Origin of the sequence: Leeuwenhoekiella aequorea (assembly GCF_004104375.1) — a bacterium.
Taxonomy (GTDB): Bacteria; Bacteroidota; Bacteroidia; order Flavobacteriales; family Flavobacteriaceae; genus Leeuwenhoekiella; species Leeuwenhoekiella aequorea.
In genome coordinates this window covers 230,686-288,356 of record NZ_QOVM01000005.1, presented here as the reverse complement: position 1 = coordinate 288,356, position 57,671 = coordinate 230,686, and the positions used below count along the sequence as shown (strand labels likewise).

General features: G+C 35.0%; 50 protein-coding genes (2 of these 50 only partly in view). 24 read left to right on the top strand and 26 right to left on the bottom strand.

Annotation, left to right across the window (positions count from 1 at the left end):
- Positions 1 to 1,369: the 3' portion of a hypothetical protein gene (locus DSM00_RS12400; RefSeq protein ID WP_128758284.1), read on the top strand. The gene continues 419 nt to the left of window position 1, outside the view; only the last 1,369 of its 1,788 coding nucleotides appear in the window; its start codon lies beyond the left edge, outside the window; its stop codon occupies positions 1,367 to 1,369.
- On the opposite strand, the gene DSM00_RS12395 is transcribed toward DSM00_RS12400, so the two are convergent.
- Positions 1,366 to 1,695, bottom strand: a complete 330-nt coding sequence (locus DSM00_RS12395; protein WP_128758283.1) for a hypothetical protein — start codon at positions 1,693 to 1,695, stop codon at positions 1,366 to 1,368. The two genes, DSM00_RS12400 and DSM00_RS12395, sit on opposite strands and share 4 nt — an antisense overlap.
- An 88-nt stretch (positions 1,696 to 1,783) precedes the next feature.
- Between DSM00_RS12395 and DSM00_RS15575 the strand changes: the two genes are divergently transcribed.
- Together DSM00_RS15575 and DSM00_RS12390 are read left to right on the top strand one after the other, a co-directional pair.
- A complete protein-coding gene (locus DSM00_RS15575; RefSeq protein ID WP_164916334.1) occupies positions 1,784 to 1,945 on the top strand; it encodes a DUF5522 domain-containing protein in 162 nt (53 codons plus the stop codon).
- 67 nt (positions 1,946 to 2,012) lie between these two features.
- Positions 2,013 to 2,555 carry a DUF4136 domain-containing protein gene (locus DSM00_RS12390; protein WP_128758282.1) on the top strand — a complete coding sequence of 181 codons (543 nt, stop codon included), beginning with the start codon at positions 2,013 to 2,015 and terminating at the stop codon, positions 2,553 to 2,555.
- A 34-nt stretch (positions 2,556 to 2,589) separates the two neighbouring features.
- Here DSM00_RS12390 and DSM00_RS12385 read toward each other — a convergent pair whose 3' ends face one another.
- Positions 2,590 to 3,342: an enoyl-CoA hydratase/isomerase family protein gene (locus DSM00_RS12385; RefSeq protein ID WP_128758281.1), complete on the bottom strand. Its 753-nt coding sequence runs from the start codon at positions 3,340 to 3,342 to the stop codon at positions 2,590 to 2,592.
- Between the two features lie 118 nt (positions 3,343 to 3,460).
- Between DSM00_RS12385 and DSM00_RS12380 the strand changes: the two genes are divergently transcribed.
- Positions 3,461 to 5,230, top strand: a complete 1,770-nt coding sequence (locus tag DSM00_RS12380) for an aromatic amino acid hydroxylase (protein WP_128758280.1) — start codon at positions 3,461 to 3,463, stop codon at positions 5,228 to 5,230.
- Here DSM00_RS12380 and DSM00_RS12375 read toward each other — a convergent pair.
- The 6 genes from DSM00_RS12375 to alaS all read right to left on the bottom strand — a co-directional run bounded on the left by DSM00_RS12375 (position 5,222) and on the right by alaS (position 12,619).
- The gene (locus tag DSM00_RS12375) at positions 5,222 to 5,617 is read right to left on the bottom strand and encodes a response regulator (RefSeq protein ID WP_128758279.1); all 396 of its coding nucleotides are present in this window, start codon (positions 5,615 to 5,617) and stop codon (positions 5,222 to 5,224) included. The genes DSM00_RS12380 and DSM00_RS12375 overlap by 9 nt on opposite strands.
- Positions 5,604 to 7,394, bottom strand: coding sequence for a sensor histidine kinase (locus DSM00_RS12370; RefSeq protein ID WP_128758278.1), 1,791 nt, complete (start codon positions 7,392 to 7,394; stop codon positions 5,604 to 5,606). Before DSM00_RS12370 ends, DSM00_RS12375 begins: the two co-directional genes overlap by 14 nt.
- Before the next feature lie 22 nt (positions 7,395 to 7,416).
- On the bottom strand, positions 7,417 to 8,031 hold the full coding sequence (locus DSM00_RS12365) for a DUF4230 domain-containing protein (RefSeq protein ID WP_128758277.1): 615 nt from the start codon (positions 8,029 to 8,031) through the stop codon (positions 7,417 to 7,419).
- Between the two features lie 192 nt (positions 8,032 to 8,223).
- Positions 8,224 to 8,949 (bottom strand): NUDIX hydrolase, encoded by a 726-nt coding sequence (locus DSM00_RS12360; protein ID WP_241652410.1) that lies wholly within the window; start codon positions 8,947 to 8,949, stop codon positions 8,224 to 8,226.
- A 103-nt stretch (positions 8,950 to 9,052) separates the two neighbouring features.
- Positions 9,053 to 10,000, bottom strand: a complete 948-nt coding sequence (locus DSM00_RS12355; protein WP_128758276.1) for a GSCFA domain-containing protein — start codon at positions 9,998 to 10,000, stop codon at positions 9,053 to 9,055.
- Positions 10,001 to 10,006: 6 nt separating this feature from the next.
- Positions 10,007 to 12,619, bottom strand: coding sequence for an alanine--tRNA ligase (alaS, locus tag DSM00_RS12350; protein WP_128758275.1), 2,613 nt, complete (start codon positions 12,617 to 12,619; stop codon positions 10,007 to 10,009).
- 129 nt (positions 12,620 to 12,748) lie between these two features.
- Here alaS and DSM00_RS12345 point away from each other — a divergent pair, with 129 nt between their 5' ends.
- Genes DSM00_RS12345 through DSM00_RS12325 form a run of 5 tightly spaced genes read left to right on the top strand, consistent with a single transcriptional unit; the run spans position 12,749 to position 15,932 of the window.
- On the top strand, positions 12,749 to 13,726 hold the full coding sequence (locus DSM00_RS12345; protein WP_128758274.1) for a M23 family metallopeptidase: 978 nt from the start codon (positions 12,749 to 12,751) through the stop codon (positions 13,724 to 13,726).
- Positions 13,726 to 14,055, top strand: a complete 330-nt coding sequence (locus DSM00_RS12340; protein WP_028376493.1) for a MerR family transcriptional regulator — start codon at positions 13,726 to 13,728, stop codon at positions 14,053 to 14,055. Before DSM00_RS12345 ends, DSM00_RS12340 begins: the two co-directional genes overlap by 1 nt.
- A 10-nt stretch (positions 14,056 to 14,065) precedes the next feature.
- Positions 14,066 to 14,683, top strand: a complete 618-nt coding sequence (locus DSM00_RS12335; protein WP_128758273.1) for a LemA family protein — start codon at positions 14,066 to 14,068, stop codon at positions 14,681 to 14,683.
- A complete protein-coding gene (locus DSM00_RS12330) occupies positions 14,683 to 15,123 on the top strand; it encodes a TPM domain-containing protein (RefSeq protein WP_128758272.1) in 441 nt (146 codons plus the stop codon). The genes DSM00_RS12335 and DSM00_RS12330 overlap by 1 nt, the downstream gene beginning before the upstream one ends.
- Positions 15,123 to 15,932: a TPM domain-containing protein gene (locus DSM00_RS12325; RefSeq protein WP_394365803.1), complete on the top strand. Its 810-nt coding sequence runs from the start codon at positions 15,123 to 15,125 to the stop codon at positions 15,930 to 15,932. Before DSM00_RS12330 ends, DSM00_RS12325 begins: the two co-directional genes overlap by 1 nt.
- Before the next feature lie 68 nt (positions 15,933 to 16,000).
- On the opposite strand, the gene DSM00_RS12320 is transcribed toward DSM00_RS12325, so the two are convergent.
- From DSM00_RS12320 to der, 3 genes are all read right to left on the bottom strand, one after another.
- Positions 16,001 to 18,802, bottom strand: a complete 2,802-nt coding sequence (locus DSM00_RS12320) for an outer membrane beta-barrel protein (RefSeq protein ID WP_128758271.1) — start codon at positions 18,800 to 18,802, stop codon at positions 16,001 to 16,003.
- A 97-nt stretch (positions 18,803 to 18,899) separates the two neighbouring features.
- Complete coding sequence (locus DSM00_RS12315) at positions 18,900 to 21,641, bottom strand: outer membrane beta-barrel protein (RefSeq protein ID WP_128758270.1); 2,742 nt, start codon at positions 21,639 to 21,641, stop codon at positions 18,900 to 18,902.
- A 112-nt stretch (positions 21,642 to 21,753) separates the two neighbouring features.
- Positions 21,754 to 23,058, bottom strand: coding sequence for a ribosome biogenesis GTPase Der (der, locus tag DSM00_RS12310; RefSeq protein WP_128758269.1), 1,305 nt, complete (start codon positions 23,056 to 23,058; stop codon positions 21,754 to 21,756).
- Between the two features lie 234 nt (positions 23,059 to 23,292).
- Between der and DSM00_RS12305 the strand changes: the two genes are divergently transcribed.
- Both DSM00_RS12305 and DSM00_RS12300 read left to right on the top strand, forming a co-directional pair.
- Positions 23,293 to 24,084 (top strand): DUF547 domain-containing protein, encoded by a 792-nt coding sequence (locus DSM00_RS12305; RefSeq protein ID WP_164916333.1) that lies wholly within the window; start codon positions 23,293 to 23,295, stop codon positions 24,082 to 24,084.
- A gap of 121 nt (positions 24,085 to 24,205) precedes the next feature.
- The gene (locus DSM00_RS12300) at positions 24,206 to 24,910 is read left to right on the top strand and encodes a TIGR04283 family arsenosugar biosynthesis glycosyltransferase (protein WP_128758267.1); all 705 of its coding nucleotides are present in this window, start codon (positions 24,206 to 24,208) and stop codon (positions 24,908 to 24,910) included.
- An 87-nt stretch (positions 24,911 to 24,997) separates the two neighbouring features.
- On the opposite strand, the gene DSM00_RS12295 is transcribed toward DSM00_RS12300, so the two are convergent.
- Together DSM00_RS12295 and DSM00_RS12290 are read right to left on the bottom strand one after the other, a co-directional pair.
- The gene (locus DSM00_RS12295) at positions 24,998 to 25,156 is read right to left on the bottom strand and encodes a YqaE/Pmp3 family membrane protein (protein WP_128758266.1); all 159 of its coding nucleotides are present in this window, start codon (positions 25,154 to 25,156) and stop codon (positions 24,998 to 25,000) included.
- A gap of 82 nt (positions 25,157 to 25,238) precedes the next feature.
- The gene (locus DSM00_RS12290) at positions 25,239 to 26,258 is read right to left on the bottom strand and encodes a glycoside hydrolase family 113 (protein WP_128758265.1); all 1,020 of its coding nucleotides are present in this window, start codon (positions 26,256 to 26,258) and stop codon (positions 25,239 to 25,241) included.
- Between the two features lie 133 nt (positions 26,259 to 26,391).
- Here DSM00_RS12290 and DSM00_RS12285 point away from each other — a divergent pair, with 133 nt between their 5' ends.
- From DSM00_RS12285 to DSM00_RS12275, 3 genes are read left to right on the top strand one after another with little or no spacing between them, the layout of a single operon-like run.
- Positions 26,392 to 27,684, top strand: a complete 1,293-nt coding sequence (locus DSM00_RS12285; protein WP_128758264.1) for an NAD(P)/FAD-dependent oxidoreductase — start codon at positions 26,392 to 26,394, stop codon at positions 27,682 to 27,684.
- A 24-nt stretch (positions 27,685 to 27,708) separates the two neighbouring features.
- Positions 27,709 to 29,298 carry a 4Fe-4S binding protein gene (locus DSM00_RS12280; protein ID WP_128758263.1) on the top strand — a complete coding sequence of 530 codons (1,590 nt, stop codon included), beginning with the start codon at positions 27,709 to 27,711 and terminating at the stop codon, positions 29,296 to 29,298.
- A gap of 49 nt (positions 29,299 to 29,347) precedes the next feature.
- The gene (locus tag DSM00_RS12275; RefSeq protein WP_128758262.1) at positions 29,348 to 29,557 is read left to right on the top strand and encodes a PLDc N-terminal domain-containing protein; all 210 of its coding nucleotides are present in this window, start codon (positions 29,348 to 29,350) and stop codon (positions 29,555 to 29,557) included.
- A 302-nt stretch (positions 29,558 to 29,859) separates the two neighbouring features.
- Here the strand turns inward: DSM00_RS12275 and DSM00_RS12270 are convergent, their stop codons facing one another.
- Entirely contained in the window at positions 29,860 to 30,858 is a 999-nt protein-coding gene (locus tag DSM00_RS12270; protein ID WP_128758261.1) for a fasciclin domain-containing protein, read from the bottom strand.
- Between the two features lie 26 nt (positions 30,859 to 30,884).
- Complete coding sequence (locus DSM00_RS12265) at positions 30,885 to 31,766, bottom strand: hypothetical protein (RefSeq protein WP_128758260.1); 882 nt, start codon at positions 31,764 to 31,766, stop codon at positions 30,885 to 30,887.
- 147 nt (positions 31,767 to 31,913) lie between these two features.
- Between DSM00_RS12265 and DSM00_RS12260 the strand changes: the two genes are divergently transcribed.
- The 4 genes from DSM00_RS12260 (at position 31,914) to DSM00_RS12245 (ending at position 36,021) form a co-directional block, all read left to right on the top strand.
- The gene (locus DSM00_RS12260; protein ID WP_128758259.1) at positions 31,914 to 32,384 is read left to right on the top strand and encodes a toxin-antitoxin system YwqK family antitoxin; all 471 of its coding nucleotides are present in this window, start codon (positions 31,914 to 31,916) and stop codon (positions 32,382 to 32,384) included.
- Positions 32,384 to 33,076, top strand: coding sequence for a glycosyltransferase family 2 protein (locus DSM00_RS12255; RefSeq protein ID WP_128758258.1), 693 nt, complete (start codon positions 32,384 to 32,386; stop codon positions 33,074 to 33,076). Before DSM00_RS12260 ends, DSM00_RS12255 begins: the two co-directional genes overlap by 1 nt.
- Positions 33,076 to 34,548 carry a cellulose synthase family protein gene (locus DSM00_RS12250; RefSeq protein ID WP_128758257.1) on the top strand — a complete coding sequence of 491 codons (1,473 nt, stop codon included), beginning with the start codon at positions 33,076 to 33,078 and terminating at the stop codon, positions 34,546 to 34,548. The genes DSM00_RS12255 and DSM00_RS12250 overlap by 1 nt, the downstream gene beginning before the upstream one ends.
- 69 nt (positions 34,549 to 34,617) lie before the next feature.
- Positions 34,618 to 36,021: a putative hexosyltransferase gene (locus DSM00_RS12245; protein ID WP_128758256.1), complete on the top strand. Its 1,404-nt coding sequence runs from the start codon at positions 34,618 to 34,620 to the stop codon at positions 36,019 to 36,021.
- Here the strand turns inward: DSM00_RS12245 and DSM00_RS12240 are convergent.
- From DSM00_RS12240 to DSM00_RS12210, 7 genes are all read right to left on the bottom strand, one after another.
- Complete coding sequence (locus tag DSM00_RS12240) at positions 36,011 to 37,651, bottom strand: ArnT family glycosyltransferase (RefSeq protein ID WP_128758255.1); 1,641 nt, start codon at positions 37,649 to 37,651, stop codon at positions 36,011 to 36,013. The two genes, DSM00_RS12245 and DSM00_RS12240, sit on opposite strands and share 11 nt — an antisense overlap.
- A complete protein-coding gene (locus DSM00_RS12235) occupies positions 37,648 to 38,277 on the bottom strand; it encodes a lipid-A-disaccharide synthase N-terminal domain-containing protein (RefSeq protein ID WP_128758254.1) in 630 nt (209 codons plus the stop codon). The genes DSM00_RS12240 and DSM00_RS12235 overlap by 4 nt, the downstream gene beginning before the upstream one ends.
- On the bottom strand, positions 38,270 to 38,989 hold the full coding sequence (locus DSM00_RS12230; RefSeq protein ID WP_128758253.1) for a glycosyltransferase: 720 nt from the start codon (positions 38,987 to 38,989) through the stop codon (positions 38,270 to 38,272). Before DSM00_RS12230 ends, DSM00_RS12235 begins: the two co-directional genes overlap by 8 nt.
- Before the next feature lie 147 nt (positions 38,990 to 39,136).
- Positions 39,137 to 40,111: a deoxyhypusine synthase family protein gene (locus tag DSM00_RS12225; RefSeq protein WP_128758301.1), complete on the bottom strand. Its 975-nt coding sequence runs from the start codon at positions 40,109 to 40,111 to the stop codon at positions 39,137 to 39,139.
- On the bottom strand, positions 40,101 to 41,045 hold the full coding sequence (gene speB / locus DSM00_RS12220; protein WP_128758252.1) for an agmatinase: 945 nt from the start codon (positions 41,043 to 41,045) through the stop codon (positions 40,101 to 40,103). The genes DSM00_RS12225 and speB overlap by 11 nt, the downstream gene beginning before the upstream one ends.
- Complete coding sequence (locus tag DSM00_RS12215) at positions 41,032 to 42,432, bottom strand: arginine decarboxylase (protein WP_128758251.1); 1,401 nt, start codon at positions 42,430 to 42,432, stop codon at positions 41,032 to 41,034. The genes speB and DSM00_RS12215 overlap by 14 nt, the downstream gene beginning before the upstream one ends.
- A gap of 170 nt (positions 42,433 to 42,602) precedes the next feature.
- The gene (locus tag DSM00_RS12210; RefSeq protein ID WP_128758250.1) at positions 42,603 to 43,481 is read right to left on the bottom strand and encodes a pseudouridine synthase; all 879 of its coding nucleotides are present in this window, start codon (positions 43,479 to 43,481) and stop codon (positions 42,603 to 42,605) included.
- Positions 43,482 to 43,857: 376 nt separating this feature from the next.
- Between DSM00_RS12210 and DSM00_RS12205 the strand changes: the two genes are divergently transcribed.
- Complete coding sequence (locus tag DSM00_RS12205; protein WP_128758249.1) at positions 43,858 to 44,193, top strand: hypothetical protein; 336 nt, start codon at positions 43,858 to 43,860, stop codon at positions 44,191 to 44,193.
- Positions 44,194 to 44,252: 59 nt separating this feature from the next.
- Here the strand turns inward: DSM00_RS12205 and DSM00_RS12200 are convergent, their stop codons facing one another.
- Genes DSM00_RS12200 through DSM00_RS12190 form a run of 3 tightly spaced genes read right to left on the bottom strand, consistent with a single transcriptional unit; the run spans position 44,253 to position 47,242 of the window.
- On the bottom strand, positions 44,253 to 45,164 hold the full coding sequence (locus tag DSM00_RS12200; protein WP_128758248.1) for a geranylgeranylglycerol-phosphate geranylgeranyltransferase: 912 nt from the start codon (positions 45,162 to 45,164) through the stop codon (positions 44,253 to 44,255).
- A 27-nt stretch (positions 45,165 to 45,191) separates the two neighbouring features.
- Positions 45,192 to 46,130: a mevalonate kinase family protein gene (locus tag DSM00_RS12195; protein WP_128758247.1), complete on the bottom strand. Its 939-nt coding sequence runs from the start codon at positions 46,128 to 46,130 to the stop codon at positions 45,192 to 45,194.
- Positions 46,131 to 46,159: 29 nt separating this feature from the next.
- Complete coding sequence (locus DSM00_RS12190) at positions 46,160 to 47,242, bottom strand: diphosphomevalonate/mevalonate 3,5-bisphosphate decarboxylase family protein (protein ID WP_128758246.1); 1,083 nt, start codon at positions 47,240 to 47,242, stop codon at positions 46,160 to 46,162.
- A gap of 95 nt (positions 47,243 to 47,337) precedes the next feature.
- Here DSM00_RS12190 and DSM00_RS12185 point away from each other — a divergent pair, with 95 nt between their 5' ends.
- Positions 47,338 to 47,814, top strand: coding sequence for a TspO/MBR family protein (locus DSM00_RS12185; protein WP_128758245.1), 477 nt, complete (start codon positions 47,338 to 47,340; stop codon positions 47,812 to 47,814).
- On the opposite strand, the gene DSM00_RS12180 is transcribed toward DSM00_RS12185, so the two are convergent.
- Positions 47,811 to 49,067: a BaiN/RdsA family NAD(P)/FAD-dependent oxidoreductase gene (locus tag DSM00_RS12180; protein WP_128758244.1), complete on the bottom strand. Its 1,257-nt coding sequence runs from the start codon at positions 49,065 to 49,067 to the stop codon at positions 47,811 to 47,813. The two genes, DSM00_RS12185 and DSM00_RS12180, sit on opposite strands and share 4 nt — an antisense overlap.
- 461 nt (positions 49,068 to 49,528) lie before the next feature.
- On the opposite strand from DSM00_RS12180, the gene DSM00_RS12175 reads away from it, so the two are divergent.
- From DSM00_RS12175 to DSM00_RS12160, 4 genes are all read left to right on the top strand, one after another.
- Positions 49,529 to 52,636, top strand: coding sequence for a SusC/RagA family TonB-linked outer membrane protein (locus DSM00_RS12175; RefSeq protein WP_128758243.1), 3,108 nt, complete (start codon positions 49,529 to 49,531; stop codon positions 52,634 to 52,636).
- A gap of 10 nt (positions 52,637 to 52,646) precedes the next feature.
- Positions 52,647 to 54,245, top strand: coding sequence for a RagB/SusD family nutrient uptake outer membrane protein (locus DSM00_RS12170; protein ID WP_128758242.1), 1,599 nt, complete (start codon positions 52,647 to 52,649; stop codon positions 54,243 to 54,245).
- 184 nt (positions 54,246 to 54,429) lie between these two features.
- Positions 54,430 to 57,636 (top strand): VCBS repeat-containing protein, encoded by a 3,207-nt coding sequence (locus tag DSM00_RS12165; protein ID WP_241652413.1) that lies wholly within the window; start codon positions 54,430 to 54,432, stop codon positions 57,634 to 57,636.
- Positions 57,637 to 57,671: the 5' portion of a VCBS repeat-containing protein gene (locus DSM00_RS12160; RefSeq protein WP_128758240.1), read on the top strand. It continues 3,316 nt past the right edge of the window; the window shows 35 of its 3,351 coding nt (coding positions 1-35); the start codon lies at positions 57,637 to 57,639; its stop codon lies beyond the right edge, outside the window. It abuts the gene before it with no gap.

Here is a 57,671-nt window from a genome sequence, read left to right as displayed (position 1 = left end):
TGCTTTTACATTGAGACGAACAGCTAATGCTAATGCTTCTGGATTAGCGTTTAGAAATTCTGGAAGTTCATATGATGCCTCGGTTTACATGGAATCCGGAACAAATACAGGACTAGCTGTGGCTACTGGTGGCAATAATCCAGATATTACTACTTTGGGTTTAACAGCCGTATTTAATAATGATCAAACCACCTCATTTAGTAAAAGCATCGATATTTATGAAAGTGATGCAAATTTAAATGATGTTACCTCGAGTCTTTATTCTAAGGCAGATGATGGAATTCTCGACTTGTATGAGAATAACTCCTATAACCATCGAATAGCAGCTAATGAGACTACTATTTTTAATGAGAAGGGCTATAATTTAAACTTTAGAGTAGAAACGGATGCAGATGAGAATACCTTATTTATACAAGGTAGTACAGATCGCATTGGTATTAAAACAGCTACTCCGCAAGGTAGTCTGCACATTTTTGAAAATACCGGGAGAACACTAGCTGGAAATGCAGGAACAATTGTTTTAGAACACGGTGATGCAGGAGGTCAATCTTCTATATTATTCAAAAGTTCTGTAAATGCCGTGAGCGATTACGGGTATATTAAGTATTCAGATGATGGGAGTGGGAATGGAACCACTTCTGAAAACAGTCTATTAGAAATAGGCGTTCAAAATGATGGCGTAGGTGCTAATCAAGATGATATAAATATTAATCCAACAGGTAATTTGGGAATTAGTAATACAGCCCCAAAAGAAAAATTACATATCGCAGGAACTAATTCTACAATACGCGTTGATGGGTTGAATCGTACAAATAATGCAAATAACATACAAAATGACCCAATGCCGGTATATGTTGATGATAATGGCACAATGGTTTTACAACCATCATTAGTACAAACTTATATGGATGTTAATATCAGTGATTTTATAAATGATACAGAAGTGAGATCATCTAATGGAAGTGCAAATTCTATTGAATTATTTTCTCATGAAATAACTTTGAGCCAAGAATCATTGGTAGAAGTTATTTATCAATTTGGAACTAGTGTCTCAAGTTATAATAGATCAGCAATCGTGGATGGCTCTCCTCGAATGTACAGAGGGTGGTTTACTATTGATAACGGTCCGCGCATAGGATTAGACGGCGGCACTTATACAAATAATCCGGATAATTCTGACCCAAATGGAGATGGGCAGTCGATATATGCTTCTGGTTTATATTTTATTTCGGCTTCTGGTTATACTAGATTACCAGCTGGGACACATACAATTAGAGTATATGGACTTGGTTTTGGTGGAGAGTTTGGTTATACTATGACATTTGGAGGAGGTAATGGTGATAATTTTCAGGTTATCGTTCATCGTTAATTCAAGTACTTCACAAAATTCCAGAATTTTCGGTGCTTTAAATATTCAAAATCTTGCTCATTGGCGTATGCTTCCTTTTCGAAGCTGATTGCGCGATAAGCGTCATATCGAAATTTAAAACGTAAAAAATGAATTAAGAATTCAGTACCGTACCAGATGTAAAATGGAATTATAAGCAATTCCATTTGCTGTCTTAAATGGATGCGTTCATGATTTATAAATACAATATCTTTTTTTAGACTTGCACTTTTAACGAGAATAAATGGCCAGAAAGCGCAACCTATAAACTTCTTAAACAATCTGGGTGCGTAAATTATAATAGCCATTTAAAATGTATAATTGTAATCTTAGAATTCGAAATTAGATTTAAGTCTTTATTTAAACAAATCTAAATGATCTTTTATACCTTTAAGTGTGACTCAATTTAAAAAACCAATTCCAGTTGAAGAAGGTGATTATTACCTAACCCCAGAGGGTTATAGATGTTTTACAGAGCAATATCACCTTAAGAGAGGGTACTGCTGCAAGAGTGGATGCAGACATTGCCCTTATGGTTACGATAAAACAAAAGAATAGTTGTATGGTATAATTCTTGATGATTTCTACATAAGAACACTATTATATAACATAAATAAATAGCCGTATGAAAAATTTTAAACTCTTAATGCTAATCGCTGTAGTTACCATATTCTCAGCGTGTAGCTCTGTGCGTGTATCATCAGATTATGATCAAGATGCAAATTTTAATGAGTACAAGTCATTTGCATTTTTTAAACCGGGAATCGATAAAGCTGAAATTTCTGATCTTGATAAAAAAAGAATTTTACGAGCTATCGAGGATAATATGTTAGCAAAGGGATTTGTAAAATCTGATAATCCTACTATGTTAGTTAGTATTTTTACTACCGCTCAGCAGCGAGTGGACGTTTACAACAACTTTGGTTGGGGATGGGGTGCCTGGGGACCTTGGGGACCTTACGGTGCCGGATTTGGAAACACTGTTTCTCGCTCTACTGAAGGAACTCTATACATAGACCTCATAGATGCTTCAAAAAAAGAACTTGTATGGCAGGGTCAAGGAACTGGCTATCTAGCCAAAAGCGTTGATAAGAAACAAGAGAGAATAAATGAAATTGTGGGAGAAATAATGCAAGAGTATCCTCCTAAACAAATGGCTTCTAATTAAGAAGATAAAAAAAGCCCTCAGTTGAGGGCTTTTTTTATGCGTATGCTTTTAGTTTTTCTTTAGTAAATTCAGATAGCACGAGGCTCCCGCTAATTTCTGCGCGTTCTGGTAATAATGCTGGCCAATAATGTGTGTCTCTCCAAAATACGTGTTTAGTTTCTTTCAATGCAACAGGGTTATAAGAGGCTAAATTTTCTGCTAGTGAATCGATTGCCAGATCCATCTCCTCAAGGCTATCATATACTTCAGAATAAAGACCTTTTTCTTTTGCCCATTGAGGATCGTAAAATTTAGTAGCATTCAAAGTAATTTCTGAACTTGCAGAAACACCCAATTTCCGCGTGACTGCCGGTTCAATTACAAAAGGTCCGATACCTATTGATAGCTCACTTAATTTTATCGCTGCAAATTTTGTTGCAATGCAATAATCTGCAGCTGCAGCAATACCTACACCCCCGCCTACAGCCTTTCCTTGAACTCTAACAATTATAGGTTTTAAGCAAGCGCGCATGGCTAGAATTACTCGTGCAAATCCCATAAAAAATGATTTCCCTTCCTCTTTAGTAGTAATTGCGATAAGCTCTTTAAAGCTTGCTCCCGCGCAAAATGTGCGATCTCCTCCACTTCTTAAAATAAGTACCTTTACTTGATCATTATTTTTTGCATCAGTAATTTTTTCTTCCAGCTCATTTAAAATCACACTGGGAAGTGCATTATGATCGGGTGTGAAAAAGGTTATTGTACCTATAGCATTCTCAATTTCAAGTCTAACAAAAGAACTTTGCATAAATATTTTTACTAAATGATGATAATTATTAAATATTCCTCAAATTTAAACTTCTAAACTAAGAATGTCAGAAATTTGACATTGTTAATTTGGTGACAACCTTTGCAAATTTGATTTTATGAATTCAGCATTAGATAAAAATATAGAAACTAATCCACTTATAGAGCGTCTTCCTGCTCATTTAAAGCAATTCATAAAGCCTCAGAACTATGAGGAATATACTCCCATAAATCAAGCTGTATGGCGCTATGTTATGCGCAAAAACTTTGATTATCTAGCCACCGTCGCACACAAATCTTATGTAGATGGTTTAAATAAAACTGGCATTTCTATAGATTACATACCTAATATGTACGGTATGAACCGAATTCTAAAAGAAATAGGATGGGCTGCTGTTGCTGTTGATGGATTTATCCCTCCCGCTGCATTTATGGAGTTTCAGGCTTATAAAGTTTTGGTCATCGCTTCAGATATAAGACAATTAGAACATATAGAATATACACCTGCACCAGATATTATTCACGAGGGTGCCGGCCATGCCCCTATAATCGCAAATCCTGAATATGCAGAGTATTTAAGACGCTTTGGGGAAATAGGCTGCAAGGCAATCTCATCTGCAAAAGACTATCAGCTATATGAAGCGGTGCGTAAACTTTCAATCTTGAAAGAAGCGGAAGACACAACTGCTGCAGAAATTGAAGCAACAGAAAAAGAAGTTGACTATTTACAAAAAAATATGGGCGTTCCTAGTGAAATGGCTCTGATACGTAATTTACATTGGTGGACAGTTGAGTATGGTTTAATAGGCACTATAGAAGATCCTAAGATTTATGGTGCAGGCTTGTTATCTTCTATAGGAGAAAGCGCTTGGTGTATGACTGATGCTGTAAAGAAAATAGCATATAGCCCCGAAGCGGCATATCAAGAATTTGATATTACACAGCCGCAACCACAACTTTACGTTACTCCTAACTTTGCCTATTTAAGTGAAGTATTAGAAGAATTTGCAAATACAATGGCACTTCGTGTAGGTGGTCCTGAAGGTATCGAAAAACTCATAGCAAGTAAAAATTTAGGGACTATTGAGCTTAGTACCGGACTGCAAATTTCAGGCGTGTTTGAAAGTATGATATCTCATAAAAATAAGGTCGCTTACATTCAAACTAAAGGAGAAAGTGCTTTAGCTTATCATGAAAAGGAATTGATAGGTCACGGAGTTTCAAATCACCTTCATGGTTATGGATCTGCTTTAGGAAAACTAGATGGTATAAACCTTGCCATAGAAGACATGAGTCCTAAAGATTTACAAGCCTACAAAATTTTTGAAGGAGAAAAAATAACTTTAAAATTTGAAGGAGACATTATTGTTAGTGGTGAGATAATTACAGGAACGCGTAATCTTAAAGGTAAAATTATCCTTATCAGTTTTAAAGACTGTACAGTTTCTCATAACGAAACCATACTTTTCAAGCCAGAATGGGGTATTTATCACTTGGGAGTGGGTAAACGTATTGTTTCTGCATTTTCGGGCCCTGCAGACTCCAACTCATTTAATCTGGTAAATCATAAAGTAAGCAGTACGACTCTAAAACCAAAAAAATCTGATGCACGTAAAGAATTAGAAGATCTATATCTGGCTGTGCGCAATTACAGAGAAGGAAAAGACACAAAATTTTCGCCGGAAGCTATATTCGATATTTTGAGAAAACACCATCCTACCGACTGGTTACTTTCCATTGAGCTTTATGAAATTGCCGTAATGGATGACATGAAAAAATTAGAGCGCGATATCGCTGAATATCTTACTACTATATCTACAAAAAGACCTGCAATAAAACATTTAATAGATGATGGTATGCAGCTAGTTAATCAGTTTCAGTTAGGTTAAAGAGTTTTTAATAGACTCTAAATTTTCTATGGTAATAGGCTTAATTACATAGTTAGAAACTCTATTAAACTGCTTAGCTCTCTTAAGATCCCTTGGGTCTATTGATGAGGTAAGGATATAGATTGTAATTTCTTTAGGCGGATTTGTCTTCGTAAATTCTTCTAGAAACTCCCATCCATCCATTACAGGCATATTTAAGTCAAGAAGAATAAGCTGCGGGATATCTCCTCCTTTATTTATAATTGCTGTCAAAGAATTTAGAGCTTCTTGACCATTAGCAAATACTAGAAAATTCTCACAAAATTCTGTGAGTTTCATCATTTTTTTGATTCCGAAAACAAAGATGGGATCGTCATCTACAATACAGGCAAGTTTAATTTTCTTCATGTAATTTAATTATAAATGTGGTCCCTTCTCCTACTTTACTTTGAACAGTGATAGCACCTCCCATAACTTCGATCTGAGATTTAGTCATATACAGTCCTAATCCTCTAGCATCTGAATGTTGATGAAACGTTTTATAAAGCCCAAAAATACGATCCCCATAACGTTCAAGATTTATTCCTAAGCCATTATCAGTAGCGGTAATGATAACATAACCATTTATACGCTCTGCAGATAGTTGCAACCAAGATCTACGCTTGGGATCTCTATACTTAATAGCATTAGTTATAAGATTAAGAATAATACTTTCCATATAAGCCGGAACTGCATACACTCTAAAGTCCTCTGCAACTCTATTAACGATTTGAAAATTCACCTCAACCATTAAACCACGTACCGAGCGTATTCCATTCTCAATAAACTTATATAGATTAACTTCTTCTTTTTCCTGAAAGTTTATATCTACAGAAACTACATCATTTAAATGCGTTATAGTTTCAGTAAGCATAGATGACGCCTGCACAAGCATTTCAAATTGCATCTCACGTTCCTCTTCCTGTTTCTCGTTTTTAAGGAAATCGATTAACATTCCAATATTGCTTGAGTGTGATCTTAGGTTATGAGAAACAATATGTGCAAAATTTATAAGCCGTGTGTTTTGATTTGTTGTAACCTCTACAAAACGATTTATCTCATCATTTTTCTTCTTAAGTTCTGTAATATCTTGAATCTGTGCAATAATTTTTTTTGGAATCCCTTTAGAATCACAGTTTAATGAGAAAAAAGTTTTGGCTAGAATTGTATTTCCATCTTTGCCTACAAACTTTTGTTCATTTTCAAATTTTCTTGAATTTTGGTGCAGTAAGTTTTTGATGAGCAAATAATTTTTCTGAAACTCTTCTGGCTCATATAAATCTGTAATCTTCTTTTTTATAAACTTATTTCTACTGTATCCAAAAACTTGTTCTGCAGCAGCATTAACTTCTAAAATTTTAAAATTTTCAATATCTATGATTAAAAATGCTATAGGAGTATTTTCAAATGCAAGTCTAAATTGCTCTTCGCTAATACGTAATTGCTCATTTTTTAAAACGCGATCTGTTATATCTTGAAAAGTACCTAGTAATCTAACGCACTTTCCATTTTCAAATTCTGCCTGGCATTTTGCATTTACATATATTTCTCGACCAGAATAAGTGATTAAAGTAAAGTCTTCATCCCACGGCTCCCCATATTCTATGGCTCTATCAATTACTTGAGTAACTAACTCACGATCTGCTCCTTCTTTATAGAAATTTATCCCAGTTTCTAATTCTACCTCAAAATCATCTGGTATCTCGTGAATTTTACGAGTAACCTCAGACCAGTAAATAGATTTTGTGCTTAAGTTTAATTCCCAAAAACCTATAAATGCAACATTATTAGTTTGCTTTAAAAGTTCTTCTTTACGATATTCCTCTGGTTTAGTATATAAAATACGTTGTGCTAAAACCAACGGCTCTACCTCATTTTCAAACTTGCTAAATTTATACTTATACCGAATTTTCTTAGCCGGAAGATCTTCTACAAAATAGGAAGTATCAAAATTAAATGCCTCTTTGAGGCTGGCGTCAAACCTGTCTAACAAATCAGATTTTGAACTATTTACTTGTGCTAATTCAAATTGCACACCACTCTGCCATTCTTTAGATGAAGCTAACAAATTGAGCTTTCTATCATATACAGCCATAGATCCTGGTAATACATTAATAGCTTGAACTGTGGAAGAAATGTTTTTCATTAGTCTAATCTTTAAAGGAAAATTATTTTAAAATATTCCTCAATTCCTGAGAATCATTAATTTCTGTGGTATCGTATTTCAAAGTCCATCCGAGAGTATTTACCGCCACATATATATTAGAAAGTTCAGCTATAAGTCGGTTTTCTGCATTTTTCCTGAGGTCTGAGGCCTCAACTTTCTTTTTCACACTAGCCGTTACTCGCTTTTTAATCGTGTTATAATCTGATGCATCAAATTGATTTAAGTAATCCTGACTTACGTCATAATATTCAATATCTGGATTGATATTAATCTCAGCTTTTGGAATATGGGTTATTGTAATCGTTTTGTTAGAAACATCTACATCTGTTTCCAGAGCTCTTAAATCATATGCAATAGTAACTTTTGCGTTCACTACAACCATTGCCTTTTTATTTGCCGTCAAAAGATCAAGATACATTTTCTTAGAGTCCTTATACGTAAATACCTGAGCAAATGAACCTTCGGTCACTACTAACTTACCTACATTCTTAATCTCTTTTTCAATCAATTCAGTAGCTTGCGCTAGTTCGATCCGTTGATCACTTTTATCTTTAAAGTAGAGATATGTAAAAATACCTAAAACGATAAGTATAATAACAATGAGAATTTTGCGCATAAATTGTGCTACTTGTGAAGTAAATTTTGATTAAAAATAGCTACAATTAAATTAAAAAAAAACTTACACCTAGGTTTTGTGAAACTTTAAACTAGAGATTTTGGTGTTTCTTTAGTCTAAACCGAATCTACTTATAAGAACTTCAAAATATGCTATCACTACATTTTAGGAATTCACGATCACGTCTATTTTTTAAATCTCAAAGTTGTAACCACTTTCTCTGAGTTCTTCATATTTTTCTGAATCAAACCGATATAAAAAAGCACCGCGCTTAGATCCTGATTTATCCTTTTCCTCAAGCTTAATTAGCACCTTGTGAGAAAGAAGCTTTTTTCTAAAATTACGGGGATCTAATTCTCGCTGGTAAATTGCCTCATACAGTTTTTGCATTTGAGGTATTGTAAATTTTTCTGGCAAAAGCTCAAAACCTATAGGTTCATAACGCGCTTTGCGTCTCAAAATAGCTAAAGCATCTGAGACCATTTTATTATGATCTAATGCTAATGTAGGTAGATCTTTTAACGTATACCAGTAAGCACCATGCTCTTCTACTAGTTTTTTATCATAATCACCTATGCGTATAAGTGCATAATGCGCAACGGATAAACAACGATAACCCGGATCACGATCTGCATTGCCGTACGTTTTTGATTGTTCTAAATAAAGCTCACTCAGCCCTGTAATTTCTTCTAATACACGTCTAGCAGCATTATTAACATCTTCATCAAGCTTAACGAAACTACCTATTAACGACCAGATGCCTGCGTCTGGTTCCTGTTTACGTTTAAAAATAAGTAGCTTAAGATCACCATCATCAAAACCAAAAATTATGCAGTCTGTAGCGACATAAATCTTGTCGTTTTTTGAATAAAAATCCTTATGCTGAAGATTCATTTTTTTGGCAGAACTTAATGTCATACTTAATTTTATGTATTTAAAACGGATCTCTAAATTTAATCAAATACCCAAGTAATTAGACTTTTAAAGCAGCATAATATTATTACACTTAATTCAAAATATTTTAAAATTGTATATGTGGAAAGCTGTCTTGTAAATTATGAATCTTATTCTGTAAGTTCTTCAGGAAATCTTGATGATTTTTAGATTCAGGATTAAAAGCTCTATGTGATAATCCTCGTTGTATCTCATCTATACGTTTTAATACTGCCTGAGTTTCAGAAGAAAAATAACTAGAAGAAAACCGTTCCCAAATATAATCTACAGCCAGATCATTAGGGTGAATAAGATCTCTATCATAAAATCTATAGTCTCTTAATTCATCCATCATTAATTCAAAAGATGGAAAATAACCCACGTTTGTATGGGAATCAAGTATATTATGAATTGCCGTGATAAGGTGGGCTTTGCTACGTTGATTTTCAATAAAACCATCCTTTATATGGCGTACCGGAGAGACTGTAAAAATTATATGTACATCGGTATTTAACTTATAAATCGAATTTATAATTCGGATAAGAGCGTTATCTATCTGCGCTGGTGAAGCTAACTTTTTGTCAAATTCACGTTGTGGTATTTTATGGCAATTAGCAACAATCTTATGTTCTAGCTTATAGTCATAACCCCAGGCTGTTCCCAGTGTGATAATGATATGTGACGATGCCACACAACTTGAAATCAATGTTTCTAGAGCAGAATTTAAATTTTCTAAAATTCCATTTTGATGAGTATCATTTAATTGAGAATGAGCATCGAATGAAACATAAGCCTCATCTACCTTTAAGACATCTGAAGCAGTAAATTTTTTATTATTAGCAGCATACTCAAATGTACGCGCTATAACTTCTGGGTGAAATAAAATCCCAAAGGGGTTTACAACCGACTTAAATTTAAAATCAATTAATTTTCTCCCTATATTTTCAACAAAACAGCTACCCACTAAAAGAAGCTGAGAATCAATATGTATCTGATTCTCAAACTGCTTTAAAGGTATAATTGTCTGTAATTTCAATAGTATTTAATTTAAATAATCTTTTACAGCTTCTAAAGCCGCTGCTATTCCTTCGGGATTTTTACCTCCTGCGGTAGCAAAAAATGGCTGCCCGCCTCCACCACCTTGAATAAATTTCCCAAGTTCACGTACAATTGTACCGGCGTTTAAGTTCTTCTCTTTTACTAAATTTTTATCTATATAACAACTTAATAAAGCCTTACCACCCTGACGAGAAGCTAACAGGATAAATAAATTTTCAATTTCACCACCTAATTGAAATGAAACATCCTTGATTCCGTTTGCGTCAAGATCTACTTCTCGCGCCAGAAAATTTATACCGTTTACTTCCTTAACTTCAGTTTTGAGTTCGTTCTTTAAACCCTTAGCTTTTTCAGCTAATAGAACATCAAGTTGCCTTTTAAGTTCATTGTTCTCTTCTTGTAAGCTACCTATAGCTTTAGCAGGCTCTTTAGAATTATTAAGTAAGTCTCTTACCGCCTCTAACTCTTCATCTTGATCTTCAAAATACCCCATCACCGCATCTCCGGTAATTGCTTCAATACGTCGAATACCTGCTGCAACCGCTCCTTCAGACTTAATTTTAAAATACCAGATATCTCCAGTGTTTGCAACGTGCGTACCTCCACATAACTCCATTGATTTACCAAAACGTATAGCACGCACTGCATCTCCATATTTTTCTCCAAAGAGCGCTATAGCACCTTCGGCAATCGCCTGATCATAAGGAATTGCACGCTGCTCTTCCAAAACTAATTGTTCTTGAATACGCGCATTTACAAAAAGTTCTATTTGCTTGAGTTCGTCTGCAGTTACTTTTGCAAAATGAGAAAAATCAAATCGCAAATAACCACTATGAACCATAGATCCCTTTTGCTCAACGTGCGTACCTAAAATAGAGCGCAATGCTTGATGCAATAAATGTGTTGCGGTATGATTAGCTGCAGATCTGTTGCGTTGCTTTTGATCTACAATTGCTGTAAAAGTATCGGCTATATCTTCAGGCAGATTTTTTGTAATATGAATTATTAGATTATTTTCTTTCTTAGTGTCGGTTATATAAACCACATCACCATTAGCTGATTCTAAGTAACCTTTATCTCCTACTTGTCCTCCTCCTTCAGGATAAAAAGGAGTCAGGTTAAATACTAACTGATATTGATCTCCCTCCTTTGCTGTATTTATTTTGCGATACCGCGTGATTTTAACCGGAGTTTTTAAAGTATCATATCCTACAAACTCTTCTTCTGCATCATCCTGTAACACGGTCCAGTCTCCAGCTTCAATTTTACCGGCAGCACGAGAACGGTCTTTTTGTTTTTGTAATTCTGCCTGAAATTCTTTTTCATCCAGAGTGAATCCTTTTTCACTTAAAATAAGAGCTGTCAAATCTATCGGAAAACCGTAAGTATCATAAAGTTCAAAAGCTTTTGTTCCTGATACTTCTTTACCGGTAGTATCTGCAATAATGGAATCTAAAAGAATTAAACCTTGATCTAAGGTACGTAAGAAACTTTGCTCTTCTTCTTTAATCACATTGTAGATAAGATTCTCCTGTTTCTTTAATTCAGAAAATGCTTTCCCCATTTCTTCAGTTAAAACAGCTACAAGCTTATATATAAATGGTTCTTTAGTATCTAAGAACGTAAAACCATAACGTATAGCTCTACGTAGAATACGTCTAATCACATAACCAGCTCCGGTATTACTAGGTAATTGACCATCTGCAATAGAAAATGCAACTGCTCTAACGTGATCTGCAATTACGCGTATTGCTATATCCGTTTCTTCTTTAACAGCGTATTTAGAATTTGTAATAGTTTCTATTTCTCGTATTAACGGGGTAAAAACATCTGTATCGTAATTAGACTTTTTATCCTGAAGTGCCATACATAGGCGTTCAAAGCCCATACCTGTGTCAATATGTCTTGCAGGCAAATTTTCTAAACTTCCGTTAGCTTTTCGGTTGTATTGTATAAATACCAGATTCCATACTTCAACTACCTGAGGATGATCTGCATTTACCAGAGAAGCTCCAGAAACTTTAGCCTTTTCTTCCTCGCTACGTAAATCAATGTGAATTTCTGAGCAGGGTCCACAAGGGCCCTGATCACCCATTTCCCAGAAATTGTCTTTTTTATTTCCGTTTAAAATACGCTCTTTAGGTAGATGCTTACTCCATAAGTTGTATGCTTCGGTATCGCGCTCAAGATTTTCACTAGTATCACCTTCAAAAATGGTAACATATAGCTTGTCTTTATCTATTTTATAAACTTCGGTTAATAGTTCCCAAGCCCAGTTAATAGCTTCTTCTTTAAAATAGTCTCCAAAACTCCAATTGCCTAGCATCTCAAACATAGTGTGGTGGTAGGTATCTTTTCCTACTTCTTCCAGATCATTATGTTTACCACTTACACGTAAACATTTTTGAGTGTCAGTAACACGGGTATTCTTAGGAATGCTATTACCAAGAAAAAATTCCTTAAATTGGTTCATTCCTGCATTGGTAAACATCAACGTAGGATCATTTTTTATGACCATTGGTGCAGAGGCAACTATGGAATGATTTTTGGACTTAAAAAATTCTAGAAATTTATCGCGGATTTCTTGGGATTTCATGTGCAGATTTTAATAGCGTTTGGCAAATTTAAATTAACGCCAAACTATTTTTTATATTTGTTCGTTTCCCCTTTTAATAAGCGGATTTTTAGCCGAAAATTTTAACGCAAAAATAGAATAAATTAGCTAATGTCTAAGGTTAAATATTATTACGACAGAGATACCCTTTCTTATAAAAAAATTGAAAAGAAAAAGGGTCGTAAGTTAGGTTATGTCTTTTTATCTATTGTGGCGTCATTTCTAGCCGGTTTTATATTACTTCTAATTTATTTAAATATTCCCGACTTAGAAACGCCTCGTGAGAAAGCCTTACAACGCGAGTTGCAGAATATGAAAATGCAATACGGCGTACTCAATAAAAAACTAGATCAGGTGCAAACCGTCTTAGAGGAGATTGAAGAGCGCGACAACAATATATATAGACTTTATTTTGAAGCAAACCCCATACCAGATGAGCAACGTAAAGCTGGTTTTGGTGGTGTAAACAGATACAAAGACTTAGAAGGTTACGACAATTCAAAACGCATTATTGAGTCTAGTAAGCGTCTCGATATTTTAACAAAGCAGCTTGTGGTACAAAGTAAATCTCTAGACGAGATTGCTGTGCTGGCAGAGGAAAAAGAAAAACTTCTTGCTGCAATTCCTGCAATTCAGCCTGTAGCAAATAAAGATCTTACCAGACTTGCCTCTGGTTATGGCTTGCGATCTGATCCTTTTACAAAAGAACGAAAAATGCACTGGGGTATGGATTTTACGGCTCCTCGAGGTACGCCGATCTATGCGACCGGTGATGGAGTTGTTGACCGAGCAGACAATAACGCCACTGGTTATGGCAATCACATACGTATTAACCACGGCTATGGCTACGAAAGTTTATATGCGCATTTGTACAAATACAATGTTAAACCAGGCGCTAGAGTTAAACGTGGCGATTTAATAGGTTTTGTAGGAAGCACAGGGCGATCTGAAGGGCCTCACGTGCATTATGAGATCTTTAAGGATGGAGAACGTATAAACCCAATTAATTTTTACTACGGAAACCTTTCACCAGAAGAGTTTGATGTAATTTTACAAAAAGCACAACTCGAAAACCAATCTCTGGATTAATGCATATTCAATTACCCGAAAAACTATATTACAGTATTGGCGAAGTGGCTGATGCCTTTGATGTAAACACATCTCTTATACGCTTTTGGGAAAAAGAATTTGATGTATTAAAGCCAAAAAAAAATGCTAAAGGTAATCGTAAATTCACGCCTACAGACATAAAAAATCTTGAGCTTATTTACCATCTCGTAAAAGAACGAGGCTTCACACTAGAAGGAGCAAAAACACATTTAAAAGAAAATAAACAACAAACATTAAATAAATTTGATCTCATCAGAAAGTTAGAGAATATAAAAGCTCAACTTCAGGAATTAAAAGATCAACTCTAACCAAGTAATCATGAAAAAAGGAATTATCGCACTTATTGTAGTAGTTATACTGGGTATTATTATCTACAGTTTTTTTAAAGGTTTTTACAATACCGCAGTAACACTACAAGAAGATGCTACGGCACAATGGGGTAACGTAGAAAGCTCTTATCAACGACGATCAGATCTTATCCCAAATATTGTAAATACAGCTAAAGGTTATGCAGAATTTGAGCAAAAAACTTTAACCGATGTTATTGAAGCTCGCTCTCAAGCTACAGGTGTTAATATAGATCCTTCTAATATTACCCCAGAACAATTAGCACAATTTCAGCAAGCTCAAAGCGGCGTGAGTTCTGCTTTATCAAGGTTATTAGTAACAGTCGAACGTTATCCTGATTTAAAAGCAAATGAAAATTTTAAAGAGCTTATCAACGAATTAGAACGTACTGAAAACCGTATCAATGTTGAGCGTAACAGATATAATGAAGCTATCGCTCCTTATAATAAACATATTAAGACATTTCCAAATAATATCGTAAACAACTTTATAGGAAACTTTGAAGAAATGGGTTATTTCAAGGCAGACGAAGGTGCACAAAATGCTCCCGATGTAAATTTTGATTTTAACAATAAAGAGGCGGCATAATGGCATCTCTGGTAGAAGAATTTTTAACTGCAGAAGAAGAACAAGAAATTGTAGAAGCAATACGACTGGCAGAATTAAAGACTTCTGGTGAGATTCGTGTTCATTTAGAACGCACTTGCAAGGGAGAAGCGCTAGAACGTGCTAAAGTACTTTTTCATCAATTAAAGATGGATAACACTAAAGCTGAAAATGGAGTGCTTATTTATGTTGCTGTAGATGCCAAAAAATTTGCGATTTGCGGTGACCGTGGTATAAACAATGTAGTTCCTTCTGATTTTTGGCAGAGTACAAAAGACCTTATGCAAGCAGCATTTAAACAAGGTCATTTCAAAAATGGCCTTGTTAACGGTATAGAGTCTGCGGGTAAACAACTCGCCGAATTCTTTCCGTGGGATGAAGATGACATTAACGAACTTTCTGATCAAATTTCGACCTCTTGATATATCTATCTAAAGTATTTAATTTACGACAAGCATTTCTAATTGTCTTTATCCTTAGCTTTTCTGTTAAGGGCTTTGCTCAGTTTGATATCCCTGAAAAACCTTCAGAGCAAACGAGCGTTTACGATTATGCCGGACTTTTAAGTTCTGGTCAAAAATCTGCCTTAGAGAACAAGCTTGTAAAATATAGCGATACCACTTCTACACAAATTGTTATTGTTGTAATCCCAAGTACAAAAGGAGAAGATATAAGTCTTCTGGGTGCAAAATGGGGACAAAAATGGGGAATTGGTCAGGCAGATAAAGATAACGGAATTTTAATTACTCTAGCTACGCAGGATCGTAAGGTAGATATTAATACTGGTTACGGTATAGAGACAATTATTACCGATAGAATGGCCGAGCAGGTTGTTAATCAAGTAATGATTCCGCAGTTTAGAACCGGGGATTTTTATGCTGGATTAGATCAAGCTGCAGATACGCTGTTTCAAATGCTTAAAGGAGAATATCAAGGTACTCGCCAAAAAGACAACTCAAATCCAGTGAGCCTGCTTCCTATAATTATCATATTTATAGTAATTATTTTTATCCTAAGTCGTACTCGCGGCGGCGGTGGCAAAAATGGCGGACGCCGTAATGGCGCGGGCAGTTTACTAGACGTGATTATACTAAGCAGCTTAGGCCGAGGAGGCTTAGGCGGTGGTGGTTTTGGAGGATCATCTGGTGGAGGCTTCGGTGGCGGAGGCGGTTTTGGAGGTGGCTTCGGTGGCGGAGGCTTCGGAGGTGGTGGAGCATCTGGAGGCTGGTAATGCCTTTTCAAACTAAAAATTAATATTCAGCAGTGGGTTATAATTAACTATAGCCCACTGCTGAATTTTTAATCCCACCAGGAATTTTCTCTAACCTCTCCTTTTTTACCTAGTGTATTAAACTTATAGCTGAAGCTTAACATAAAGTATTGTCTCAAAACAGTACTTTGAACATCTTCAACATAGGACTGTGTTGCATTTCTTCTCGAATTAGTATTTTGATCAAGAAGGTCATATACTTTAAAAGTCAATAACGATTTGTCATTCATAAATGAATACCCTAATGAGGTATTCCAGAAAACTGCATCTTTTTGAAATCCGCTGCTCACATTAGGATTATACACATATCGAATATCGTTTTCCCAGGTCAACCACTTAGGTAGATATGTTGTCGTGCGCAAACGCAGATTGTGTTGTGTAAAACTACGCCCTTCAAAAAAATCCCGATTGAATGAGGTTTCTGTAAAGTTGATTCTGTACTCTGGTCTAAATTCAAAAAGATCTTTCCATACAAATCTAAAATTAATAGAAGGAGTATAGGTTTTTGTGAGATTAGCATATTGCTCTGCGTTGAAAAAGTTTACATACCTGTTTAGATTTGCATCTATTCCTATATCTGCCTTAACAGATCGCAGACTATCAAGCTGAAAATTTTTACTATAACTTAAACTTCCGTAAATGTCATAAATACCATCGACATTGGTAAATGTAGTAGACCGCACAAAATTATTATCTACCATTGTCTGATTTACTACTCTATCATTTGTAAAGCTCATTCCCAGATAACTGTAATAACCCGTGTTTGTAGCCCAGTCAAAATTATTTAAACCCATATACAGTGAATGTCTATTTGTAGGGTTGAGATTGGGATTACCTTGTATTGTATTAAGCGGATCTGATACATCTACATAAGGAGATAACTGACGTACTTCAGGAGCGGTATTACTTAGTCGGTAATTTGACCAAAAGCTCATTTTCTTGCTAAAGCTATATCGTAAATTAGCTCGGGCTTCAAATGCATCAAAATTGTTTTCAAAATCTATATTACGTACCCGATCACCCTTACTATCACTTAACATTTCTTCACCTGTAAGCGTTCGGTTTACATAAGCAATTGCAAGCCCGGCATTCATTTTTTTAGAATTATATTTCAACCCTATTTCTGGTCTACTCACTTCATTTCTACTTTCAAAATCTGTACTTTGTGGCAGTATAATTTGATCATAAATCTGCGTATCCTCATTAAAACTATACACCAATTGCTCATTAGATCGATCTTCGACATTGAATTCGTACTGGGTTTCTAAGTGTAATTTTTTAGCAATAAGTGGTAGTCTCCAGGTGGCACTTGCCTTTATATTATTTATCTTATCATTTCCATCTGTAAATTGATTTCTGATGGTTTCTTGTGCATCATCACCAAAGACCTGTGTTTCTGAATCAATATAATCATCTCTATCATTATCATTAATGGATACCGTGGCATCTACACGCACAAATCCTCCTCCAGAACCGTATTTTTTTGTTGTTGTAAGACGTGTACTAAAATCACGTGATGTCCTCAACCCCTTATTATCAAAATTTGAAGTATTCACAAGCTCACCACTTTCATTACGGGTTGAAGAATTTTCAGAATTAAAATTTGTTCCCTGTTGATAGTTTAAACGAGGTAATATTTCTACTAGCAGTGTAGAATCTATTTTTGCCTGAAAGCGCATATTTGCACTGTGATTGTCTGAGGATGTATTTGATGTTGAAAAAGACTCAGAGAAAAATCGGTTTTGAGGAAGTATATTTTCTCTTGATCGTGTTGTTTCTTCAAAACTATCTGATCCCGAATAAAAATAGTCTCCAGAAATCTCTATTTTTTCTCCTAGGTTATTAGCAACATTGGCGCCAGCTGTTCTTGAATTTGTAATGCCTTGTCCAGATCCAAAATTTCTTCCGTCAATATTAAATGAGCCATTACCATCCATAGACATATAACTCGCATTCCCAAACATCTTTTGAATTTCACCAAAACTAAATCCCGGCGAATTGATATTATTCCCACCTCCTAAAACACTTATTCGCAAATCATTATCAAAATAATTAAGAAGTCCGGCATATTCAAAACGTTCATCTGTCCCAACACCTGCAGCTACACGACCAAAAATTCCTTTATTTTTATCTTCGTCAATGGTAATATTTATTGTTTTGTTTTCGGCATCTCCTTCTTCTCCGGTAAATTCCTGAGATTCAGTTTTAGTATCAACTACTTGAATTTTATTGATGATTTCTTTGGTAAGATTACGTGTAGCAATTGTAGGATCATCGCTAAAGAAAGGTTTTCCGTTAACGAGAATTTGGTTTACGGGCTTGCCATTTATTCGTATTTGTCCATCCTCACCTACTTCGGCACCAGGAAGTTCTTTGAGTAAATCCTCTAGTGTAGCGTCGGGCTTTGTTTTGAAAGAAGCTGCATTAAATTCTAAAGTGTCCTTCTTTATAATTACAGGAGGTGTACGGGCTTTAACCACAACATCCCCTAAAGATTCTACCATGAAATCTAAGTAAACAGTACCTAAATCGATATCGCTTTTATCTGATAAGTTAATCTCTTGTTCAAAAGATTCGTAACCTACAAAGGTGACAAACAAATTTGCTTTAGGTAGTTGGGTACGACCACTTAACTCAAAATAACCATCTCTATCACTTATGGTATAGGTTATTACAGTACTATCTTTAATAGTTTCAAGTACTATAGTAGCTGCTTCAAGAGGTGATTTTTCTATACCATCCTTAAGATTACCGGTGATTTTAAATTCTTGAGAGCATACAGTTAGGGAAAGAAAGCCTATTACTAGGCTCATTAATAAACGATAATTCATGATTGATGTTGATTGATACACGAATAACCGTAAATAATATATAACTAAAAAATTAGTTTTTAATTTTAAGATATATTTAACACAGAGACTGAGTAGATTAGAATCTTCTTCTACGATTGGAGCCCGGTTTACCTCCTGCTTTATTGCCTCCAAAATTGCTCAGTTTATACGTGAAGCTTAACATTGCATATTGCGTAAGAATTAGACTGTTTGTATCTTGGACATAATCATCACCTGTTATACGCTGCGTGTCTACTACTTGATCTAGGAGATCATAAACTTTAAGTTTTAGGGTTGCTTTTTCTTCCAAAAATTGATATCCCAAACTACTATTCCATAATACAGAAGAATTCTGAAAACCTGGTGAAACATTCCCATTGTAGTTGTAAGTAATATCGTTACCAAAAATTACATTTTTAGGCCAATAACTAGTTGCTTCAAATCCAACGGTATGGTTTATAAATTCCTGATTGCGATCTTCATTGATGGAATACTTTGTATTGTTATAGGTTAAATTATAACTCGGATTTATATCTATTAATTCCTGAATGGCATACGTTAATCGCAATCCCGGATTTATACGTAATCGTTTAGAGTCAAATAAAGTCCCATTTGTAAATCCTACATTTTTATCGTGGCTACCCGTTAAACTAAGTCTGTATCTAAATTCTTGTTCTTCTTTACGTGTACTCTTTGTGTAGAAAACCCGGGCAGAAGCAGACATTGCTCCATCAACATTTGCATATGTAGTTGTACGTCTTAAATCATCACCTACGCTACTTACAGAAACCACTTGATTCTCGGTAAAATCTAATGATAACGAACTAAAAATACCGCTACCACCACCAGAGCCAAAATTAAAACTTCTAAACCCTGCACCTATATTATGGCTGTAAGCAGGGCGCAAACTAGGATTACCTACAATAATGTTTAAAGGATTTGTTTGATCTGGAACAGGTTGTAGTTGACGTATAGACGGGGTATTTGCATTTGTACGATAATCTACATAAATACTTTTAGAACGTTGCAATTCATATCGTATTCCCGCACGAATGTAAAGATTGTTATACGTATTATTAAAACTTACCGGATTTAACAAATTCTCATTTTTAAGAATTGTATTTAGAAGTCCTACATCTGCATTTATACGCCAACCTTCGTGGTCATAGTTCAATCCAAGACTTGGTGTATTTCTATATGTTTTAACTTCAAAATTACTACTCAAACTGTCGTTGCGTACAGTATATTCTCCAGCGGTATCTGCTTCAAAAACATATCTTGAGTTAGTAGACTTTGCAGATGAGAAATTGTAATTTAAATCAAGATAAAAATCTGTTGCCAGTACCAGACGCTGTTCTATGCCTAATCCATATTGATATTCTTTCTCGTCTTCATCTATGAATTGATCTTGAGTTTCGGTACGCGGATTATCAGTAAAAAAGTTACTTTCTGAAAAGTATAAATTATCATTTTCCTGATTGTTATACTCCTGAGACAAATCTAATCGTAAATAAGCACCCCGGTTTCCAAAGCGTTTTATAAAGTCTAGATTGTTACGTACTCTCAAATTAAAGATATCTTCTTGATCTGTGGTAAAAGTATTATTGACTAAATCACGGTTGCCATCGAGCGAATTAGCTATTGAGTTACGAGTAGATTGAAGTTTGCTCGTATCAAATCGCGGAGAAAAGGAAAGCCTTGTTAATGTATCAAATTCGACCTCTATACGAGCATTTGCTCGATGCCGATCATTCAAAGCATTGCTGCTAGATTCAGAATTTGAGAAATAAGTAGTATCTGGCAGAATATTCTCACGTTCTGTACGCGAGCGTGTATCCGTATTGGATCTATCGAAAAAATAATCTCCATCAAACTCATATTTATCTAGCCATTCATTGCTATAATTTATACCTGCAGTTTCAGATTTTGTAATTCCACCGCTACGATTACCAGATTCTACAGCACGAGCTCCACTTCTACCCATCATTCCATAAACATCATCAAAATCAAACCCCGAGCTGTTTATATTATTTGAACCCGCGAGTATGGTCACCCGCTCATTATCTTGAAATATATTGCCTATACCGCTCATCTCATAACGATCATTAGTACCTGCACCTGCAGTAGCTCTAGCAAAATATCCTTTATTCTTATCTTTTTTAATGGTGATGTTTATCGTCTTGTTATCAGGATCTCCGGCTTTACCGGTAAATTCTTCAGATTTTGTTTTGGTATCAACCACTTGCAGCTTCTCAATAATTTCTTTCGGAAGGTTTTTTGTAGCAATCTTAGGATCATCTCCAAAAAATTCCTTTCCATTTACAAGTATGCGTGTTACCGGTTTACCGTTAATAGTTATTGCTCCATCAGAATCGACCTCTGCTCCCGGAAGCTTTTTGAGTAGTTCTTCTAAATTAGCATCTGGTCGTGTAGCAAATGATGCTGCATTAAATTCTAACGTATCCTTTTTTATAGTAACCGGAGCGCGATTAGCAACTACCAGCACCTCATCAAGCACATTATCCTGAACCTCTAATTTTACCGGTCCAAGGTCTAATGATTGTTCTAAAGAAAGCTTTTTACGATAAGGCTTAAAGCCTGCATAAGAGATGAACAAATTAACTTCCTTTTCTTGTGAACTACCCTCTAAATTAAATATTCCATCTTTATCTGTAATAGCATAAGTGACTAAACTACTATCACTTAATTTTTCTAAATATACTGTCGCAGATTCTAATGAAATTCCCTGGGCATCTATCGTTTTACCTGTAATCGAAAAATTCTGGGCTTGAAGTTGTAATGCAAAAAGGCTTATAGTGAGAAGTAGAATTTGCTTCATAGGTAATATGCGTAAATTTTACGTTAGGGGGTTAGACTCACAAAACCCGCAAAGGTTTAAAACAAAATCCACTTTGAATAAAGTGGCTTTTTGTTTTAACTAATACTATAAATTATTTCTTACGGAAGTAAACGGCTATAGGAACCCCTTTGAAGTCAAAATTCTCACGAAGTTTGTTTTCGATAAAACGTTTATAAGGTTCTTTAACATATTGTGGAAGGTTACAAAAGAAAGCAAACTGCGGATGCGGTGTAGGCAACTGCATACAATACTTAATCTTGATATATTTCCCTTTATTTGCCGGTGGAGGATAAGCTTCAATTAAAGGAAGCATTAGATCGTTAAGTTCGCTTGTTTTAATACGCTTGCTACGGTTTTCATAAACTTGAACTGCCGTCTCAATAGCTTTATAAACTCGCTGCTTAGTTAATGCTGAGATAAAGACAATTGGCACATCTGTAAAAGGTTCCATTTGCTCCATAATTGCTTTTTCAAACTCACGAGTAGACTTATGATCTTTCTCTACTAAATCCCATTTGTTAACAAGGATTACAATACCTTTTCTATTACGCTCTGCAAGCCAGAAAATATTTTGAACCTGCCCATCAAATCCTCGTGTTGCATCTAATACAACCAGACATACATCACAATGCTCAATTGCGCGCACCGAGCGCATTACTGAATAAAATTCAAGATCTTCTTTAACCTTTGCCTTACGACGAATTCCCGCTGTATCAACCAGATTAAACTCAAATCCAAAACGATTATAACGAGTATCTATAGAATCTCTAGTGGTACCGGCAATGTCAGTAACAATATATCTATTCTCTCCTATTAATGCATTTATAAAAGAAGATTTACCTGCGTTAGGTCTTCCTACAACAGCAAAACGTGGTAAAATACTTTCTTCTGCGGCTTCTTCTTCTGGCAAGGCTTCTACTAGTGCATCTAAAAGATCACCTGTACCACTACCACTTATACTAGCAATTGTGTAATAATTTCCTAATCCAAGGCTGTAGAATTCTACTGCGTTTTCTTCACGCATTGCATTATCTACTTTATTCACTACCAGAAATACCGGTTTATTTACTCGTCTTAAAAGTGAAGCAACATCTTCATCCATACCCGTAACCCCAGCCTCAACATCTACTAGAAATAAAATTACATCTGCTTCTTCAATCGCTAATTCTACCTGCTTATCTATTTCTGCCTCAAAGACATCGTCACTTCCTAATACATAACCTCCTGTATCAATTACTGAAAATTCTTTACCATTCCAGTCTGTTTTCCCATAATGACGATCACGGGTTACACCACTCACGGCGTCAACAATAGCTTCTCTACGTTGAATTAATCGATTAAAAAAAGTGGATTTCCCCACATTAGGTCTCCCTACAATAGCTACGATACTCATAATTGTGTCTTAGTGCTTTTAGCGCTGCAAAATTACGACAATTAAATACATATGTAATACAGCTTATCAAATAACCTAAAAACTACAAAATCAAAACAATAGTCTTCAATAAGAACCTGTATTATAAAGTTGAGCCAAATTCTGTTAAGAAATATGTTAATGTGCGACTTCTCAAATCTATATCCCGCTAGCTTGCGTATATAAAGGCAAACAACACAAAACATTATGTATCTAGTTATGAAAAGATTTTTAATATGTATTGCAGTAGCATTGAGTTTACAAAGCTGTAACTTATTATCTGCAGCTGGCTTAAGCAGTGCAGGACAACCCACAAAAGAAGTACCCACAGACTTGACCTCAACTACAGCAAATTCTGCAGTAAACGTAGATCATAGTGAATGGAATGCTTTATTAAAAACGCACGTTAGCAACTCCGGCCTAGTAAACTACGAGGGTTTCAAAAAAGATCGATCAAAACTTGATGCCTATCTACAAAAGTTATCTGGGTACAATCCTGGCAATGACTGGTCTGTACAAGAACTACTGGCTTATTACATAAACTTGTATAATGCTTATACTGTAGATTTAATTTTAGATAATTATCCTACAAAAAGTATTAAAGACATAGATGGTGCTTGGACGAAAGCTAGTGTTCCGGTAGGAAGTCGTAATCTTTCATTAGGTGGAATCGAGAATGGAATTCTTAGAAAAATGAATGATGCACGTATACATTTTGCCATAAACTGCGCTTCAATCTCGTGTCCAAAATTATTAAATGAAGCTTACACTGCTGGGAAAATTAATGAGCAATTAGACAAAGTTACTCGTGAATTTATAAACTCTGATAAGAATGATATCTCTGCGACAAATGTAAAAGTATCTTCAATTTTTGATTGGTATAAAAAAGATTTTATAACTACAGAAACTCCTACTATCATAGATTATATAAATAAATATAGTACAACTAAAATAAAAGCTGGAACTCCAATTACTTTTAAAGAGTACAACTGGAGCTTAAATAAGCAATAACAGAATAAATGCCCGAAATAGAAAAATCCTGCAAATTGTGGGATTTTTCGTTTCATATAGCCCTTCAATTAAACTAGCTTTGACCTCGATCTTCTCCTAATTAGCTTTAGATTAATTTTTTATGTTAAGCATTATTATTCCGGTTCTTAATGAATCTTATAATTTACCTCAACTTCTCAACCACTTAGTTTTAAAAGCAACTGCAAAAGAGCAGCTTGAGCTTGTAATTGTAGATGGTGGTAGTGAAGATAATACTCTAGAATTAGCGCACAAATTTAAGAGAGATAATCTGGTAAGTGTGCATATTGTGAATTCTTGCAGAGGTCGCGCAAAGCAAATGAATACTGGTGCAGGAGTAGCAACTGGAGATGTACTTTATTTTCTACATGCAGACTCTTTTCCTCCTGCAAATTATGATATCCTTATTCAAGATGAAGTTATCAAAGGAAATCTGGCCGGGTGTTTTAGAATGAAATTTGATAATGAGCACTGGTGGCTGAGATTAGCGAGTTATCTTACAAAGTTTAGCTGGAGAGCGTGCCGAGGTGGCGATCAAAGTCAGTTTATAACTAGAACACTTTTTGATGAAATAGGAGGTTACGATGAAAACTATATTATCTATGAAGATAATATCTTGATTAACGAATTGTATGCACGCAATGAATTTGTTGTAATACAACATCCTTTAATCTCGTCGGCAAGACTTTATGAAAAATACGGAGTTTGGTTTGTGCAATACCACTTCTGGACAATCTATGTAAAGAAATGGATGGGAGCCTCTGCAGAAGAACTTCACGCCTACTATAAGAGAAATCTAAAAAAATAAATACTCAGCTTTATATAAAATATAGTGTATAAAAAAAGGTCTTTATAAGCGCACTTATAAAGACCTTTTTTTAAACTGGGAGAACTATTAACCTCTACTATTCACGTAGAAAGCGTGAATTACTCCTGGCACCCATCCTAACAGAGTTAGAATTATATTTATAATTAAATCTTTACCTACTCCTTTATTCATTGCAACTGCAAGTGGAGGTAATATAATTGTAATAAGGATTGTTAAAATTGACATGGTTATTTTTTTTTGATTAGAGGATGAAGATATTAAGTTTCATAATTTCAGCACCTTAAACAAATCTTAATTGGCAAGAGTTTTACATTCTGGAGTACCATTTTAGAAGAACATCTTCGGCTGGCTTTCCTTGTGGCGTAAAGCGGTTATTTTCTTCGGAAGCAGACCGTTTATGATCGTGAAACCATTTCCATACAAAGCCTCCGGCAAACCAAGGCTCATTCCAGAATTCTTCAAAAGTGGCTTCATATAAGTTTTTCTGCGACTCGCTATTCATTGCTCCATCGTATCTATCACTTGCCCAAGGTTCTTTACCTGAATAGTCTGCACTTCGATATCCAAATTCGGTAAAAAGAACCGGTCGGTTATATTTTTCAGCAAGATCTTTAAGAAGCTTCTTATGCACTTGCCATCCTTCTCTAGCTTCGGCTACAGATGGCGTTTTTTGTTCTGAAATGGGAAAGTAGGCATCTGCACCTATATAATCAAGTTCTTGCCAGAAGTGTACTTTGTCAACCTTATCCCAGTTTTCAGCATATGTAATTTTACCTGTATAAACATTCCGAACTTTATCTATAAGTTGATCCCAGAATTGTTGGCGCTCATTAGTAAAATTATATAATTCGGTACCCACACAAAATAATTCGACACCCGTATCCTGAGCAAGTTGTGCATACAATAAAATATATTCCTCGTAACTTTTCTCAAATACGAGCCACTCTTCTTCAGTATTCATATGCATATCACCTGTAAATACACCTTTCCATATCCAGATATGCGGCTTCAACATAACTTTAATTTTACTAGCGTGTAATGATTCTATGTATTGCTTTGCACCTTGGTAACGCTCCCCATACCATTGCCGCTCTGTATTGAATATTAATTCTGGATTGTTCTTATCTCTCACAAATGCAAAAGGCATGACCGCAGCGTGACTGGCTTGTATGCGTAAAACGGGATCTATATGGGTTTGTAATAAGGTATCTCTTGAAGACACAAAACTCACACCATTAATTTTTTGTTTTGCATAGGGTGTGGCAGAACAACCTATTAAAAAAAATAAAATAATGTTAGTAAATACGAGGGCAAACGACTTTTTCATAGATATCAAAAGTACTTGAAATTTAGATAAGTTCTAATTACAACCGGCATCATTAAAATACCAGTGATATAAACTGTTTTGCCATCTCTAAATCTTATCTTTAAATACAACCACATAAGTTATAAAACCTTTTATGGAGCATATAGTTATTGTAGGTAATGGCATTGCCGGCGTAACTGCTGCCAGACATCTGCGTAAAAATTCTGATCATAAAATAACCATTATTTCAGCTGAGAGTGATTACTTCTTTTCCCGAACAGCACTAATGTATGTTTATATGGGGCATATGCGCTGGAAAGATCTCAAACCCTATGAAGATAAATTTTGGTCAAAAAATCGAATTGAACTGATAAATGCATATGTCGAAAAAGTAGAGACTACTAATCAATCACTTATTCTGGTCGATGGTACTAGTATAAACTACGACAAGCTCATTTTAGCAACAGGGTCTGTGCCCGCTAAATATGGATGGGAAGGTCAGGATCTTAACGGCGTTCAAGGCTTAGTCTCTAAGCAAGATCTAGAGCAGTTAGAAAAGACTGCTCCTAATAATGAAATTTGTCCTAAAGCTGTAATTGTAGGCGGCGGACTTATAGGTGTTGAGATGGCAGAAATGCTGCATACTCGTAAAATTGAAGTAACCGTCTTGGTGCGTGAACATGCGTTCTGGTCTGGCGTTTTGCCAGATGGAGAAGCAAAAATGATCTCAAGACACATACTTTCTCACGGTATAGATTTAAGACATCAAGAAGAACTTGATAAGATTCTAGATGACGGTAAAGGCAATGTACGTGCTATCTTAACTAAAAAAGGAGAAGAAATCCCATGCAATTTAGTGGGAATTACCACAGGAGTAAAACCCAAAATCGACTTTCTTGAAAATTCTAATATTGAAACCGACAAAGGGATTCTCGTAAATAGATTGCTTGAAACCAATGTAAAAAATGTATACGCAATTGGTGATTGTGCTCAGCAACGCGAAGCAATAGGTTTACGCAAGCCGGTTGAAGCAGTGTGGTATACCGGAAGAATGATGGGAGAAACTGTAGCGCAAACAATCTGCGGAACACCTTTTGAATATAAACCTGGGAACTGGTTTAATAGCGCTAAATTTTTTGATATAGAATATCAAACCTACGGATGGGTATTTAGCAATAAAAATAAGAAAGAGTATGAAGAGCATTTTCATTGGAAACACGTTAATGATAAAACCTGTATAACAGTAGCATACAACAAAGAAAATCACACATTTTTAGGTATCAATACATTTGGAATACGCATGAAACACGAAGTCTTTGATCGCTGGTTAAATGAGCAGCGCGATATAGATTATGTTATAGATAATTTACGTATTGCAAATTTTGATCCTGAATTTTATAAACACTACGAGCGCGATATTAAAAAAGCATACGCTGCCAGAGCTTAACACTTACACCTCAACATCTAATATATGAGCACTATACAACGAGATATGTCACTTACGGGACAACCACCCGCTTCAATAAATCTCACACAAAAGCTGGGAACAGCGTTAGGAGTAGCCGCTCTTTTAGTGCTGCTTATAGCAGTCTTTAATGTTAACTTTCCTAACAAGACTTTATGGCTAAGTTTATCACTAGGTGGTCTTTTTGCTGGTATTCTCATTTTCAGTTATGGTGCTTATGCAGATAAACAAGAAGGAATTAAAAATGATGGCGTTTGGTTTAAATCTATTTCCAGTCGAGGGTTTCTTGCCTGGGTTGCAGGATTGGGCCTAACAGGCTTTTATATACTTCTTTATTTTAGAGCAGATCTTTTAGGATTAAATGCTGATGGAGCTAACACAGGATTAATAGCACTTTTTGATCCGTTGAGTAACGTACTAAGTGGTGGGCCGGCAAGTCAATGGTTTGTTTACGGTACTCTCTATACGATCGCTATTCTTGCATTTGGAATAAAATTTATGTGGAAATACCGCCACAATCGTTATGAACGACTACGTACTATTAGCGTAATGTTTTTTCAAACAGCCTTTGCTTTTCTTATACCCGAACTAATGGCTCGATTAAATTCTGATGAATTTAGTTTGCCCTATTATGATTTAAAAAACATCTGGCCACTTAATTATTACAATTTTGAACAATATCGTGTAGATGATTTTATATCTGCTGGAGACATTGGGCTCGCGCTGTTGATCTTCGGTATTGCTTCCATATTTATCATCACCCCTATTCTTACCTATAAATATGGCAAGCGGTGGTATTGCTCTTGGGTTTGCGGTTGTGGTGGTCTGGCAGAAACTGCTGGTGATCCTTTTAGACATCTAAGTGATAAGAGTGAATCTGCCTGGAAGATAGAGCGCTGGGTAGTACATAGTGTTCTTGTTTTTGTAGTCGTTATGACCACCGCTGTAGTAGCCACTTACCTAGGCGACAATCCCGATAAATATTGGCTTACAAAAGATGTATTTTTAATAAGTGTAGCGGTTTTCCTTACGCTTCTTTTTGGTGCTATATGGTTATTTAAAAAAGAAGAATTAAAGCAAGATGCTAGATATGGTGCTATTGGCTATCTCGTAATTGTTCTAGCTCTAATAGGTATACATTACGCCAGCGGAAACACCCTCTTTTTAATACCCGCGGAAACATTACGCACCTCGTATGGTTTTTTAATAGGCTCTATTTTTAGTGGTGTTATAGGAACTGGTTTCTACCCAATTTTTGGAAATCGTGTTTGGTGCCGTTTTGGTTGTCCTATGGCTGCAATATTAGGTTTACAGCAACGTCTATTTTCAAAGTTCAGAATTACTACAAATGGTGGACAATGTATTTCTTGTGGAAATTGCTCTTCTTACTGTGAGATGGGAATAGATGTACGTGCCTATGCTCAAAAAGGTGAGAATATTGTACGTGCAAGTTGTGTGGGTTGTGGTATTTGTTCTGCCGTTTGTCCACGTGGCGTTTTAAAACTAGAAAATGCCGCAACAGACAATCGCATTAACAGCCGGGAGGTATTACTAGGAAACGATGTTAACTTAATGGATTACTTAAACCAAAAGTAAAGTAAATTGTTTTTATTGTATTTTTAGAATTCACTCTAAAAAATCTCATATGTTATTAGGAATGGTAGGACCGTGGCAGATTATGCTAATACTTGGTTTTGGTCTAGGAATAATTCTTCCAATAATCGCTTTGGTAGATATCGTGAGGAATGATTTTAGAGGAAATAACAAAATTGTATGGGTATTGATTGTGATATTCTTCAATGTTTTTGGATCAATACTTTATTTCGCTCTCGGCAAAAAACAACGCATTCTATAATTATGAAATTAAAAAAAGGCAAAGATCTCCACCCTTGCCTTATTAACAAATCATCTAAAAACAAACTATCTTTCTTAAAACCATCTAATAGGATGGCCTTATGTTTAAGGTAACTATAGCTACATTATTGTATGTATATATGCTAACTTTTGGTTATATTCTATAAAATAGTCTCTTCAGTTTATTTACGAAAAAGCATTCTGTTCGGTTTTCAGTTTTAATGAACTACTTTCAGAATTTCAGAAAAAAAAAGGCGAAATTGATATTTCCGCCTTTATTAAAAATTAACAAACAATCTATTTTTATAGAACAGGCAATAAAACCTGATCGATCACATGTACAATACCATTAGTAGTTTGTACATCTGGAATAACCATATTTGCAGGAGTTGCATTACCAGAACCACTTACTGTAAGTGTTCCGTTATTAAAAGCTCCTAGAGTAATTGAGTCAGAACCCAACGCATCATAAGAACCAGCACTTAATTCTGAAGTAAACTTATCTGCAGAAACATCAGCAAATACGTGATTTAATAAAACTTCAGTAACAAGAGCCTTATCGAGTTGTCTAACATCTGATGGTTGTGTGAATGTTAATCCTAAAGCAGCACCTAAATTTATGAACGCTTGATCATTAGGAGCAAAAACAGTAAAGTTAGCATCTGGATTACTTAGAGCTTCAGCTAATTCTGCGTACAATACGGCTTCAACTAAATAGCTTAATTCTGGTGTTTTAAAAACTTGAGCACTTTGCAAAGCCACAGCAGATTCAACTACATTACCTCCAGTTGCAATCATAACTTTATCAATAACGTGAACTGTACCATTTTGTGCACGTACATCTGTTGCAAGTATTTTTGATCCGTTTATATATACATCAGAACCGCGCATCACAAATCTGCGGGATATACCTAAAGCAGAATTTGATGATCCTCCTGCTTCAAAACCCCCAGATACTAAGTTTCCGTTAGATACGTGATATAACAGTGCATTGGTTAAAAAAGGAGTTGTTAATACTCCTAATGTAGCTTCTTCAAGTCCTAAACGCGCAAAAGCATCATTTGTAGGAGCAAAAACAGTATAATCTCCCGAAGGATCATTAGGATTGGCATTACTTAAAACACCTACTAAATTGGCATTAATTGCAGCAGATTCTAAGGTACTAAAAGCGGGATTTGCAACTGCTACACCTGCAATAGACGTTAGTTGGTCTTCGTAGGCAGATTCACTCTCACAAGAAGAAGTAAGTACCACACTTAGAAGCGCAATAGCAATACCAGTATATTTATATAAGTTTTTCATAATATTTTAGTGTAAAAATTTAGTGATTAAAATGAGTAAGTAAGTCCCCAGTTATACCCGTCAGAATCTCCAAGGTTACGACCATTTACGTAAGTACTATATCCGCCAGATACACCTATACCTCTATAAAGTGGCACATAAGCAGTAAAACCTAGACGCGTATAATTAACTCGGGTTGCCGGAAAAAATCCTGTAAAACCTTCACCAAAAATATCTACCCCATCTTTATCTGATAATTGATTAGCCACATATGCATCTAAGTAAAACATATCTGCAGCGTACCCTAATTTGAATTCGCTTAGCAAAGCATTAGGCACATCATTACTGCGTAAACTATATCCCATTTGACCTGTGGCAAAAAAGCCAGAGTCATTTTTATAAGATGCTATTGCTAGCCCTGTTATATCTGTAGATCTGTTACCAATAGCAATAATAGATTGAAATCCCGGATCTTCACTATAATCACCAACCGGCAGCTCTACTCCTGCTGCTGCAATTAAATCAATAGAACCTTTAGGAGTTTTCACATTTGTAATTCGGTACTTTCCATATACACTTAAATCCTGAAAGCCCTTAACTTCATTGGTAAGTCCATTATTAGCAAGTGTCTCAGCAGTTGCTTCACCTTCTGCCTTTATATAAGGTAAGTTTACCACGATATCCAGGTCATCGGTTAAACCATATTCTCCATAAAGTGAATAGCTTGTGGTTTGCACTTCATTAAATACAGGAACCCCATTTACTTTTTGTGGTACTAAGAATACTTCATCATATTCTTCAGAAGAAAAAGATAGCGTAAAGCTTCCTTCTCCTTTAGCTTTCATAAAACCACTAACCGGGCTCTGAGCTATCATTAAAACAGGTAGCATTAAAAGCAAACCTGTAATTAAGCGTAAGTTTAAATTCATAATTTATCGTTTATAGTTAACAACAAGAGATACGCAGAAGATTTGAAGCTGGTTTTCACAATATTCTGTTAAAAACCCTGAGTCGGTTTTTCTCGTATACTTGAGTACGGGCTTAAAGAATTGCACGTATTACTTAAATTTGATCTCATGTTTGTTTTCAACTATATTTTGATGCTTGTTCTGGTTACGGGAAGTAATGAACAGAAAACATATATAAAAGAATATTATGCAAATGGTATTTTAAAATCTGAAGGCTGGTCTATTAACAATCAAAAAACTGATTACTGGTTTTATTATTATGAAAACGGAAATGTGAAAGGAAAAGGATCTTATGAGACTAATAAAAAGAATGGTTATTGGTTTTTCTATAATCAAAGTAACGCTGTAATTAGTCAAGGTCATTACCAGAATGGTAAGCGAGTAAACTGGTGGGTACTCCTAAGAGAAAAAAATGTGGTAGAAAAAGTACAATTTGTTAATGATGTTAGGCAAGGCTACAGCTTGTTATATAAAAACGGAAACTTATTTAAAGCACAACATTACAAGGATAACATTCTTACCGGTGCCTGGACGAGTATTGCTAATTTCAAAAAAGATAACCCTAACGCTCAATTCTAATGCAGCAAATTATTAAAGTAATAATTCCTGCATATAATGAGGAGCAATCAATAGGACTAGTTGTTAGAGATATTCCTCATTTTGTAGATGAGATAATAGTAGTAAGTAATAACTCTACAGACGCTACTGCAGCAAAATCTGTTGAAGCAGGTGCCACATCACTTACCGAAACTTCACCAGGATATGGTTATGCTTGCTTAAAAGGGTTGCAGTACATTGCAGGATTAGAAGATAAGCCAGATATTGTTGTTTTTCTTGATGGAGATTATAGTGACTATCCTAAGCAGTTAACACAACTCATAAAGCCCATACTTGAAGATGATATTGATTTTGTTGTAGGTGCACGAGTGAAATCACTGAGACAACCGGGAAGTATGACTTTTCCGCAACGGTTCGGTAATAAATTAGCTACAACATTAATGCGTTTAATTTTCAACTCAAGATTTACAGATCTTGGTCCCTTTAGGGCTATTAAATATGATAAATTGCTATCCCTTAATATGCAGGATAAAACCTATGGTTGGACGGTTGAAATGCAATTAAAGGCACTACGACATAAACTCACTTATACAGAAGTACCTATGAAGTACCGTAATCGTATAGGTGTTTCTAAGGTTTCAGGCACAGTCAAAGGTGCTATATTTGCCGGAATTAAAATTCTCGGTTGGATTTTTAAGTACAGTTTTAAATAATGCAGACAATAATAATAGTTCTTTATACTTTATCCCTTACTGTAATTTTCCTCTACAGTTTAGCTCAATTAAATCTGCTTTTTAATTATTTAAAAGCGAAGAAAAAGATAGATAACGCCCCGGTTTATGACTTAGACAATCCAGATGAAATTCCGTTTGTCACTATACAGCTGCCTCTATACAATGAGTTATATGTAGTAAAACGTCTTCTTGATAATATATCTAAAATGGATTATCCTACAAATAAAATGGAGATTCAAGTATTAGATGATTCTACAGATGAAAGCCTTACCGAAACCCGAAAACTGATAAATAATTTAAGACTAGAGGGCTTACCTATAAAACACATCACGCGTACAAATCGAGTAGGATTTAAAGCCGGTGCGTTAAAAGAAGGACTGGCGATTGCTAAAGGAGATTATATTGCAATTTTTGATTCTGACTTTGTTCCGAAATCAGATTGGTTAAAAAAAACTGTTCCGTATTTCAAAGATCCTAAAGTGGGTGTAGTACAAACACGCTGGGCACATCTAAACAGAGATTATTCTATTCTAACTAAAATTCAGGCATTCGCACTAGATTTTCATTTTGTTCTGGAACAAGTGGGGCGCAACTTTGGCCATCATTTTATAAATTTTAATGGTACGGCAGGGATTTGGCGTAAAACGTGCATTTTAGATGCCGGAAACTGGCAGGGAGACACGTTGACTGAAGATCTTGATCTTAGCTATCGTGCCCAACTTAACAAATGGGATTTTAAATATCTAGAGGAAGTTGAGACACCCGCAGAATTACCTATCGCTATAAGTGCAGCCCGCTCTCAACAATTCAGATGGAACAAAGGTGCAGCCGAAAATTTCCAAAAGCTTTATGGTAGATTACTTAAAGATCCTACCGTTTCATTCAAAACCAAATTTCATAGTTTTTTTCATTTACTTAATAGTAGCATGTTCTTGCTCGTATTACTCATTGCTATTTTGAGTGTGCCCGTATTGTATATAAAAAATACAAATCCTGAGTTTGATTTTATTTTTAAAGTGACCGCTTTTTTTGCTATAAGCACTGTAATATTCTTTATCTGCTACTGGGTAACCTACAAAAAAATTCACGGCAGCGGATTCAAAAACTTTATCTCTTATGTAGGTATGTTTATCGCATTTTTCTCAATTGCAATGGGCTTTAGCGTACATAATTCACTTGCAGTTTTAGAAGGCCATTTTGGTAAAAAATCAGAATTTATACGCACTCCAAAATTTAATGTCAACAAGCTAAGCGACAGTTGGAAGTCTAATATTTATCTAAAGAAAACTATATCCTTAAATACAATTCTCGAAAGTTTACTATTCTTATATTTTGGCTTTGCAATTGTAAGCGCGTTCTATATGAGAGATTTTGGACTTATAACATTTCACATTATGTTGTTTTTTGGATTTGGATTCGTAGCTTTTAAATCTATTTTTTCAAGAATTTAAACAATGTAGTTCTTCGTTCTCTATACCGTTGACATTGAAAACCAAATGTACTGATCACTAAAAACCGATATGCTTCAGACTCTTAAACATTACAAGATTCCGGTTTTAATGACATTCGGTATTTTATTAATGTATTGGGAATTTGCATACAATTTACAACGTCACGACTTTGTAAAATTTATTCTCCTTTACGCTGCTCTTTTCTTTTTAAGCTTTAAGCTTATTCAACAACTAAAAGTCAATTTTAAAACACTTGTTACAATAGGTATAGTACTCAGGTTACTATTTATAATCGCATTGCCTAATTTATCGCAAGACTACTATAGATTTTTGTGGGATGGCCGGTTAATAGCTGAAGGATTAAACCCTTATCTTTATACACCAGATCATTGGGTAGCGTTAGGATCATTACCTATAGCCCAAAGTAACGAGTTGCTAGAAGGGATGGGTGATTTAAGTGCAAGACATTACTCTAACTATCCTCCCGTGAACCAACTGTTTTTCTGGCTTTCAGGCTTGTTAAGTGGTAAATCAATACTTGGAGGAGTTATCGTTTTGAGACTGTTTATAATAGCCGCCGATGTGGGGATATTACTTATAGGACGTAAGCTTCTAGTCTTGATGAATCTACCAAAGCATCAAATTTTCTGGTATTTTTTAAATCCATTTATACTAATTGAACTTACCGGAAATTTACACTTTGAAGGTGTGATGCTTTTTTTCTTTCTAGTCGCACTTTATCTGTTACATCGTGAAAGATATCTCTGGTCATCAATTTTTATAGGTCTCTCTATTTCTGTGAAATTGGTTCCTCTATTATTGCTACCGTTGTTTTACCAGATTTTAATAAGTAAGACTCCAAGCTCAACTAAAATAGACTCTCGCCTAAGTCATTTAATACGTAAACCGAAAGCTTCCTTTCTAAGACTGTTTATATTTTATATAATTGTATTGACAACATTCGTATTAACGTTCATCCCCTTTAGTACACCCGAGTTAATAAATCATTTCTCAAGTACTATCGCGCTTTGGTTTGAGAAATTTGAATTCAACGCCAGCATTTATTATATCATAAGATACATAGGCTTTCAGACCAAAGGATTTAATATAATTGCCACAGCAGGTCAAGAGCTCCCCAAGTATGTTATTGCATTTCTTCTTCTTCTAACTTTCTTGAGAAAAAATAACTCGACTTTACGCTTATTTCCAGTTCTTCTATTTGGTATAAGTATCTATTTTCTGCTTTCGACAACAATTCATCCGTGGTATATTGCTACACCATTGTTATTGTCAGTTTTTACGAAATATCAATATGCTATAGTCTGGAGTGCTGTTGTGATGCTCAGTTATTCGGCTTATAAGATTGATTCTGTGAATGAAAACCTATGGCTGGTAGCAATAGAATATGTGGTGTTAATAGGTTATTTCATTTACGAACTCACCATCAAAAAAAGCAAACAAGTTAATCTGTAGCATTTACAAGATAAAGACAACCTACGCGTCGTATTTTATAATTCCGATCTTTTTTTGAAGTAATATTACCATCATAGCAATCTTGCAGAATAAAGTCATACCCCACCATTTTTTCTTTAGCAAGCTCCTCTTGTTCACGTTCAACAATTACATAGAAAGAGGTCTCTTTAGGATAATTAATGCCCTCACGGCTCATTAAAACAGGTAGACGTTTACCTAGATCCCAAATCAATTCTGGCGAGCTGTTTTCATAGAGAAAAACCGGCTTATTAAGACGTTCTAACTCTACAATTTTAGGTGCTAATTCCTTATAATTTGTATTTGTATATGTAACTTTTATAAAAGGAAATCCGCAAGTGATTATCAAACACGTGAAAAATATCACAGTGTAAAATGCATTTTCGATATTCTTTCTTTTGAGATTTTTTATAATAAAAATTGCGACAAAAAGACAACCCACTTGGAATAGAGAATAGTAAACCCATAAAATGCCTGTAAAATCATCTACAAATAAGTAGATTAAAAAGGGACAAGCTAATGCAGCTGCTAATGCTATAATTGAAAAATTAAAATACACAGGCAATACCTCCCGTTTATCTTTAAGTTCTGAAAACTTGCGTACTAAATAATCAATATAAAAACTTGTATTTAGTGCCAACGGAATAAGTACTGGCAAGAGATATCTCGATTTTTTCTCTGGTATGATTGAAAGTAAAACTACTGCAGAAAGCGTCCATAATAAAGTGAACTGATAGGCTTTTAGATTTAAAACTCTTGTTTTTAAATAGGGATATAAAAGTCCTATAAATGCAGGAATTGTCCAGATCCCACTTTGAGTAAAAAAACTCCAGTAATAGTAAAATGGTCGGGTATTGTGATTTGCCCAGGCGGTAGCTTCTTTATTAGCAATGCTGGCTGCAGTATCTGTATCACCAAAGTATAAAGCAAGTGCCCACCACGAACTAAGAGCTAAGGCGATAATGATAAGAATCATAAACGGAAATGCTCTCCCGCTAGAAGATCTTATTCTGAAAATAAATAAGTAAGAAATTAAAAAGGGTAGCAACAACGCAAAGTGACTTACCGGCCCTTTACTCATAAAAGAAAGACCAATAAATAAGCCTGCAAGTATTGCGCTGGTATATTTTTTAATATCAGTAGAAAAAAACTGAAATAAGAAGTAAATCCCTAACAGCATAAAAGCGTGGGCAAAAATATCCCAGGTACCATTGCGCCCTGCAAAAATTACATAAAAAGAAGTCGCAACGAGTAGAGCTCCATATAGCGCTTGCTTAGCAGGTAATTGTAATCTTTTAATTGAAAATAAATAACTGAAATAAACTAACAATGTGGTTACAATAGCTGAAGGTAATCGCAACGCCCAAAGCTTATTTACACCAAAAATAGCACCGGAAAAAGCACTTAACCAAGTAGGTAATGGTGGTTTTTCATAACGAGCTTCTCCATTCATCGTGGTAAAAATCCAGTTATCAAAATGCAGCATCTCTCGGGCTGTATTAAAATTACGAGCCTCCATTATATTTGCATACAAAATATCAAGATGAGGAAAGAACAACAATAAGCAGGTAAGAACTACTATAAATGGATAATATTTTTCTTCAATTTTCATTCTTTATCAATACCTATTGCTAAACGCATATTTCTAAAATAAATAAAAACTCCCATTACGTGACCTACAATCAGAACGGGATCTTTTCTAAAAAATGCATAGATAAGAATTAAAAGTCCGCCAACTAAACTTAGTAACCAAAAGCCAAGTGGTAGTGTTGATTTTTTATTGCGCTCAGAATAGATCCATTGATAGATAAAACGTAATGTAAATATTAATTGAGCTACACTTCCTAAAACCAACAACCAGAGCGGTATGTTTTCGTTTTTAAAAAGTTTATCTATATCATAATCCCCATTATTATACGCGTAAATGACTATAATAAGAGGAAAAATCCATAAAAACCACCGAATAACTTTAGGCGATTTCAACCATTGCCCTTGCAATTGAAGATTACGTATATATATAAAATAGGTAAGTGTCTGACCTAGCATTATGGCAAAATCATCTCGTAAATAACCATACACAAAAAGTAAAAATGATGCACCAAGACTCAACCACCAAAACGTTGATGGTGTTAATACTCGCTTTTGTTTTTCAGATAAAAACCATTGTATTACCAATCTTCCTGAAAACATAAGCTGAGCAAGAAAGCCTATCGTATAAATCCAGTACGGACTAGTCATTCGATTTTTTTGCTATTGTATAATTTATGTACTTCTTCTTCATCCACAGGTAAGCAAAACAATCCATTAATGGACCCAATAATCGATTCCAAACTCCAAAGTTTGCAGTACCCGCAACTCTTGGAAAATGCCTAATAGGAATTTGTACTGTTTTACCTTGTTGCAACATAATCATCGCAGGAAGAAAACGGTGAAGCCCTCTAAACATAGGAATACGCTTTGCGTATTCCGTTTTAATTATTTTTAAAGGACACCCAGTGTCATCCATCCCATCATTAGTAAATGCTCTGCGTATATTGTTTGCTATTGCACTTGACATATTTTTTACAAAAGAGTCTTTGCGATCAGCACGATGACCTGTTACAAGATCATATTCATCTATATAAGGAAGCAGTATATTAAAGTCCTCTGGTGTGGTCTGAAGGTCGCTATCTATATATCCTACTAAAGGTGTAGTGGTGGCATCAAAACCAGCTTTAATTGCAGCACTTAAACCACAATTTTTTTCAAAGGCTATAAACTTAAAGCCCTCTCCCCTATTGCAAATTTGTTCTATTAGATCTTGACTTCCATCTTTTGACCCATCATTAACAAAAAGTACTTGAGTAGGAACTGCTGCAATTTTAAAATAATCCCGAAATACCTGTTCTACCCGAAGCAAATTTTCTTCTTCATTATACACAGGAACCACTACGGTTAATCTATAAGACATAGTAATAAATAAGTTTGCGAAAATAAGCATTACTTCTAAAGCAATTCTAAAGAACACAAGTTTTTGTTGACTAAAGAATCTATAAAACACAAAAAGCCTCACAATATAAAACATTGTGAGGCTTTTATTATTCTTTACAACAGATGCTTACATATCTAACAAATAAGCAAATATAAGTGGCGCTACAATTGTCGCATCACTTTCTATAATAAACTTAGGCGTATTAATGTCTAGTTTACCCCATGTGATTTTCTCATTAGGCACTGCTCCAGAATAAGAACCGTAACTTGTTGTAGAGTCAGAAATCTGACAGAAGTAACTCCAAAAAGGAGTTTCTTCACGCTCCATATCCTGATAAAGCATAGGCACAACGCAAATTGGGAAATCTCCCGCAATACCACCACCTATTTGGAAAAAGCCTATACCATTTGCACTATTATCTGTGTACCAGTCTGCTAAGAAAGTCATATACTCAATACCAGATTTCATTGTAGTCGCTTTAAGCTCTCCCTTAAGTACATAGGACGCAAAGATATTACCCATTGTACTATCTTCCCAACCCGGGCAAATTATAGGTAAGTTCTTTTCCGCAGCTGCATACATCCACGAATCTTTAAGATCTATCTCGTAATATTCTTCAAGAACACCACTTAACAACATCTTATACATAAATTCGTGCGGCAGGTAACGCTCGCCGGCATCATCTGCATCCTTCCATATTTTATGAATATGCTTTTGCAATCTTCTAAAAGCTTCCTCTTCTGGAATACATGTGTCTGTAACACGGTTTAAACCTTTTTCTAATAAATCCCATTCATCCTGAGCTGTTAAATCGCGATAGTTTGGCACACGCTTATAATGAGAATGTGCTACGAGATTCATGATATCTTCTTCCAGGTTTGCTCCAGTACATGATATAATTTGTACTTTATCCTGGCGAATCATTTCGGCAAAAATTTTCCCTATCTCTGCTGTACTCATCGCACCTGCAAGAGAAACGAGCATTTTTGCTCCATTGTTTAACTGCTCTTCATAAGCTTTTGCTGCATCAACAACAGAAGCTGAATTGAAGTGTAAATAATATTTCTCTATAAATTGAGAGATTGCTCCCTTAGTCTTCATCGTCATTTAAATCAAATTTATTTACGCTACCCTTACCTGGTTTTGCAACGTAACTATTATCGTAATTCTCTTCTATATCCTGCCCTTCAAATTTGTAGCTTAGCATTTTATAATAAAGTTTTGCTGCTAAAAAGTCTGATGAGTTATCATTAGGATTAGGGCATAGTTCCATAAGGTCAAAACCTACCACATTCTTTTCAGCAAAAAGGCGCTTTAAGAAATCCATTGTTTCATACCAGAATAAACCGCCCGGTTCTGGTGTTCCTGTAGAAGGCATTATTGATGGGTCTAAACCATCTAGATCAAACGTGATAAATACATTGTCTGTACATAAGTCTATCACATTATCTACCCAGTATTCATCTTGGATCATTTGATGAGCAAAGAAGGTTTTATCCTCATCCATGACCGTTTTTTCAAGTACATCCATACTACGGATACCTACCTGAATTAAATTTGTATTCTGGCTCGCCTCATACATTGCACAAGCGTGATTGCATGTGCTTCCCATGTACTCTTGACGCAAATCTGCATGAGCATCAATCTGAACAACTGTAAGGTTATCAAAAAGCTCATTAAATGCACGAATAGCACCTATTGAAACCGAATGTTCACCTCCAAAAAGCGTAACAAATTTATTGCGCTTTATAAAGTCTTTAGTAACCTTATGCACCTCAGAAACGAGTGCTTCCGGAGAACTGTCTTCTGTAATTGCCGGAGCTAAATAGATACCTTGCTGATACACCTCTGTATCGGTCTCAATATCATAAATCTCCATATTTTCAGAAGCATCTAAAAAGGCCTGTGGACCTTTATCAGCTCCTTTTCCCCAAGTACTAGTACCATCATAAGGCACCGGTATTAGAACTATTTTTGAGGTTTCAAGTTTGGCAAATTCATCAGGGATGCCGGCATAGTTTTTAGTTGTATTCATAACCTAAAATCTTGAGCAATTGTTCTGCTTTTTGTTGTTCGTTAAATATACGGGTTGTTAAGTTACCATTTTCATCTCTATCAATCAGAATATGTTTTGGCTGCGGAATTAAGCAATGCTGCAGACCACCATATCCACCTATTGACTCTTGATAGGCACCGGTATTAAAAAAGCCGATGTATAATGGTTTATCTTTCTTGTATTTAGGCAAGTAAATAGCATTACTATGCTGTTCACTATTATAATAATCATCACTATCACACGTAAGACCTCCTAATAACACACGCTCGTATTCTTCTTCCCATCTGTTTATAGGCAGTAAAATAAAACGCTTGCTAATTGCCCACGTATCTGGTAAAGTGGTGATAAACGATGAGTTTATCATGTTCCACTTCTCTCTATCATTTTGTTGCTTTTGATATAGCACTTCGTAAATAGCACCTCCACTCTCTCCTACAGTAAAACTACCAAACTCAGTAAAAATATTAGGTACTACAACATCTGCCTCTTCACAAGTAATTTTTATCTGATTGATAATTTCATCAACCATATAGGCATAATCATAGTCAAAAGCCAAAGAATTTTTTATAGGAAAGCCTCCTCCTATATTTAAGCTATCTAAGCTAGGACAGATTTTCTTAAGACGTGTATATACTTTAAGACACTTATTTAATTCATTCCAGTAGTAAGCATTATCTCGTATACCGGTATTAATGAAAAAATGAAGCATTTTTAACTCAACCTGATCATTATTTTTGATCTGATCCTCGTAAAAAGGTATGATATTTTTATAACCTATTCCTAGTCGAGATGTATAAAACTCAAATTTAGGTTCTTCTTCAGATGCAATACGTATTCCTATTTTAAAGTCACCCTTTATCCCTTCAGATAAAAGATTAATTTCTTCATAGTTATCTATAATAGGCACACAATTTTTATGGCCATTATTCATCAAATTTGTAATGTTCTCGATGTATTGATCCCTTTTAAAACCATTACAAATGACAAAAGTCTCATCTGTAATTTTTCCATTTTCTTTAAGCTTATTTACAATATCAATATCAAAGGCCGATGAAGTCTCGATATGAATATCATTTTTTAAAGCCTCATCAAGAACATGCTTAAAGTGTGAGCTCTTTGTACAGTAACAGTAATTGTAATTCCCTTTGTAATTATGCTTTTGAATTGCATCTCTAAACCAGGTTTTGGCTCTGTTGATATTATCAGATATCTTAGGCAAATAACTAAATTTTAGTGGAGCACCATATTGCTCAACTAATGCCATCAAATCTATATCGTGAAATTGTAAGTGGTTGTCCTCAAGTTTGAAATCTTCCTGAGGAAAATAAAAGGATTGATCTATGAGATCTATATATTTCGTATTCATCAAATAGTTTAAAGTGTGAAATGTAAAAAAAGAAATCGAGATAAAACGCCAGAAAATCTTAAGGTATTGTAAAAGACTTATGTTTTACCTGAATTAGTTTTTTTTTAAAATTAAACAGTTTTAGATTTTAATTTAAATATTGAATTACTAAACTATTATAAAAATGACACTTATAGCATCATTAAATTGTTTATTTCCTGCTGACTTAAATGCTTGTACTTACCGCGTGGAAGATCTTTTTTAGTTAACGAAGCAATCGTTACACAATCTACACGAACCACTTGATACTCCAGGTGTTCAAAAATAGTACGAATCACACTACTTCCTACATTGCGTAATTTTAAACCTATTTCTTTTTTAGGAGATCCGTTTACGTAGCTAATGTCTTCTACAAATATCTTCTTACCGTCAACACTCAATCCTTTAGAGATTTTTTCTAAATCTTCTGCTTTAAGGTTTTTGTCTAATTCTATATGAAACAAGCGTGGAAGTCCTGCTTTAGAATTAGTCAATTTTTGCATTAACTTTTCATCATTAGTAAATAAAATAAGTCCGGTTGCATTGCGACCTAATCGACCTACAGGCTGAATACGTGATTTTGTTGCCGGTGCAACAAGATCCATTACCGTCATTCCTTTTTCATTACTCGTGGTAACTGAAAACCCTTTTGGTTTATTTAGTAATACATATGCTTTTGGCTCTGGATTAATGCGCGTACCGTCAAAGCGTACATCATCATCTAACTTCACCTTGTAGCCCATTTCATTTATGATTTCCCCGTTTACGGAAACCTGACCTGTAGCTATATACATGTCTGCCTCTCTCCTAGAGCAAACACCACTATTTGATATATACTTATTAAGACGAATACCGTCTTTATCTTTATTCTTTTGTGAAGAACCTTTTGCTGCACTCGCTGCTTTATCTGCAGAAGCTCCTGTTTTTCTCTTTATAGGAGCATTGCCCCTGGCATTACTTTTACTACGTAAATTATTAGATCCGCGACCAGACGCTTTCCCGTCTCTACTGCTTTCTTGATGTCTGCTCATAATTATAAATTTTTGCAAAGATACATATTTAAATAGCGAAAACAGAGTATATAAAATGGCCTCAAAACACCAATTAGCTAAGAGAAAAGTAGCCTCAAATTAACCTTAAATTCATATTCATACAGCAGAAATCTATTGATATTTGAATACTCCTTAATTTTTATAAACTAATTGACACAAAAAACCAGTTAGTGCTGATAATCATCTAATAAAATTTAGAATCTAGAGTGGGTTTTAGTATTTGTATACATAACGTAAACAATCGCTTAATTAACTCAAAAGGAAAGATTTAGTCCTTATTTGATAACTGCTATATTAAAGAAAAACATCTTATGGAGTAGTACATTTGACACATCAATCTTAAAAACAAAAAGTCATGAAAAAAGTACAAATCCTTTTATTTTTAGCGGTATTCAATTTTGCAGCAGTATCTGCCGCAGCAGACCCAAAACCAGAAACTACTAGTGGAAAATTAAGAACTCAAATCATTAACCTACTTGGTGTTCCTGAACTCGAATTAAACGAAGACTTATTAGAGAGTACGATTCAATTTATGGTTACTTCTAAAAATACCATAGTTGTGCTTAATGTGTCTACAGAAAATCCACAATTAGAAAATTATATTAAAAGCAGACTTAACTATAAAAAAGCTGAAATAGAAATCACGGGTAACCGCATTTTTCACCTACCATACAAAATTAAAAAAGGATAAGCATCCTCTTATTTATTTGAATTAGCCAGAAAAGCCACCGCAATGCGGTGGCTTTTTCATTATAAAATTCTTTTGAGCACTAAGTCTGTATCTATTAAAAGAATACTAAACACACCCAGGACTAAAATAAATTTTAAAATATTATGCAATAAAACATAATGCATTTTTGCGCGAGACCACCAGAGCCAATATGAAAAAATAATCAATAAGAAAAAACTTCCGTAGAAGTAATAGCGCATAAGACCTACATCAAAGTTAGTAACTAAAAGATATGTGGGTAAAATCGTAAGGATGATTAGAAATGTAATTGCAAATTTTGTCACACGCTCACCATATACTATAGGTATATTTTTATAACCAAGTGCTACATCTCCTTTTATATTTTCTAAATCTTTAATAAGCTCACGCATAATAATTATTAGCCCCAGAAAGGTAGCGTGTACAAATATAACCTTGTCAAAATTTCTATAATAAATAAAGATTGCAAAAAAAGGAATAAGAGCTAATGAGGCTGAAGTAAGGTTACCCAAAAAGAGTATTTTCTTGAGTTTATGTGAATAAAACCATATTCCGAAAATATAACCTGAGAAGAAAAGAACGGCAAAAAAAGACACCGAACTTGCCACCACAACTGCTAAAAAATTTAAAATAAAATACAGCGTTAGTATTTTGTTTTGACTTACCATATGATCCAATCGCGTTTTATGCGGTCTATTTATTAAGTCTTTTTCACTGTCATAAAAACTATTGATGATATATCCTCCTGCAATAACTAAGGAAGACGCCAGTACTATAGAAAAAAGATTTACATCAAAAAGCACATCCCTGAGTGGGATATCTGGTGATAATATAAATATAGATGCTAAATATTGTGCGAGTACAATTATGAGAATATTATAACCTCTCACCACCGAAAACAAACTTAAAAATTTAAGAAGTAAAAGTTTGTTTCTTCGACTTATGCGAGACATATTCTACATTTTATAGGAAATGTGTAATTAGAAGTTGTAAACCACTTCCAGCTTGTGACCATCCAGAGCTTTTCGTGCTTTTTCGATATCTTCGGTAAAGCCCAAAATATAACCTCCTCCTCCAGAGCCGCAAAGTTTCAGATAAAAATCATTAGACTCTATCCCTTGCTTCCATAGATCATGAAAACTCGCAGGAATCATAGGTTTAAAATTACCTAAAACAGTTTTAGACAACTGCTTTACATTACTCAGAAGTGACTTAACGTCACCTTTTAGAAAATCATCTACACAAGCATCAGTATGTTTCACAAATTGCGTTTTAAGCATTTTTCTAAAACCTTCTTGTTTCATGTTTTCCATAAACAAGTTTACCATAGGTGCAGTCTCTCCTACCATTCCGCTATCCAAAAGAAACACAGCTCCTTTTCCATCAATAGTTTGCGAAGGAATTCCTGCCGGTTCTATATCGTCTTTACTATTTATAAGAATAGGCAGACTTAAATAACTATTCAATGGATCAAGACCAGAAGATTTTCCGTGAAAAAAAGATTCCATTTGACCAAAAATGGATTTCAGCTTAAGCAGCTTATCACGAGTAAGATTCTCTAAAATTGTGATTTTATCAAGTGCATATTTGTCATAGATAGATGCTACTAAAGCTCCACTACTTCCCACTCCATAACCCTGGGGTATGGTGCTGTCAAAATACATCCCTTCGGCTACATCTGCCTTTAACGTTTCAATATTAAATTGAACAAGATCTGGCTGATCAACCTGTAAAGCCTCCAGATATGAAGCAAAACGACCTAAACTTTCATTTGATTTTATTGCTTCTTCACTCGGATTTTCATCTACTTTAAGAGCGCCATTATAGAAATTATAAGGTATTGATAAGCCTTTAGAATTTTTAATAATCCCATACTCACCAAACAAAAGAATTTTTGAATAAAATAATGGTCCTTTCATAGAATGATCTAAGTTAATCGACTGCAAAGTTACAACTTTATTGCTCCAGTTCCCACGCTATCAAAAATATACCTGTTATTTTGGCAATATTCACTAAGTGAAGATTTTATAAAATCCTGAACTTCATTTTTATAGTTTTTCGGAAACAATACATGAACGTTCGCCCCAGCATCTAACGTGAAGCATAATGGGATACCAGTTTCTCTACGATACTCCCAGATCTTCTCTATGATTTTAAGTGTATTAGACTTCATCAAGATAAAGTATGGCGAACTCGTTAACATCATAGCATGTAAAGTAAGCGCTTCACTCTCGACAATATGTATAAAACTGTCTAGATCACCATTTTTTAGGATAGGAATAAGCTTTGCCAGATTCTCATGCGCTTGATTAAATCTACTCTCTGCATACGGATGATTATGCATTAAGTTGTGACCTACGGTACTACTCACCTGTTTTTCACCTTGATCTACCAGAAGTATCGCATCTTGAAAATCTCTAAAATTCTCGTGAACTTCATAGGGGTATGAAACTCCATAAATATCACTGCTTCCTTCAATTTCTGAATGCTCTCCCCAAACCACAAGAGGACCTTCTAGAGAACGACAACCACTCCCAGAACCTAATCGAGCTATAAACGACGCTTTTTGAGTAAAATAAGTATCGGTAAGCCCTGGCTGCATCTCGCGCTCCATTTCCATTAGACACAATGCAATAGCACTAAAACCACTTGCAGAGGATGCAATCCCAGAACTATGCGGAAAGCTATTGGTTGTTTCAACAATAAATTTATACTCTTTTACAAATGGCATATACTGCAGAATACGACTAAAAAATTGATGGATTTTAGCCTCAAACCCAGGCTTATGCTTTCCGTCTAAAATTACCTTTACCTCAAAATTCTCCTTATGATTATCTCGCTTTTCAAAATGCAATGTTGTGGTCGTTCTACACGTATCTAATGTAAAACTAATAGAAGGGTTTTTAGGTATTTGAATTCCTTGCTTACCCCAATATTTTATTAATGCGATATTGCTTGGCGACGCATAACTAAACGATGTGCTTGATAAATTCTGAGTATAATCTGCAGGTAAAAACTTTGTACTTGTCATAGCGCAAATATAAAAACTTCTTAAAGGCTTATTACACATTTTAAAGAGTTAGCTCTAAGAAATATTTTTATAAATTAGTCTTAAGAATTATGCCTATGTTTTCAAAGAAAGCTAAACGTATTTTAATAGCTATATTTATATGTCTTTTAATAGGATTTATAGGTTCTGTAGCTACACAAAGTAGTGTGCAAACCTGGTATCCTACATTAGCAAAACCATTTTTTACGCCGCCAAACTGGCTCTTTGCACCAGTCTGGACAATCTTATATATTGTAATGGGTATAGCTGCTGGTCTAGTATGGGATGGAGGCTCTTACCATAAATGGGTGAAAACGGCTCTTTATCATTTCGGTTTTCAGTTGCTTTTAAATGCTTCCTGGTCTATCTTCTTCTTTGGATTGCAACTTGTTTTACCCGCACTCTTTATAATTATAGGTTTATTTATATTACTGCTCTTCACCTTTAAATGGTTTAAAGTTGTTAATAACACTGCTGCCTATTTACTTGTTCCCTATATACTCTGGGTAATTTATGCTGCAGCGCTAAACTTTGAAATCTGGCGATTAAATTAAAAGCTATTTGCAATCGCATTGGCGGCAATAAAACCTCCCGTCCATGCATTTTGAAAATTAAAACCACCGGTAACTGCATCTATATCTAAAACCTCTCCTACTAAATAGAGATTAGTATGTTGTTTAGATTGATAAGTTTTAAAATCAATTTCTTTAAGATTAACACCACCTGCTGTAACAAACTCTTCTTTGAAGGTGCTTTTTCCATCAACCTGAAATATTCCGTTTTGTAACTGCTTCACTAAATTCTCGATGTCAATTTTTGTGATATCTGCCCACTTTTTTTCGTGGTTAACACCTGATGCGTTTAGAAGACTTTGCCACAACCGCTTTGGCAAATCAAACGGTGACCATTTATGCAACGTCTGTTTTGCTAATTCAACTTTATAATCTCGTAATTTCTCATATAAAAATTCAGATTTAAAATCTGGAAGCCAGTTCACACATAGATTAAACTTATAATCAAGCTCGTTCAATATGCGAGCTCCCCAAGCAGAAAGCTTCAATATACCTGGACCACTCATACCCCAGTGCGTTATAAGAACTGGCCCTCTAATATATTTGAGATTTTGATTTAAATAAGCCCTCTTCTTAGCATTTAGCTCAGCTGGGATCTCCAGACTTACTTCAGCTAAAGTAGACAATCCTGCAAGATCATTTATACGTTTATCTTTTATATTAAATGTAAATAAAGAAGGTACTGTCCATGTAATAGCAATGCCTTTATTTTGGAGTAGACTCAACATCTTAGGATTACTTCCTGTAGCTACAACCACCACTTTACAATTTAGCTTTTCATTTTTACTTTGTAATTTCCAGTTGACCCCCTCATTTTCTATATTAATTACCGGCCATTTTGTTTTAATATCAACATTATAGATTTTAGCTTCCTCTAAAAAGCAATCAATAATTGTCTGCGAACTATTACTTTCAGGAAACATTCTGCCATCGTCTTCGATTTTTAACGGAACCCCACGCTCTTCAAACCAAGTTATAGTATCCCCAGAAAGAAAGGTGTGAAAAGGTCCTAATAGTTCGCGTTGCCCTCTAGGGTAATTTTCAGTAAGAGGTTTAGGTTCAAATATTGCGTGGGTAACATTACATCTGCCACCGCCAGAAATCTTAACTTTTTCCAGTACTTGAGCTCCACGCTCGACAATAACAACAGAAAGCTCCTGATTTTGTTTTGCAAGGTTAATTGCTGTAAAAAAACCGGCAGCACCACCACCTATAACAACTACATCATAATTCATATTTGCAAAGATACTGTGTCAATAAATAGATATACTAAAAAAAATTGATAACGAGAAACTATTAATTTTATAAGAAACTTCTTGAAATTTAATTTGAAGAGCATTTGGTAGAAAATTTCTGAAATCTGACGCTTAAAATCTAAAAATGAACACATATGGCCACATTTTATTAAAATATTTAGCAATAAGTATCTACAATTACAATACTAAATGATCTCACTAATTACTGAAGCTAAAGTTGACAATCCGTAGAAACATTCAATAATTCACAAAAATAAGGGGAGATATTATCAAATTATTAATTAATTCCTAATAAATTATCAATTAGCTGATTAAATTTATTGTTCTCAACTACAACGATTTCGCAACTTAAACGTTGTAGTAGCTGATATTATTCATTTTTTTCTATAAATTTAACAACCAGAATCTTTTAAAAACTAAAATAATTTAAAATTAATTTTATGAAGCAATTTATACTTAGAAGTATACTTTTTTGCGCTTCGCTTTTACTGGCAGGTATAGCAAATGCGCAAACAGTATCGGGAACAGTATCCGAGCCCAATGGTCCCTTACCGGGCGCAAACGTTCTCGTAAAAGGAACGACAAATGGTACTACAACAGATTTTGACGGAAACTACACTATTAATAATGTAGCTGCAGGTAGCACATTAATCTTTAGTTATGTTGGATTTTCAGCAACGGAAGTAGCTGTTAATGGAAAATCTACAATTAATGTAACCCTTCAAGAAGATGCGGCTGCCTTAGAAGAAGTTGTAGTTATTGGTTATGGATCAACAACTGTAAAAGATGCTACAGGGTCTGTTGCCTCTGTAACATCTGAAGATTTTCAAAAAGGAGTAATATCTTCTCCAGAGCAACTAATTCAGGGTAAAACCGCAGGTGTTCAAATTGCATCAGGTAGTGGAGAACCCGGATCTGGAGTTGCAATACGAATAAGAGGAACTTCATCTGTGCGCTCAAATAACAACCCTCTATTTGTAGTCGATGGTGTACCGCTTCCGTCAGGAGATACATCAGCAGAAGGCTCTAATATTGGTGTAGGAACAAGTTCTGCAAAAAACCCTTTGAGTTTCTTAAATCCTAATGATATTGAAAACATAAGTATTCTTAAGGATGCTTCATCAACAGCGATTTATGGTTCTCGTGGAGCAAATGGTGTAGTTATAATTACTACTAAAAGCGGCCGAGGTGGGGCAAGCGGAGGAACATTTGAGGTTTCATCTGAAGTAAGTGTTTCTGATGCTGCAAATGAATATGATTTATTGGATCGCCAGCAATTTTTAAGTACAGTTGCTGCGTTTGGTGGATCAGCTACAGATTTTGGGAATGATACAGATTGGCAATCTCTTGCAACCCGAACTGCTATTTCTACTAATACCAACTTTGCTTATTCACAAAATTATGGATCAGGTAATGTAAGAGCAACTTTTAATTACGGGAATCAAGAAGGTGTAGTTCAAAAATCTTCTCAAGAACGTATTGTAGGACGATTAAACGCCTCACAAAGACTTTTTGATGATAAATTGTTGCTTACTTTGCAAAGTACTTTATCTCGAGTTAATGATGAATCACCTCCTCTTAGTGGAAGTGCAGGATCTACCGGTGATCTTTTAGGTGCATCATATTCTGCAAATCCTACTTGGCCAGCAGACCCAACATTTAATCCAGGAGATAGAATTAACCCTTTAAATTTAATTCAGAATTTCCAGAGTCAATCTGAAACTGATCGTTTTTTACTTAACCTTTCTGCTTCATATGACATTACTGATGACTTTTCAGCTAAAACTACAATAGGCTATGATCGAGCAGAATCAACTAGAAATGGATCTATAAACGCCAATACTTTTAACGTATCTCGTGGTGCGGGTGGTAATGGTAGAGGTGCTCTTAATGATATCGAAAATGATAACCGTCTTCTAGAAGTAACGCTTAATTATAAAAAAGCGTTTGACAATTCTAATTTCGATGCTCTTGTAGGTTTTTCTTACCAAGAATTTCAAGTTTCAGGAAGAAACATTGAGGGTTTTGGTTACCAATCAACTAATTTAGATCAAATGGCTGATGATCTCAATTCTTCAGCTTCACGTTTGGAGTCTCTAATTTCAGGAGGCTATCAACAATACGGATACTCTGCAGGGACTGGTTTATTTGTTAATAGACTATTTCCATCTCCATCTAGTGAATCTTTGGGTGATGTTACATCACTTCCATTAAGATCAGTTTTTGCTGATACTTTTGATAATACAGATGAACTTCAATCTTATTTCGCTAGAGTTAATTATACTCTTAATGATAAATATTTATTTACTGCTACAGTGCGAGCGGATGGATCTTCTAAATTTGGAAAAAACAATAAATACGGTATTTTCCCTTCTGCAGCTTTTGCTTGGAAAATTAACAATGAAGATTTTGCAGGGGATACATTCTCCACTCTTAAATTAAGATTAAGTTATGGTATTACAGGAAATCAAGATGGTTTAAGTTACGGACAATTTTTACAGAGACAAAGATATTCTGGAGGAGGAATTAACGATGATGGAGCTATCAACATCCCTGGTATTACAACCGTATCGTTCCCTAATCCAGATTTAAAATGGGAGGAAACTACACAATACGCTGTAGGATTAGACTTTGGTCTTAACAATGATCGTTTTAGTGGTAGTCTTGATTTGTATCGTAAAGAAACACGAGATTTATTACTTAATATTAATGCCGCTCAGCCATCTCCACAACCGTTCTTTTTTCAGAATATAGACGCTGTTGTTTTAAATACTGGTGTTGAAGCTGCACTTAATTACGATATTTTACAAGGTGACGATTTTAGCTGGACAATTGGTGTGAATCTAGCATATAATAAAAATGAAATTCAAGATTTTGATGGAAGACTAGCAGCTGGTACAATTCGAGGCGCTGGGCTAACAGGTGCTTTTGCCCAAAGACTTGAAACTGGCCGACCTATATACTCATTTTATTTAAGAGAATTCACAGGGTTTGATGATAATGGCAACCCGACTTTCGAGGGAGGTGTGGATAATCAAAAATTTGTTGGAAAGAGCGCTTTACCAGACATAACTGGTGGTATTTCAACATCTGCTAGTTACAAAAATTGGAGTGCTTCATTATATTTTAATGGCCAAGCTGGAAATTATATTTATAATAATACTGCAAATGCATTTTTCACAGGAGGTGCAATAGGTAGTGGAAATAATGTTACTACAGATGTAATCGACTTAGCAGGTGTTGAAGGTAGATTTGCAGAAGCATCAGTTTCTACAAGGTTTTTAGAAAAAGGAGACTTCTTAAGATTACAAACTGCCTCTATTGCATATAATGTACCAATGGAAAATGTAGGGTTCTTTAAAACAATGCGCTTTAGCCTAACTGGTCAAAATTTGTTTGTTCTTACAAGCTATAGTGGTTTAGATCCTGAAGTGAGTGTAGTGCCAGGTGGAGGAGATTTATTAAATGGTTTACCCATCGCTGGTATTGATTACTCGTCTTTTCCAAGACCTAGAATATATAGTTTAGGAGTAAACTTAACTTTTTAAAAAAATAGACATGAAAATAAAGACTTTAATTAAACCCTTTACCTTTTCAGCTTTTGCTATAGCTATTCTGGTATCGTGTACAGATTTGGAAATAGAAGAGACCGATTCTATTATTAGTGAAGATACAGGAGATTTTACATTTACTCCTCTTGCGGATCCTGCATCTTCTTTGAGCGATCTTTATAATAAAGTCGGTGGTGATTTTCAAGGGCAAGATAATATATATGCGCTAAATGAAGTTACTACTGATGAACTCCTGGTTCCAACACGAGGAACAGACTGGGGAGATAATGGCGTATGGAGACAATTGCATACTCACACATGGAATGCAGCTCATATATTTATTTTAAACTCTTGGAACACTTTAAATCAAAATGTATTTAGGGCTACTGAAATTATAGAAAGTAATCCTTCGACTGCAGTTGTTGCCGAGGCAAAGTTTCTAAGAGCATATAATATGTTCTTTGTAATGGACTTTTTTGGTTCTGTTCCTTTTAGAGAAGTGACTGAAGGTCCTGATGTAGACCCACGAGTATTATCCCGTATGGAGGCCTATGATTTTGTTATGCAAGATCTTACAGAAGCGCTTGCAGATTTACCTACAACTGGTCCAGATTTAACAAAAACTGTGAAAGCAACTAAGCAAGCGGCACAATTTTTATTGGCTAAGCTGTACTTAAATGCTTCTGTTTATAATGGGTCCGGAACTTTTGACCCTACAGATATGGATGCCGTAATTGCAGCTGTAGACGCTATAACTGCAAGTGGTTTTGCAGTTGAATCTGATAAAAATTATTTTGAGATCTTCGAGCCTACAGAAGATACCGAAACGATCTTTTTCTTAAGAAGTGAAGTTGCCGCAAGAATATGGAACTCTTTACATTATAATCAAAATGCTCCCGACAATACTGGTGGAGGTTGGAATGGGTTCTCTACTTTGGCTGAATTCTATGACAAATTTGAGGGTGATCCCAATTCTAATTATGCTGGTGATGGTCAAGAAGAACGACGAGGTATAGTTTGGGATAACACCAATGCGAATGATTTAAATCTTGGTATTGGATATGGTTTTCTAATTGGTCAACAGTATAACTCTGATGGAACAATGTTAAAAAATAGACAAGGAGGACCACTTGCATTTACAAAGGAAATACCTGCTCTTGTAGGTAATACTGAAGTCCAGGGTATAAGATTACTTAAATATCACCCATACGATCCTATCCCAGATACTGGCGATGACAGCCCATTAATAGAATCTTTTAGAAGACATCAAATCTTTTTTAGATATGCAGATGCATATTTAATGAAAGCTGAAGCTCTTTTTAGAAAAGGTCAAACAGCAGAAGCTTTAGCAATGGTCAATGATTTGAGATCAAAAAGAGACAATACTCCTGCTCTTACCAGTCTGGACGAAACATCATTATTAGATGAGCGTGCAAGAGAATTGTTTATTGAAACATGGAGAAGAAATGATCTTGTACGTTTTGATCAATTTACTTCACCTTGGAGTCTGAAAGAAGTAACCGGTGACCCAAATAAAAATTTATTTCCAATCCCGGAAATTGCCCTCTTATCTAACCCTAATTTAACTCAAAATCCAGGTTACTAATAATTAATATTTATAGCCTAAATAAAAGAGAGGATCCTAAAATGGTCCTCTCTTTTAAATTAGTAAATTCCCTAAAATTTGAATTCTTCTCAATATGCAACAAGTGCGTTTTTACATTTTAATTGTATGGTGTGCATGCTTCTATTCTTGTACTAATACACAAGAATCCTACAAATTGAATAAAGTGATCGATTCTGGAATCGATTTTAATAACGAAATAAAAAATTCGCCAGAACTCAATATTCTTAATTACCTCTATTTCTATAATGGAGCAGGTGTTGCAGTTGCAGATTTTAATAATGACAATCTTCCAGACATTTATTTTACTGGCAATCAAGTTTCAGATAAACTTTATCTAAATACTGGAAATCTAAAATTTAAAGATATTTCAAAACACGCAGGCATTGACCTTTCCAATACTTGGAACACTGGTGTTACCACAGTTGATATCAATGCAGACGGTCTCTTAGACATATATGTTTGCACCGTAAGTGGTCATTTAAATCTCAAAGGTCATAACAAACTATATGTGAATCAGGGAATTGTAAATGGAGTGCCTACTTTTAAAGAAGAATCAAAAGCTTACGGTTTAAACTTTTCAGGTTTATCTACTCAAGCGGCATTCTTTGATTATGATAGTGATGGAGATCTGGATGTATATCTACTCAATCATTCAGTACATCCTAATGCAAATTACGGTCGTGCGATAATTCGCAATCAACCGGATGCCTTAAATGGAGATCGGTTTTATAAAAATGAAAATGGTTACTATAAAGATTATACAAATCAAGCAGGAATTTTATCTAGTAAAATAGGATATGGCTTGGGTATTTCTGTAGGCGATATAAATAATGATAATTACCCCGATTTATATATCGCAAATGACTTTTTTGAAAACGATTATCTCTACGTGAATCAGCAAGATGGCACGTTTAAAGAATTAAATACCACCTCAGAAATTTTGGGCCATACTTCCCATTTTTCGATGGGCTCTGACATTGCAGATGTAAATAATGATGGCCTTGTAGATATTTTAAGCTTAGATATGCTTCCTGAAAATCTACAGACACTAAAAGCTTCAGGTACAGAATATGCATATCCAATTTATCAAAATCAGTTGCGTAATGGGTATAACCATCAGTTTATGCAAAATGCTTTACAAATAAATCTTGGGAAAAACAGGTTTGCAGAAACTGCATTTCAGAGTGGCATCGCAGCTACAGAATGGTCTTGGAGTCCGTTAATTGCAGATTTTGACAATGACGGACACAAAGATATTTACATCGCAAATGGAATTCTGGGCGCAACCAACAATATGGATTTTGTAAATTTTATATCTAATGAATCTATTCAAAAGCGCTTGGGGAAATCTATGAGTCAGCAAGAGATGGAGTTCATAGAAAAAATACCAGCCACACACGTTGCCAATTATATGTATAAAAATAAAGGCAATGGTAATTTTGAAAATGTTACTAAAAATTGGACGGCAGCAAATTTATCATTTAGTAATGGTGCTTCGTATGCAGATCTGGATAATGACGGGGATCTAGATATAGTAGTCAACAATATTAATGAAAAGGCATACATACTAGAAAATAGGACTGCGCAAGACACTACCTACTCAAAAGGAATAACTATAAATCTTAGAAGCGACTCTGCTAATAGATTCGGAATAGGTGCAAAAGTCACCACCTTTGTGAATGGTAAAACTCAAGTTTTAGAAAATTATACAACTCGAGGATATTTATCAGCCGTTACGCCGGCTGTATTTTTAACTCCTGGAAGCACCCGCAGAATTGATTCTATGCGTATTACCTGGCCTTCAGGAAAAATGCAGAAGCTAAAGAATGTCGCATTAAAAAAGGTATTAACCTTTTACGAAAAAAATGCAATTGATAGCGTTAATCCTAATTCTGAAAATTCAGAACTTAGAATTTCAAATACATTACCTAAAGTAGATTTTAAACATAATGATGGTAGTTCTATTGAGTTTAGTAGAGATGCTTTAATTCCATATGCAAATACAAACACAGGTCCACAAGTACGAGCTGGATACTTAAATCTCGACGCTCTTGAAGACTTTATCATTTTGGGAGCAAAAGGTCAAGAAACTCAAATTTACCTTCAGAAATCCAATGGGGAATTTATAAATGCGCCTCTACCCGATTCTCAATCTGATGCAATTAATGAGGACACGGCAGTAGCTTTGTTTGATGCGAATAGCGACGGACAAATAGATATTTTAATTGCTAGTGGCGGAAACGAGTTTACTCAAGGGAAAGCATTAACTCCCAGACTCTATTTAAATTCAAAAACGGGATTTAGAAAAAGTCAAGATGCTTTTAAAGATTTATATATTAATGCATCTCAAATACGTACTGTTGATCTGGATAATGATGGCGATTTAGATCTAGCAATCAGCAGTGATTTAGTTCCTCAAGAATTTGGAGCAACACCTAAAAGCTATATTTTTCAAAATGATGGTAACGGGAATTTTAAAGATATTACTCAATCATATGCTCCTGAATTTTCTAACTTCGGAAATATAAAAGATATTATTTGGACAGACCTTACCGGTAATGGATTTAAGGATGCTATTGTATGTGGTCATTGGATGCCAATTCAAATTTTTATAAATACAGGTCAATTTTTAAAACGCAGTTCAAACTCCAGTTTTAAAAAATCAAATGGTTTATGGAACACAATTGCCGCTAAAGATTTTGACAATGATGGTGATCTCGATCTTGTTGTAGGTAATTGGGGACTTAACACGAGACTAGCTGCATCTGCAGAAGAACCTATTACTCTTTATAGATTTGATTTTGATGCCAATGGAAAAATAGATCCCATAACTACTTATTTTTATAAAGGCACTCAAACAGTTCTAGCTACAAAAGACGAACTTGTAAAACAAATTCCTCCTCTTAATAAGAAATTCCTGAGTTATAATACCTTCGCACAGGCAAGTATAGAGGATCTGTTTTCTAATGAAAGTTTGAAAAAAGCTGATAAAAAATATGCTTATACTCTAAATACTACTTATTTTGAAAACAAAGGAAATCTTGAATTTAAAGCGCATAAACTTCCATTTATGGCACAAGTTTCAAGTACCAAATCAATATTAACAGACGATTTTAATGCTGATGGGTATATAGATATTTTGTTACTAGGCAATGACAGCGAAATAAGCACCCAACTAGGTCGTCAAGATGCCTCAACCGGAATAATTTTACTTAATGACGGTAAAGGCAATTTTAAGTTTACAAATAAACACGATATTATTATTAAAGGAGCTTCCCGCAGTCACACATCGATTACAATAAAAGATATTACATACTACATCATTGGAAGAAATAACGACACCCCTATATTTTTAAGAAAAGAGAAATAAATGAATTTTAAACATACCCTATACCTATTAAGCTT

What these genes read in the sequence shown, in the direction of transcription:
- DSM00_RS12395 (WP_128758283.1), bottom strand. Translation starts at nt 1,695, where the DNA reads ATGGCTATTATAATTTACGCACCCAGATTGTTTAAGAAGTTTATAGGT.
- DSM00_RS12390 (WP_128758282.1), top strand. Translation starts at nt 2,013, where the DNA reads ATGAAAAATTTTAAACTCTTAATGCTAATCGCTGTAGTTACCATATTC.
- DSM00_RS12385 (WP_128758281.1), bottom strand. Translation starts at nt 3,342, where the DNA reads ATGCAAAGTTCTTTTGTTAGACTTGAAATTGAGAATGCTATAGGTACA.
- DSM00_RS12380 (WP_128758280.1), top strand. Translation starts at nt 3,461, where the DNA reads ATGAATTCAGCATTAGATAAAAATATAGAAACTAATCCACTTATAGAG.
- DSM00_RS12375 (WP_128758279.1), bottom strand. Translation starts at nt 5,617, where the DNA reads ATGAAGAAAATTAAACTTGCCTGTATTGTAGATGACGATCCCATCTTT.
- DSM00_RS12370 (WP_128758278.1), bottom strand. Translation starts at nt 7,394, where the DNA reads ATGAAAAACATTTCTTCCACAGTTCAAGCTATTAATGTATTACCAGGA.
- DSM00_RS12365 (WP_128758277.1), bottom strand. Translation starts at nt 8,031, where the DNA reads ATGCGCAAAATTCTCATTGTTATTATACTTATCGTTTTAGGTATTTTT.
- DSM00_RS12360 (WP_241652410.1), bottom strand. Translation starts at nt 8,949, where the DNA reads ATGACATTAAGTTCTGCCAAAAAAATGAATCTTCAGCATAAGGATTTT.
- alaS (WP_128758275.1), bottom strand. Translation starts at nt 12,619, where the DNA reads ATGAAATCCCAAGAAATCCGCGATAAATTTCTAGAATTTTTTAAGTCC.
- DSM00_RS12345 (WP_128758274.1), top strand. Translation starts at nt 12,749, where the DNA reads ATGTCTAAGGTTAAATATTATTACGACAGAGATACCCTTTCTTATAAA.
- DSM00_RS12340 (WP_028376493.1), top strand. Translation starts at nt 13,726, where the DNA reads ATGCATATTCAATTACCCGAAAAACTATATTACAGTATTGGCGAAGTG.
- DSM00_RS12335 (WP_128758273.1), top strand. Translation starts at nt 14,066, where the DNA reads ATGAAAAAAGGAATTATCGCACTTATTGTAGTAGTTATACTGGGTATT.
- DSM00_RS12330 (WP_128758272.1), top strand. Translation starts at nt 14,683, where the DNA reads ATGGCATCTCTGGTAGAAGAATTTTTAACTGCAGAAGAAGAACAAGAA.
- DSM00_RS12320 (WP_128758271.1), bottom strand. Translation starts at nt 18,802, where the DNA reads ATGAATTATCGTTTATTAATGAGCCTAGTAATAGGCTTTCTTTCCCTA.
- DSM00_RS12315 (WP_128758270.1), bottom strand. Translation starts at nt 21,641, where the DNA reads ATGAAGCAAATTCTACTTCTCACTATAAGCCTTTTTGCATTACAACTT.
- DSM00_RS12305 (WP_164916333.1), top strand. Translation starts at nt 23,293, where the DNA reads ATGAAAAGATTTTTAATATGTATTGCAGTAGCATTGAGTTTACAAAGC.
- DSM00_RS12300 (WP_128758267.1), top strand. Translation starts at nt 24,206, where the DNA reads ATGTTAAGCATTATTATTCCGGTTCTTAATGAATCTTATAATTTACCT.
- DSM00_RS12295 (WP_128758266.1), bottom strand. Translation starts at nt 25,156, where the DNA reads ATGTCAATTTTAACAATCCTTATTACAATTATATTACCTCCACTTGCA.
- DSM00_RS12290 (WP_128758265.1), bottom strand. Translation starts at nt 26,258, where the DNA reads ATGAAAAAGTCGTTTGCCCTCGTATTTACTAACATTATTTTATTTTTT.
- DSM00_RS12285 (WP_128758264.1), top strand. Translation starts at nt 26,392, where the DNA reads ATGGAGCATATAGTTATTGTAGGTAATGGCATTGCCGGCGTAACTGCT.
- DSM00_RS12280 (WP_128758263.1), top strand. Translation starts at nt 27,709, where the DNA reads ATGAGCACTATACAACGAGATATGTCACTTACGGGACAACCACCCGCT.
- DSM00_RS12275 (WP_128758262.1), top strand. Translation starts at nt 29,348, where the DNA reads ATGTTATTAGGAATGGTAGGACCGTGGCAGATTATGCTAATACTTGGT.
- DSM00_RS12270 (WP_128758261.1), bottom strand. Translation starts at nt 30,858, where the DNA reads ATGAAAAACTTATATAAATATACTGGTATTGCTATTGCGCTTCTAAGT.
- DSM00_RS12265 (WP_128758260.1), bottom strand. Translation starts at nt 31,766, where the DNA reads ATGAATTTAAACTTACGCTTAATTACAGGTTTGCTTTTAATGCTACCT.
- DSM00_RS12260 (WP_128758259.1), top strand. Translation starts at nt 31,914, where the DNA reads ATGTTTGTTTTCAACTATATTTTGATGCTTGTTCTGGTTACGGGAAGT.
- DSM00_RS12255 (WP_128758258.1), top strand. Translation starts at nt 32,384, where the DNA reads ATGCAGCAAATTATTAAAGTAATAATTCCTGCATATAATGAGGAGCAA.
- DSM00_RS12250 (WP_128758257.1), top strand. Translation starts at nt 33,076, where the DNA reads ATGCAGACAATAATAATAGTTCTTTATACTTTATCCCTTACTGTAATT.
- DSM00_RS12245 (WP_128758256.1), top strand. Translation starts at nt 34,618, where the DNA reads ATGCTTCAGACTCTTAAACATTACAAGATTCCGGTTTTAATGACATTC.
- DSM00_RS12240 (WP_128758255.1), bottom strand. Translation starts at nt 37,651, where the DNA reads ATGAAAATTGAAGAAAAATATTATCCATTTATAGTAGTTCTTACCTGC.
- DSM00_RS12235 (WP_128758254.1), bottom strand. Translation starts at nt 38,277, where the DNA reads ATGACTAGTCCGTACTGGATTTATACGATAGGCTTTCTTGCTCAGCTT.
- DSM00_RS12230 (WP_128758253.1), bottom strand. Translation starts at nt 38,989, where the DNA reads ATGTCTTATAGATTAACCGTAGTGGTTCCTGTGTATAATGAAGAAGAA.
- DSM00_RS12225 (WP_128758301.1), bottom strand. Translation starts at nt 40,111, where the DNA reads ATGAAGACTAAGGGAGCAATCTCTCAATTTATAGAGAAATATTATTTA.
- speB (WP_128758252.1), bottom strand. Translation starts at nt 41,045, where the DNA reads ATGAATACAACTAAAAACTATGCCGGCATCCCTGATGAATTTGCCAAA.
- DSM00_RS12215 (WP_128758251.1), bottom strand. Translation starts at nt 42,432, where the DNA reads ATGAATACGAAATATATAGATCTCATAGATCAATCCTTTTATTTTCCT.
- DSM00_RS12210 (WP_128758250.1), bottom strand. Translation starts at nt 43,481, where the DNA reads ATGAGCAGACATCAAGAAAGCAGTAGAGACGGGAAAGCGTCTGGTCGC.
- DSM00_RS12205 (WP_128758249.1), top strand. Translation starts at nt 43,858, where the DNA reads ATGAAAAAAGTACAAATCCTTTTATTTTTAGCGGTATTCAATTTTGCA.
- DSM00_RS12200 (WP_128758248.1), bottom strand. Translation starts at nt 45,164, where the DNA reads ATGTCTCGCATAAGTCGAAGAAACAAACTTTTACTTCTTAAATTTTTA.
- DSM00_RS12195 (WP_128758247.1), bottom strand. Translation starts at nt 46,130, where the DNA reads ATGAAAGGACCATTATTTTATTCAAAAATTCTTTTGTTTGGTGAGTAT.
- DSM00_RS12190 (WP_128758246.1), bottom strand. Translation starts at nt 47,242, where the DNA reads ATGACAAGTACAAAGTTTTTACCTGCAGATTATACTCAGAATTTATCA.
- DSM00_RS12185 (WP_128758245.1), top strand. Translation starts at nt 47,338, where the DNA reads ATGTTTTCAAAGAAAGCTAAACGTATTTTAATAGCTATATTTATATGT.
- DSM00_RS12180 (WP_128758244.1), bottom strand. Translation starts at nt 49,067, where the DNA reads ATGAATTATGATGTAGTTGTTATAGGTGGTGGTGCTGCCGGTTTTTTT.
- DSM00_RS12175 (WP_128758243.1), top strand. Translation starts at nt 49,529, where the DNA reads ATGAAGCAATTTATACTTAGAAGTATACTTTTTTGCGCTTCGCTTTTA.
- DSM00_RS12170 (WP_128758242.1), top strand. Translation starts at nt 52,647, where the DNA reads ATGAAAATAAAGACTTTAATTAAACCCTTTACCTTTTCAGCTTTTGCT.